The organism is Chitinophaga sp. (genome assembly GCF_039596155.1).
Classification (GTDB): Bacteria; Bacteroidota; Bacteroidia; order Chitinophagales; family Chitinophagaceae; genus Chitinophaga.
The window spans coordinates 115,343-173,013 of the sequence record NZ_JBCNKF010000002.1 but is presented as its reverse complement, the minus strand read 5'-3'; the positions used below and the strand labels follow the sequence as shown (position 1 = coordinate 173,013).

At 45.8% G+C, this 57,671-nt stretch carries 47 protein-coding genes (2 of these 47 running past the window's edge); 24 read left to right on the top strand and 23 right to left on the bottom strand.

Annotation, left to right across the window (positions count from 1 at the left end; genetic code table 11):
* From ABDW33_RS02560 to ABDW33_RS02540, 5 genes are all read left to right on the top strand, one after another.
* Positions 1-241, top strand: partial view of an alpha/beta hydrolase gene (locus ABDW33_RS02560; protein WP_343688499.1) — the end only. It extends 551 nt beyond the left edge of the window; the window shows 241 of its 792 coding nt (coding positions 552-792); its start codon lies off the left edge, out of view; the stop codon is at positions 239-241.
* Between the two features lie 2 nt (positions 242-243).
* The gene (locus tag ABDW33_RS02555) at positions 244-2,907 is read left to right on the top strand and encodes a PKD domain-containing protein (protein ID WP_343688498.1); all 2,664 of its coding nucleotides are present in this window, start codon (positions 244-246) and stop codon (positions 2,905-2,907) included.
* Between the two features lie 191 nt (positions 2,908-3,098).
* The gene (locus tag ABDW33_RS02550) at positions 3,099-5,027 is read left to right on the top strand and encodes a PKD domain-containing protein (protein ID WP_343688497.1); all 1,929 of its coding nucleotides are present in this window, start codon (positions 3,099-3,101) and stop codon (positions 5,025-5,027) included.
* Between the two features lie 15 nt (positions 5,028-5,042).
* A complete protein-coding gene (locus ABDW33_RS02545) occupies positions 5,043-5,798 on the top strand; it encodes an SDR family NAD(P)-dependent oxidoreductase (protein WP_343688496.1) in 756 nt (251 codons plus the stop codon).
* 216 nt (positions 5,799-6,014) lie between these two features.
* Positions 6,015-6,161, top strand: a complete 147-nt coding sequence (locus ABDW33_RS02540) for a hypothetical protein (RefSeq protein ID WP_343688495.1) — start codon at positions 6,015-6,017, stop codon at positions 6,159-6,161.
* Between the two features lie 112 nt (positions 6,162-6,273).
* Here the strand turns inward: ABDW33_RS02540 and ABDW33_RS02535 are convergent, their stop codons facing one another.
* From ABDW33_RS02535 to ruvA, 5 genes are all read right to left on the bottom strand, one after another.
* Positions 6,274-7,455 carry a sialidase family protein gene (locus ABDW33_RS02535; protein ID WP_343688494.1) on the bottom strand — a complete coding sequence of 394 codons (1,182 nt, stop codon included), beginning with the start codon at positions 7,453-7,455 and terminating at the stop codon, positions 6,274-6,276.
* Positions 7,455-9,716: a TonB-dependent receptor gene (locus ABDW33_RS02530; protein WP_343688493.1), complete on the bottom strand. Its 2,262-nt coding sequence runs from the start codon at positions 9,714-9,716 to the stop codon at positions 7,455-7,457. Before ABDW33_RS02530 ends, ABDW33_RS02535 begins: the two co-directional genes overlap by 1 nt.
* Before the next feature lie 125 nt (positions 9,717-9,841).
* Positions 9,842-10,204, bottom strand: a complete 363-nt coding sequence (locus ABDW33_RS02525; protein ID WP_343688492.1) for a hypothetical protein — start codon at positions 10,202-10,204, stop codon at positions 9,842-9,844.
* Between the two features lie 123 nt (positions 10,205-10,327).
* A complete protein-coding gene (gene sprA / locus ABDW33_RS02520; RefSeq protein WP_343688491.1) occupies positions 10,328-17,560 on the bottom strand; it encodes a cell surface protein SprA in 7,233 nt (2,410 codons plus the stop codon).
* A gap of 270 nt (positions 17,561-17,830) precedes the next feature.
* Complete coding sequence (gene ruvA / locus ABDW33_RS02515) at positions 17,831-18,418, bottom strand: Holliday junction branch migration protein RuvA (RefSeq protein ID WP_343688490.1); 588 nt, start codon at positions 18,416-18,418, stop codon at positions 17,831-17,833.
* 138 nt (positions 18,419-18,556) lie between these two features.
* On the opposite strand from ruvA, the gene ABDW33_RS02510 reads away from it, so the two are divergent.
* A complete protein-coding gene (locus ABDW33_RS02510) occupies positions 18,557-19,555 on the top strand; it encodes a beta-ketoacyl-ACP synthase III (RefSeq protein WP_343688489.1) in 999 nt (332 codons plus the stop codon).
* A gap of 46 nt (positions 19,556-19,601) precedes the next feature.
* On the opposite strand, the gene ABDW33_RS02505 is transcribed toward ABDW33_RS02510, so the two are convergent.
* The 5 genes from ABDW33_RS02505 to ABDW33_RS02485 all read right to left on the bottom strand — a co-directional run bounded on the left by ABDW33_RS02505 (position 19,602) and on the right by ABDW33_RS02485 (position 25,077).
* Positions 19,602-21,452 carry a hypothetical protein gene (locus tag ABDW33_RS02505; RefSeq protein WP_343688488.1) on the bottom strand — a complete coding sequence of 617 codons (1,851 nt, stop codon included), beginning with the start codon at positions 21,450-21,452 and terminating at the stop codon, positions 19,602-19,604.
* Positions 21,437-23,269: a tetratricopeptide repeat-containing sensor histidine kinase gene (locus tag ABDW33_RS02500; RefSeq protein ID WP_343688487.1), complete on the bottom strand. Its 1,833-nt coding sequence runs from the start codon at positions 23,267-23,269 to the stop codon at positions 21,437-21,439. Before ABDW33_RS02500 ends, ABDW33_RS02505 begins: the two co-directional genes overlap by 16 nt.
* Before the next feature lie 120 nt (positions 23,270-23,389).
* Positions 23,390-23,599 (bottom strand): hypothetical protein, encoded by a 210-nt coding sequence (locus tag ABDW33_RS02495; RefSeq protein ID WP_343688486.1) that lies wholly within the window; start codon positions 23,597-23,599, stop codon positions 23,390-23,392.
* An 11-nt stretch (positions 23,600-23,610) separates the two neighbouring features.
* Positions 23,611-24,306, bottom strand: a complete 696-nt coding sequence (locus tag ABDW33_RS02490) for an NUDIX domain-containing protein (protein WP_343688485.1) — start codon at positions 24,304-24,306, stop codon at positions 23,611-23,613.
* Positions 24,307-24,588: 282 nt separating this feature from the next.
* Positions 24,589-25,077, bottom strand: coding sequence for a DinB family protein (locus ABDW33_RS02485; RefSeq protein WP_343688484.1), 489 nt, complete (start codon positions 25,075-25,077; stop codon positions 24,589-24,591).
* 64 nt (positions 25,078-25,141) lie between these two features.
* Here ABDW33_RS02485 and ABDW33_RS02480 point away from each other — a divergent pair, with 64 nt between their 5' ends.
* Together ABDW33_RS02480 and ABDW33_RS02475 are read left to right on the top strand one after the other, a co-directional pair.
* Complete coding sequence (locus ABDW33_RS02480; RefSeq protein ID WP_343688483.1) at positions 25,142-25,594, top strand: GNAT family N-acetyltransferase; 453 nt, start codon at positions 25,142-25,144, stop codon at positions 25,592-25,594.
* 12 nt (positions 25,595-25,606) lie between these two features.
* Positions 25,607-26,452 (top strand): GNAT family N-acetyltransferase, encoded by an 846-nt coding sequence (locus ABDW33_RS02475; RefSeq protein WP_343688482.1) that lies wholly within the window; start codon positions 25,607-25,609, stop codon positions 26,450-26,452.
* 64 nt (positions 26,453-26,516) lie between these two features.
* Here the strand turns inward: ABDW33_RS02475 and fabD are convergent, their stop codons facing one another.
* The 3 genes from fabD to ABDW33_RS02460 form a co-directional block, all read right to left on the bottom strand.
* Positions 26,517-27,410 carry an ACP S-malonyltransferase gene (fabD, locus tag ABDW33_RS02470; protein ID WP_343688481.1) on the bottom strand — a complete coding sequence of 298 codons (894 nt, stop codon included), beginning with the start codon at positions 27,408-27,410 and terminating at the stop codon, positions 26,517-26,519.
* 226 nt (positions 27,411-27,636) lie between these two features.
* Positions 27,637-28,230 (bottom strand): GTP cyclohydrolase I FolE, encoded by a 594-nt coding sequence (gene folE / locus ABDW33_RS02465; RefSeq protein ID WP_343688480.1) that lies wholly within the window; start codon positions 28,228-28,230, stop codon positions 27,637-27,639.
* A gap of 31 nt (positions 28,231-28,261) precedes the next feature.
* A complete protein-coding gene (locus tag ABDW33_RS02460) occupies positions 28,262-28,675 on the bottom strand; it encodes a 6-carboxytetrahydropterin synthase (protein ID WP_343688479.1) in 414 nt (137 codons plus the stop codon).
* 35 nt (positions 28,676-28,710) lie between these two features.
* On the opposite strand from ABDW33_RS02460, the gene mqnB reads away from it, so the two are divergent.
* Both mqnB and ABDW33_RS02450 read left to right on the top strand, forming a co-directional pair.
* Positions 28,711-29,442 carry a futalosine hydrolase gene (gene mqnB / locus ABDW33_RS02455; RefSeq protein WP_343688478.1) on the top strand — a complete coding sequence of 244 codons (732 nt, stop codon included), beginning with the start codon at positions 28,711-28,713 and terminating at the stop codon, positions 29,440-29,442.
* A 36-nt stretch (positions 29,443-29,478) separates the two neighbouring features.
* Positions 29,479-30,264, top strand: coding sequence for a 1,4-dihydroxy-6-naphthoate synthase (locus ABDW33_RS02450; protein WP_343688477.1), 786 nt, complete (start codon positions 29,479-29,481; stop codon positions 30,262-30,264).
* A 19-nt stretch (positions 30,265-30,283) separates the two neighbouring features.
* Here the strand turns inward: ABDW33_RS02450 and ABDW33_RS02445 are convergent, their stop codons facing one another.
* The 10 genes from ABDW33_RS02445 to bamD all read right to left on the bottom strand — a co-directional run bounded on the left by ABDW33_RS02445 (position 30,284) and on the right by bamD (position 40,152).
* Positions 30,284-31,591: a deoxyribodipyrimidine photo-lyase gene (locus tag ABDW33_RS02445; protein WP_343688476.1), complete on the bottom strand. Its 1,308-nt coding sequence runs from the start codon at positions 31,589-31,591 to the stop codon at positions 30,284-30,286.
* Positions 31,592-31,732: 141 nt separating this feature from the next.
* A complete protein-coding gene (locus ABDW33_RS02440) occupies positions 31,733-32,536 on the bottom strand; it encodes an aminotransferase class IV (protein WP_343688475.1) in 804 nt (267 codons plus the stop codon).
* Between the two features lie 237 nt (positions 32,537-32,773).
* Complete coding sequence (locus tag ABDW33_RS02435) at positions 32,774-34,159, bottom strand: DUF5723 family protein (RefSeq protein ID WP_343688474.1); 1,386 nt, start codon at positions 34,157-34,159, stop codon at positions 32,774-32,776.
* Between the two features lie 411 nt (positions 34,160-34,570).
* A complete protein-coding gene (locus ABDW33_RS02430; protein ID WP_343688473.1) occupies positions 34,571-35,227 on the bottom strand; it encodes a 3-oxoacid CoA-transferase subunit B in 657 nt (218 codons plus the stop codon).
* 10 nt (positions 35,228-35,237) lie between these two features.
* On the bottom strand, positions 35,238-35,930 hold the full coding sequence (locus ABDW33_RS02425; RefSeq protein WP_343688472.1) for a CoA transferase subunit A: 693 nt from the start codon (positions 35,928-35,930) through the stop codon (positions 35,238-35,240).
* 38 nt (positions 35,931-35,968) lie between these two features.
* A complete protein-coding gene (locus tag ABDW33_RS02420) occupies positions 35,969-36,628 on the bottom strand; it encodes a DUF4296 domain-containing protein (RefSeq protein WP_343688471.1) in 660 nt (219 codons plus the stop codon).
* 27 nt (positions 36,629-36,655) lie between these two features.
* Positions 36,656-37,585 (bottom strand): DUF4835 family protein, encoded by a 930-nt coding sequence (locus tag ABDW33_RS02415; RefSeq protein WP_343688470.1) that lies wholly within the window; start codon positions 37,583-37,585, stop codon positions 36,656-36,658.
* A gap of 24 nt (positions 37,586-37,609) precedes the next feature.
* Complete coding sequence (coaBC, locus tag ABDW33_RS02410; protein ID WP_343688469.1) at positions 37,610-38,812, bottom strand: bifunctional phosphopantothenoylcysteine decarboxylase/phosphopantothenate--cysteine ligase CoaBC; 1,203 nt, start codon at positions 38,810-38,812, stop codon at positions 37,610-37,612.
* Positions 38,813-38,892: 80 nt separating this feature from the next.
* On the bottom strand, positions 38,893-39,234 hold the full coding sequence (locus ABDW33_RS02405) for a DNA-directed RNA polymerase subunit omega (protein ID WP_072359134.1): 342 nt from the start codon (positions 39,232-39,234) through the stop codon (positions 38,893-38,895).
* A 15-nt stretch (positions 39,235-39,249) separates the two neighbouring features.
* The gene (bamD, locus tag ABDW33_RS02400; RefSeq protein ID WP_343688468.1) at positions 39,250-40,152 is read right to left on the bottom strand and encodes an outer membrane protein assembly factor BamD; all 903 of its coding nucleotides are present in this window, start codon (positions 40,150-40,152) and stop codon (positions 39,250-39,252) included.
* Between the two features lie 504 nt (positions 40,153-40,656).
* Between bamD and mraZ the strand changes: the two genes are divergently transcribed.
* The 14 genes from mraZ to ABDW33_RS02330 all read left to right on the top strand — a co-directional run.
* Positions 40,657-41,124, top strand: coding sequence for a division/cell wall cluster transcriptional repressor MraZ (gene mraZ / locus ABDW33_RS02395; RefSeq protein WP_146965411.1), 468 nt, complete (start codon positions 40,657-40,659; stop codon positions 41,122-41,124).
* A gap of 7 nt (positions 41,125-41,131) precedes the next feature.
* Positions 41,132-42,040 (top strand): 16S rRNA (cytosine(1402)-N(4))-methyltransferase RsmH, encoded by a 909-nt coding sequence (gene rsmH / locus ABDW33_RS02390; protein WP_343688467.1) that lies wholly within the window; start codon positions 41,132-41,134, stop codon positions 42,038-42,040.
* A gap of 128 nt (positions 42,041-42,168) precedes the next feature.
* On the top strand, positions 42,169-42,519 hold the full coding sequence (locus ABDW33_RS02385) for an FtsL-like putative cell division protein (protein WP_072359141.1): 351 nt from the start codon (positions 42,169-42,171) through the stop codon (positions 42,517-42,519).
* Positions 42,520-42,535: 16 nt separating this feature from the next.
* Positions 42,536-44,641, top strand: a complete 2,106-nt coding sequence (locus ABDW33_RS02380; protein WP_343688466.1) for a penicillin-binding protein — start codon at positions 42,536-42,538, stop codon at positions 44,639-44,641.
* Complete coding sequence (locus tag ABDW33_RS02375) at positions 44,641-46,107, top strand: UDP-N-acetylmuramoyl-L-alanyl-D-glutamate--2,6-diaminopimelate ligase (protein ID WP_343688465.1); 1,467 nt, start codon at positions 44,641-44,643, stop codon at positions 46,105-46,107. The genes ABDW33_RS02380 and ABDW33_RS02375 overlap by 1 nt, the downstream gene beginning before the upstream one ends.
* 111 nt (positions 46,108-46,218) lie before the next feature.
* Positions 46,219-47,412, top strand: coding sequence for a phospho-N-acetylmuramoyl-pentapeptide-transferase (gene mraY / locus ABDW33_RS02370; protein WP_343688464.1), 1,194 nt, complete (start codon positions 46,219-46,221; stop codon positions 47,410-47,412).
* Between the two features lie 5 nt (positions 47,413-47,417).
* Entirely contained in the window at positions 47,418-48,758 is a 1,341-nt protein-coding gene (gene murD, locus ABDW33_RS02365) for a UDP-N-acetylmuramoyl-L-alanine--D-glutamate ligase (protein ID WP_343688463.1), read from the top strand.
* Positions 48,759-48,793: 35 nt separating this feature from the next.
* The gene (locus ABDW33_RS02360) at positions 48,794-49,996 is read left to right on the top strand and encodes an FtsW/RodA/SpoVE family cell cycle protein (protein ID WP_343688462.1); all 1,203 of its coding nucleotides are present in this window, start codon (positions 48,794-48,796) and stop codon (positions 49,994-49,996) included.
* Positions 49,997-50,008: 12 nt separating this feature from the next.
* Positions 50,009-51,103, top strand: a complete 1,095-nt coding sequence (murG, locus tag ABDW33_RS02355; protein ID WP_343688461.1) for an undecaprenyldiphospho-muramoylpentapeptide beta-N-acetylglucosaminyltransferase — start codon at positions 50,009-50,011, stop codon at positions 51,101-51,103.
* Positions 51,104-51,117: 14 nt separating this feature from the next.
* Positions 51,118-52,485 carry a UDP-N-acetylmuramate--L-alanine ligase gene (gene murC, locus ABDW33_RS02350; protein WP_343688460.1) on the top strand — a complete coding sequence of 456 codons (1,368 nt, stop codon included), beginning with the start codon at positions 51,118-51,120 and terminating at the stop codon, positions 52,483-52,485.
* 20 nt (positions 52,486-52,505) lie between these two features.
* Positions 52,506-53,528, top strand: coding sequence for a hypothetical protein (locus ABDW33_RS02345; protein ID WP_343688459.1), 1,023 nt, complete (start codon positions 52,506-52,508; stop codon positions 53,526-53,528).
* Between the two features lie 28 nt (positions 53,529-53,556).
* Positions 53,557-54,960: a cell division protein FtsA gene (ftsA, locus tag ABDW33_RS02340; protein WP_343688458.1), complete on the top strand. Its 1,404-nt coding sequence runs from the start codon at positions 53,557-53,559 to the stop codon at positions 54,958-54,960.
* A gap of 172 nt (positions 54,961-55,132) precedes the next feature.
* Positions 55,133-56,827 carry a cell division protein FtsZ gene (gene ftsZ, locus ABDW33_RS02335; RefSeq protein ID WP_343688457.1) on the top strand — a complete coding sequence of 565 codons (1,695 nt, stop codon included), beginning with the start codon at positions 55,133-55,135 and terminating at the stop codon, positions 56,825-56,827.
* Between the two features lie 174 nt (positions 56,828-57,001).
* Positions 57,002-57,671, top strand: the 5' portion of a protein-coding gene (locus tag ABDW33_RS02330) for a type I restriction endonuclease (RefSeq protein WP_343688456.1). The gene runs 416 nt beyond the window's last position; only the first 670 of its 1,086 coding nucleotides appear in the window; its start codon is at positions 57,002-57,004; the stop codon falls past the right edge of the window.

The following is a 57,671-nucleotide window of genomic DNA, read 5'->3' as shown; positions in this document are numbered from 1 at the left end:
AGCAATGATCATCAGGCCCGATCGCACTGCCGTATTATCAGCTATCCAGGTCCCTGTGCTGTTCGTAATCGGGAAAGAGGATACGGCCATTCCACTTCAAAGTATACTGCCACAGGTATCCCTTCCACGCACCAGTAGCATTTACATTTTTGAAGAAACAGGGCACATGGGCATGTGGGAAGTTCCTGCAGCCAGCAATGAGCTCTTACAACAGTTTACTCTTTTTTGCCAAGATCAATAATTGTGAGAAGACGAATCTTTCTATTGCTGTTCATACTCTCCTGCGGATTCATATCCAGGGCTTCCCATATCATTGGGGGAGAGATGTCGTATAAATACCTGTCAATGACCACAGATCAGGTCAAGTACCTGGTCACATTGAAACTGTACCGCGTGTGCGATGAGGGTCCTACCCTGGCAGAGTTACCCAATAATTTATATTATTCCGTGTTTGATAAATCCAACAACAGCCCAATCACGGGATCTCCTTTTCTCGTCCCTCAAATCAGCAAGGAAACTAAATCATCTGCACAGGCAGATCCCTGTATTGTCAACCCACCTAAGATCTGTTTCCAGGTAGGTACTTACGAGACTATTATTACTGTACCTATCAATGCTGCCGGGTATACTGTATCATTCCAATCCTGTTGTCGTGATTACTCCATGACGAACATCATTGATACGCACCGGGCCAACGACGAAGCAAACTATCCAGGTAACGGCGCTACCTACTTTACTGAACTGCCCGGCTCCAGTGGTATTCTCACGAACTCCAGCCCTACTTTCAGTAAAGACGAAGCCATCCTGGTCTGTGCCAATAAAAAATTCAGTTATGACTTCACGGCGACTGATCCCGATGGTGATAGCATTGTATATGTTTTCTGTGCTGCATATGGCGGTGGTAAGCCGACTAACACAGGAGATAAATACGCGCCTCCTCCTGCTGCCGTGGCACCTCCCTACGCTACCGTCCCTTACAAGAGCCCATTTACAGGCGGTGCACCACTGGGTGCCGATGCTTACATTGTATCCAATTCCGGCATCATCACCGGTATTGCTCCTGATCCGGGAAAATACGTAGTGACAGTATGTGCATATGAATATCGGAACGGTGTCCTGCTCGGCATTCACCGAAAGGATTTTCATATGATCGTAACCACCTGCGTACGTGTCGTTGAAGCAGCGATGCCTGATAAATACGATGATTGTACCGGCTTTACCATCACCTTCCTGAACAATAGTACCGAAGGGAAAACTTATGACTGGGATTTTGGAGATGGAACCACCTACACTACCAAAAGTACCGATGCATTCCAGCATACCTATGCTGCAGAAGGTGTATACAACGTTACTATGTGGGTGGATAAAACCAGTAATTGCGGGGCCATGGCAACAGCTGTCGTACATGTATATCCAAAGCTCACGCCGGATATGCGCATTACAGGATTCTGCAGTAATACCATCACCAACTTTACGAATACCTCTACTACCACCAGTGCTACCGATGCCATTTCTACCTATCGCTGGGATTTTGGTGATACCGGTACATCAGCAGATACTTCATGGTCTTCCAATCCCAGTTATAAATATCCAGGGCCTGGCAACTACACTGTCATTCTCAACATCACTACAAAAAATGGCTGCGTAAGATCAGATACCAGCACGATCACCATCTACGATAAGCCGCCCGTTACCACTACACCTGATACCCTGTTGTGTATCCGCAACTCACTCCAGCTCTCTGCAACCAGTGAATCAGGAGGCAACACAATTAATGGGGTATACACCTGGACGCCTGACTATAATATCACGAATGCTAATACAGCTACCCCGACAGTGTATCCCAAAGTAGATACTGCTTATACCGTTACGTTTTCTGACGGAACGGGATGCCAGAATTCCGCTACTGTGAAAATTGATGTACGTGATTCACTATATGTAAGAACGATTGCGGACAGTACGGTTTGTACAGGCGACACGTTACATATCAGGGCATTCCCGGACGGGAACTATCCGCTTGCCTGGTACGCTTTACCTGCTGGAAACCTTGTAGGAGACGGCGCCATCCTCAACATCGTACCACCTGCGCCTGCTGCTACATATACCGTTGTTGCAGCATTAGGTGATTGCAGTGGGTATGATACCATGAACTTAAAAATCGTAGATCCTCCTATCGCAAATGCCGGGCTGGACACCACCATCTGTTATGGTGATCAGGTCACCCTGCAGGCTTCCGGCGGCTCCTTCTATCAATGGACACCGACCTTTACATTAGCAACGCCAACGAAGGCTACGACTATTGCCAAACCAACGGATACTACCCAATATATTGTAACCGTTACGGACAACAAAGGTTGTCCTAAACCAGTAAAGGATACAGTTCAGATCAATGTGGTACCGCAGGTACATGCCTTTGCCGGTAATGATACGATTGCGATCCTGAATCAGCCTTTCACCTTACATGCGGCAGGTGGTGTGCGGTATGTGTGGACACCCGCAGAAGGATTGGACAATCCTACGATTGACAGTCCCACAACGACTATCAATCATGACTTTACATATACCCTTACTGCCTATACGACTGAAGGCTGTTCAGGCACCGATGATATTAAGATCCGTTTCATTGCCGGTCCTGATATTTATGTTCCCACTGGCTTCTCACCTAACGGTGATGGACAAAATGATATCTTCCGCCCCTTGCCCGTGGGCATCACCCAGCTGGAATTCTTCAGGGTCTTTGATCGCTGGGGAAAGATGATGTATAGTACCACCGAATACCTGCAGGGATGGGATGGTAATTTTGATGGTCAACCTGCTGCTATCGGCACGTACGTGTGGGTCGTGCAGGGCAGGAATGTGAATAACGAAACAGTGATTCGCAAAGGTACTGTTACATTGATCAGATAATTGTGCCTATTCAGCACGCACGCATTGTCTATTCTTTTTACTTCAAATGATATTTTGGAATCCGCAAAATGCGGATTCCGATTGTATTTCAAACCCCTTCATATGGCGATTTAATTCATTCGCCCATCTGCTTTTTTTTATTTAAATTCCTATAGTTAAGTCTTCGTAGAGCCCATGCACAACCCCTGCTAATGCATAGATCTATTATTCTGGCTATTTGCTGTAGTTTAATCCACGTGGCTGCAGCCGGCTACCATATCATTGGTGGCGAGATCTATTATACCTTTCTTGCCGTGAACCCCGATGGTAACTATAGGTATGAGATCACACTGAAGCTGTACAGAAATGCTGATTTCACCTGTGGTGAAATTCAGGGTTGCCTGGATCATTTTGAAGATCCGGTGCCCGTAAATATTTTTACCGCAGGCGGATCACGTGTTGCTGATGCGCGCCTGCTGTTCATCAAAGAACGACATCCCCTGCGCGATACCCTTCGCAATCCATGCCTGGCACCCCGTTCACAAAACCTGGAGGTGGCTTTTTACAGAGATACCATTTCACTCAGACCCATTTACGGTGGTTACTATGTAGCCTACCAGCGATGCTGCCGGGGCGAAAAGCTGGCCAACATCAACGACTCAGAACATGAAGGCTCTACTTTCTACTGCACAATTCCTGGCACCGAAAGCCGCCCCACAAACAAGAGCGCCTATTTTGCAAAGGACGTAGCAATTGTGATCTGCGCCAACCTGCCGCTCCATTATGATTACTCCGCCACCGATCCTGATGGTGATAGTCTCGTTTACTCATTGTGCAGTGCGCTCACGGGAGGCACTAACCGAAATGAAGCTGCCAGTGCCAATCCTCCTCCTTATGACAATACGGTGAGCTATAGGGCGCCTTATTCCGGCACAAATCCTATGGGAGGCTCACCGCAGGTATCCATCGACAACAAGGGATTTTTAACAGGTGTTCCCCCAAGAGAAGGGCAATATGTAGTATCAGTATGTGTAACTGAATTCGATCGTCGTACCGGGCAGCTGATAGGCACACATCACAAAGACATTCTCCTCACCGTTTTTAACTGTAATACCAAAATCACCGCCGGCTTCCCGCCCACACTTCAGAACTGTGTACCCGACCCTGACCTCAGTGTGCTCATCCCCAACACCAGCAATGCAGGGTACACCTCTACCTATTACTGGGACTTTGGAGATGGTTCTGACACCACGGTGACTGACAAAACCGTGTTCAGGCACCTATACCCTGATACCGGCCGGTACGTCGTGAAATTAGTGGTAAACAGGGGCCTTACCTGCTCCGATAGCACAACCGGCATAGTCAGTAATTATCCGGGATTAAAAGGCGATTTTGACGTAAACGGATTCTGTAAAGGAGATCGCATTCAGTTCGACGACAAGTCTGTCTACACCTACGGCCATATTACTGACCGGCGGTGGGAGCTGGGAGAACAAAATGATAGTGTGATCAACAGGGCTTACGGGGAACATGTGAATCACACCTACCAGCAGGGCGGTGTATACACCGTTTCGCTGATCCTGTATACAGATCATTCCTGTGTGACCACTGTTACAAAAGACATCACGGTGTATGAAGTCTTCCCTTTTGCCGGCAATGATACCATCCTGGCCAAAGGACAACCACTCACGCTACATGCTTCCGGCGGAGAGTTCTACACCTGGTCACCACCTGATGGATTGAGTAATGCGCATATTGCTGAACCTGAACTGAAATGGAATGACGACATCACATATGTGCTACGCGTGTCCAATACACAGGGATGTGTGGGATATGATACAATCAACATCAAATACTACACAGGCCCTGAGATCTATGTACCAAACGCTTTCACACCAAATGGAGATGGCCGGAACGACCTGTTCCGTTTTATTCCCGTAGGTATGACCGAATATAAATACTTCCGCATCTTTAACCGCTGGGGACAGGAAGTCTACTCCTCTACTGACTTCCGGCAGGGCTGGGATGGCACCTACAAGGGACAGCCTGCGCCGTTAGACACCTATATCTGGATACTGGAAGGAAAAGATTTTACCGGAAAAACAATTTTAAAGAAAGGCACTGTAACTTTGGTGAAGTAAATAATCATTTTTGACATGGGGATTGTACTTATTACTGGTGCCACTGCCGGATTTGGAGAAGCTTGTGCGAGAAAATTTGCCGCTAACGGTTATGACCTTATTATTACCGGAAGAAGACAGGAAAGACTGGCTGCTTTACAACAGGACCTGGAAAAAACAAATGGCATCCAGGTACTGCCATTGACTTTTGATGTGCAGGATGAGAAAGCCGTGAGCAGCGCGCTGGAGCAGATCCCTGATTCGTGGAAAGCAGTGGATATCCTCATCAACAATGCTGGTTTAGCATTAGGTCTGTCCACCATTGATGAAGGAAGTTTATCTGATTGGGATACCATGATCGACACCAATGTGAAGGGCCTCCTGTATGTATCCAGGGTAGTGATTCCATGGTTGAAAGCCCGGAAAAAAGGTCATATCATCAACCTGGGATCAACAGCCGCCAAAACCGTCTATGCAAAGGGTAATGTGTATTGCGCAACCAAAGCAGCAGTAGACGCTATTTCACAGGGCATGCGGATCGATCTCCTGCCGTATTTTATTAAAGTAACGGCTATACATCCGGGTGCTGCAGAGACGGAGTTTTCAGTCGTTCGTTTCAAAGGAGATGAAAGTAAAGCAGATGAGGTATACAAAGGATTTACGCCGCTGCGTGCGGAAGATATAGCGGATACTATTTACTATTGTGCCACATTACCAGCGCATGTGTGTATCAATGATTTAGTGATCACCTGTACACAGCAGGCAAATGCGATTTACACTTATAAAGAGTAAAAAGTTATAATATAACACATAGATGTTATTTCATTAGCAGAATTTTCAATATATATTTGAAGCAGCTTACTTTTTGTGTATAAGAAGAAGCCAAAGTGCTGAAGATGGGGTTATGAAAAAACCATCCAACGGGAAATGTGATGCCTAACTAACTATGAGCTTTTAGAGTTTACTGACTAACAATGCTAACTATCTATCCTAAAAAACCATATCCCTATGCTTACATTTGCAACACTGTATTTGTTGCGTCTCTACTATCCGAGATGGAAAGCAGAATGGCGCTTCTACTCCGACAGATCTAAAAGAAACAACTACGGTCGCTGGGCTACTCGCCAGGACTGGGCAGGAGCTTTCAGCATCTGAGAATAAGAAATCAAAAGGTGTACCAGAAACGGTGCACCTTTTTCGGTTATAGCAGCAGTTGTCTCACAGGTAAATTGAACACATCAACAATCGTTAGACTTTACCTGCTTCTTTATATACGCAGCCACCTATAACAAATACTTCCCTTCTTTGTATACGCCACCAACACCGTCTCTTTATCCACCGCTTTCACTACCGGAAACGTCACATACAGCCTATCCCCTGTCAGTATCCCTGATCTATCCACACGACCATCTCCTTTCCGCACCTGGTACCCTACCCTGCTGTTAAATTCCTTTCCTGCCTTCACTGGTTCATCCCATACTATCACGATCTTATCATCCCCTACTGCCGCTATCTGCGGATGCTTTGCCATCGGCGTTGTGCTCACTGTATCTCTTTGTGAATACGTCATGCCTTCATCTGTCGAATGACAATAATACACCCCTTGTCCGCCACCCATGGTAAACCATACACAATGCAATCCAAAACTATTCGCGGTCATTGCAGGACCTGTGTGCGGGCATCCGCGTACCACCCAGTTATCGGCACTGATCCTTACCGGCCGGGAAAAAGTAGCTCCTTTATCCACAGATAACAAGTGTACCATATCACGAATTGAATCGTTGATGATATCCCTGAATGCTACATGTAAGTGCCCTTTCGGATCTGTATACAGGTCTGTACGACAACACTGACACGCCGTTTCTGCAATCGCATGCTCTCCTTTGAAACCATTATGTCCACTGGTTTTTGCAAAGTATAAAGTAGACCCTTCTGCATCGATATCTTTCCTGTTATCTAACCAGATCGCCCCGGCTTCTCCATCGGGTAGCAAGGCCATATCAAAATAACGCTGATCATAACTGCTCGTATCTGTCACCAGTTGCTGTGGTGCAGACCAGGTCTTCCCGGTGTCGAGTGAATGTGTGTAGAATACCCGGCCTGCCCATTGATTACGCGGATCATGTTGCTCTACACCATACATCGCAATGATCTCACCATCTGGTTTGAACAGCAGCTTGGGCATATTTTCCGCATGCGGCAATACATTATTGGCTACAGGTATTATATGCTGTGTAGAAAAAGTATCTCCCTGCTGCACAGCATAATACATGGTACCTGTATCAGCACCCGGTTGCGCCGCTATCCAACTGATGACTTTTTTACCATCTGGTGTTTCTGATATAAACGCACACGATACATCTCCCTGTGCAAGTACGTATTCTTTATCTTTATTCGGATGGCAGGCCGAAAGAAGGCCTGCCAACACGATCCACAATTTATTTTTCATTATTTAAATGTATAAGCTATCCCAAAATCAAATGTTCTCTTCTGTCCAGGATAATAGCTGGTGCTATACGCCGTCTTCTCTGCTGTTGTAGCATAAATCACATCTGCTGCATTACGGCAATTGATCCAGCACTCAAAACTTCTCCATGCATAACCTGTCCGGATATTCAACAAATCATAGCCATTGTATATTTTAGTATTCTTCGGATCCATATAATACTTGCTGATATGCTGCCACTCTGCGCCTATCCTGAACCCCTTTATGAATGCAGGTTTGAACGTCGCTTCACAATTGGTGATCACATGTGGTGCTCCGTTCATCTGGTTGCCGCTGTAAGACACTCCTTTGTCTGAATAATCATTGAAGAAATGATCTGCATACTGCCCACTTACACGTAATTGAAGCGATGTAACCGGCGCATAACGGACATTCCATTCTATACCCCTGTGCGTTGTCTGACCTGCATTCTGATTTAAATACGTACCGTCTGACTGACGAACACTCACGATCTCATTCTTTCCTTTCATTTCATACACACTCATATCCACATACCCCTTGTCATTTGCAAAACCAAACCAGCCGCCTACTTCATAATTATTATAATTAGCAGGTTTTAGTACCGGCACTTTCACCCCTGTGAATAATTCTGTGATGTTCGGTGGCGCAAAACCTACACTGTAGTTTACATACAGTCCACGGCTATGTCCAAAATCATATGTCAATCCTACCTTAGGTGTCAATGCATTGAAGTTATTTTTCTGACTGGCAGCCCCTGTATAAGCAGCCGCAGAAAGATGGTTTTCAAAGTTATAGTCCATGCGGTCGTAACGCAACGCAGCAACCAGTTTCAGTCCCTGTGCAAGTGTCATATTGCCTTGCACATAGGCAGCAGTATTTAACAACTTTACATCATAATTCGTGAGCACGGAATCAGTAGGTGTATAATGTATATAATAGCCTGCCGCATTCTTATCTACGTCAATGTAATTGGCAATATAACCAGCCGGACTATAATCCATACTTACACCCGCGATGATCGCTGCATCCTGCCATGCAAATTCCTTTTTGTGCTGCAGGATCAGGCCATAACTTTTAAAGCTGTCATCATTGATCTGTCCTGCTGCTTTTAATGGATTAGTTTTGGAATCTGTGATGTAATAAAATGGATTCTGCTTGATACCACTGTTTCTGAAAAAAGCTGTAAAGGTTGTATGGTTCAGGTCATTCCAGTCATGTTCCACTGTACTTCTGTAGCGCAATGCATTCACCTTTCTATAAGAGAAAGTCTGGAAGTTGGTATAGTTCTTTCCAAAGAAATGTGCACTATCCAGGCCTCCTATCTGGTCTGTATAATAATCCACTAATGTGGCGGAATTGATCCATTTGGTATGTTCACTGATCTGGTAATCTCCTCTTAACGTGAAAGCGAATTTATGATAATCACTATGGTCCATGTAGCCATGGCTTTGGTTAGCATAGTATCCACCCATTGTAAGACCTACTTTATTAAACGTGTTCGATACATTGAAATCTGCACGTTTATACCCACGATCTGTCACCTCCGCCTGCACACGTCCTGTAGGATTTAATGAGGGGGCTGCTGTAATAAAATTCACGGCACCACCTACTGCCTCACTACCATATAAGGAGGATGCGGGGCCACGTACCACTTCTATGGTGCGCAATGCAGCCATGTTAATTTCAATGAGCGCATTATGATTAAAGTCGCCCGTGGTGCGGATAGGAATACCATCTTCCAGGTAGAGGAACAAACTCTTGTAACCGATGGGCTGACGGATAGCCATGGTATGTTGCTCATTTTGTAAAGGAACCATGTATACACCACTTACTTTGTTCAGCAACTGGTCCAGTGTTGTTGCTTTTGTATCACGCATTTCCTGTGTGGATATCCGGCTGATGGCAATCGGTGCATCTGTACGCAACTGCTTGTCTCTGCTGCTGGTCACAACAAATTCGTTGAGACTGGCTGAAGCAGGATATAATGAAATGACGCCCGCGGGCAATGTCATTTTCTTTGACTGATAACCTACATAAGATACCTGTATAGAATCTCCGTTGTTGCCTGTAATAGTATATTTCCCCTGTGCATCTGTGATGCAACCTTTGCTGTTATGTAATAACCGGATATTTACGCCAGACAATACTTCGCCTGTCTGTGCATCGATCACGCTTCCCTGTACCTGTGCGTGCGAATGTAAGGACAATAGTACTCCTGCTATTATCACTAATAGATATTTCATGTGGACGATAAGTCAATAGTTTATTAATTGAGCTGTGTTGCTCATCAATTTAAATAGTGCATTGCCTCAACCCGGCCTGTTAAATGCAGGCTGTATTGAGTGAATACCGAAAACAAAAGAGAGGATCAGGCTTGTGGGGGGCGGAAGGTATCAGATAAAGGAGTATATGGTACAGAGCTCTGATAATATGCGATAAGTGGTGTAACCGGGGCGTAAGCGTTGAAGTCGTATAAATAGAGGTCGTCTATATACGACACTTCATACTTCTCTTTTCCGGCAGTGCCATTGCGTTGTTGCTGCTGGTCACGCTCCAGTTGTTTTTTCAGGTAACATTTACCGTTACAGTGCATGTCAGGTTTGTCCCTGTTCACGCACAGCACGCTGGCAATATATCGCTGGTTGAGGGTATATTCAAGCGAAATCAGGTACTGGCTACAGTTTTGTAGCAATAGTCCTGTTAAGAGCGCTATGAATAAAAAGTATCTCACGGGGCAAATGTAGACAAAAAATTAACTTCCTCTTATGATTGAGCGCATAAAAAAAGCTTATGCCTGTAAGACATAAGCTTTTTTATGAACTGGCCGGGTGGCCGGCTGAATGAAATGAATGATTTATTGCGCTAACATAAACCGCAATGTCAGACCGCCGCGCGTACTCGTGATCGGATACGCGGTAGAGATCACTGGTATCGTCTGCCTCCGGTCATAGAAGAACCGCAGGTTCAACCTGTTATTTACCACGTAATCTATCGATGGCGCTATGCCTATCACCTTCTGTCCGCTCGTTGGTATTACAAGGTCCGCATCCAGTTTATTATTCACTGTCTTATCATCACGCAAACTCAAATCCAATCTGAAGTTCATATCATTGGATACCTTCCTGCCCGTCTGCTCGCCCAGGAACTTGAACTTCACATTCCTGATACGATAACTACCACCCAGTGTTACCTCTGTAGAGCGAAGTTCGGTCAACTGGTAGTCGATCAGACTCAGGCTCAGTGAACGGCTCTTCTTGAATTCCACACGCATATTCAAACTACTGGTAAACGTCATATCCAATCCGATCAGTGGCGCGAATTGTTCTGTCATCGTCAGGTTAGGCACCAGGAAGTAAGGAATATAGTTGCCGGAAACAGTATCAATAAAGCCCGGATATCCTGCCAGTCTTGGATCCTCATATAACAATGCAGAGTTGTATGAACTCATGCTCAATGAACCAACATATGCATGCGTAATAGAGAAGTTCGTAAAGTAGTTTTTGAACGGCTCCAGTTTCGCCAGCCCGTTATAGGTGATACGCCAGTTTGGACGGGGAATATAATTACTGAATGGGTTGCTACGCACATTTGACGGACCTCCATTCTTAAGCAGGCCGATCTTGCTTGGATCCTTGCCCGTATAAGCTGCCAGGAATGCAGGGATCAATACATCCTGTGCATAACGGCTATATCCATAACGATATTCCGGATCTTTTGTATTAGCAGTTGGTGTACCAGGTATGCTATTGTATGGGTTGGCCGCTGCCAGACGATTGGAGATCGTCTTACGATAGCGTTCAAAATCCTGGAAGGTGGTCGTCGTTCCCGTTTCTGAATCTATCTTACCAAACATGGTCTTCACGGCTACATAAGAGATCTCAAAACCACCCGCATCATAAGGCGTGAGGTGTTGGAACCCGGCAGAATCCATGTTCTTAAACAGTTCTGTATGCGTTTTTGTGAATGACTTGGTCAGGCTCAGATCTATCCGCCAGTCATTGTATGGTTCCATTTGTGCCTGTACCTGCAATCTTTGCGTGAATTGCTGCTGGAACTGCACGTTGAACGTTGTATCTGGTGTGATCAATCCTTTCTTCGCAAAGTCATCCAGCCATGCTTTCGTTGGCTGCTGCCCCGTTACGAATCCTATACCCGGTGTAAAGTGTGCCCAGTTCATACCCAGTGCTTTCGTACTATCTATGTAACCTGGCAGTTTCGTACCACTATTCTCAGAGTAATCCACGTTGATGCGCTTCAGCATCAGGAGTGGTTTCATCACCGCTTTCAGTATCGGCGAGATCTCCTCGTCCGAAGTAGTGTTCTGTCCAGGCTGATTCTTACCCGGTGGTTGCTTACTATTATTGTTCTGTTGCGGTCGTTTATTGGCTGTTGTACTAAACTGCCTGAGGAACTTGGATCGGTTATACAGATCAGAGAATTTAAACTCTGCCATTACTGTTTTATTCTGTGTATTCTCGATCGCATTACCCAGGTATTTAGCGAGTAAGGAAGCACCTGTCCAGCGATAATCAAAACTATACCCCAATGCTACGTTTGTCCAGCTGGTCAAAGGCAGCTTGTTAGTCGGCAATGTGTATGTAATGTTCGCTGAATGATAGTAGTTCGTCGTTCTTCCCAGTTTAAAGAAGTTACGCCACATGGTATCTTTCTTCGCTGCTGAATTCAATCTGCCCATCGGCTCATCAATGCGTGCATTGTTCACTGCATTGAAGTCAAGACTGATGCTCTTGGTCAGATCCCATTTCACGCCGTAATATCTGTCGAAAGTAAAGTACTTATTGAATGTTTCCGGCAACTTATACGTACCATCGCCTCCTACATTCCGGATACGGGTAGCACCGAACTGTCGCGTGATGTCTGCTCTGAAACTCAGCAGGGAAGGTACATAGTTGAAGTTGAAATCTCTCACCAGGTCCAGCCACTTTGTTTTCGTTTTGAAGAGTTTCTTAAACGGTGTTACATATTTCGGCTGACCGGTAAAGGTATATCCCAAACCACCTCTGTGCTTGGTGAGCACATCGTTTTCAATGATCGGTGAGTGTGCCAGTGTCTGGGAGAAGGAATAGCTGATGTCGAAGTTTTCCAGGTCCCACAGGTGATACTTCTTCCTGTTTGGATTCACTCTCCTGATATTCGTAAAGTTCAGGCTCTTGATGGATGTGAAGGTTTCTGCGGCGCGGCGGATAGAATCACGCTGCCAGTCAGACTTTGCCATTCTCAATTTATCCTTCAGCTTGATGTCCAGGTCGTAAGGATCATATTCAGGACGGCTGACTGCTCTGGAGTAACCGGCATATACCGGTATCACCATCCCCACTTTCTTTGGTAACAGTTTCCCCAGGTCCAGGTTCGCAGCTGCATCGTATTGTGTATAGTTATCTCTGAACCGCTCGTTCACACGTTGATCCAGGTTACCGAATCCGGCAGTATGCATATTGCCGGAGATGGTCACAGTACCCAGATCTGCCAGTTGCAGATCCAGCCTACCCATACCTGCATAACCACCTTTTTCATCCAGACCTGTTAAACGTAATTCATTGAACCAGACTTCACCAGACTTCTTCAATCCATTATCTTTTGGATTTGTTACCCCCAGCAGAACCGTACGCACATCTCCTAAATTCGGGTTACCAACCACGCTCATATAATTTGCACCATCCTGTTCGGTATACACTCTCAATGCAGAACAGGTATCACAGTTGTTACGGCGCAGTTTCATAGCTGTCAGTTTGCTCAGCACGATGTCCATATCATTGGCTGCCGGCCAGATATTATTCGGGTTGTTAGGCTGAGACCAATCTGACGGCGTCAGTGGAACAGAGTATTCGTAATAGTTCTCCACGAAGTCACTACCCAATCTTATGATCGCTCTCAGGTCGCCTTGTTTGAGTGAGTTCTGATCTTCTATTGCTTCAGCATGCAGATACATTTGTAAGTGCTTGTACTGGCGCAGGTCCATTCCAAGGTTCTTGGTTACACCACGGGTATCTCCATCTTCAAGCCCCACAATCTGTAATGACATAGATTGCTCGTTCAGCTGCAAAGTGGTATTGTTGGTACTTACTGTGTTCTGACGGGTGACTCCCGGAGGCAGTACATAGTTGAATGGTTTACGGGAAGAGTTTTCCTCGATATTGACAGCCGTTAAGTTGAAAGATGTACTCCCATCATTCGGAACAGGATCACCCGGCTGCAGCTTATAATTATATTGACGCCACTGGTTACGGATCAGCTGCAGTTTACCAAAACGTACTACCACAGAATCATTGAAGTTCGTCAGGAACATACGCATAAAGCGGATGGACTTGAAGTCAGGAATCGAACCTACTTTCTTATCATACTTTTCGATCGGCACTTTGAACTGGTACCAGGTCTCTGTTCTCTTGGTGTTGTTAGCCAGTGTCACTTCTACCTGTCTCTTATCCACAATGTTGTTGGTACCTATTTCCATGTTTGGACGCAGGTTCACCCTATACTGGAAATATTCCTCCGTTTCATTCAGCGTATTATCCCTGTTCAGATCTTCTGTTTCAGGAATGTTGGTAGCTGCTCTTGAGTAAGTAGAATTGGTAGATACCGGAGAGTTCCCTTCAGGGTTATTAAATCGCTTGTAGCGAACCAGGATGTTACCACTATCCAGGTCACGGTAGTGCACGTAGTCATCGTTCGCAGCATCCTTCAGTGCCTGTCGGTATATCACGGAACCAGTTCCGAAGTTAGCCGCCAGTCTGGCCAGGTAGTCTTTGTAATAGCTCTGCTCATACCCGCTCTGCAACCCATCATATCCTACGTCCTGGTACTGACGGATAGCCGGGTCATTGTCAAATGCCTGTGTGATCTGCTGCTGGAACTTAGGTTGACGTCCCCATTCGGTAGAGTCTACTTTATCTAATCCCGTTGTCGGATCCGGCATACCGTTCTCGAAGAATTTATGAGAGTCTTTCAGTATGTCTTCGGAGACATTACCCAGGTTGAAATACAGCTGACCACCGGTACTATTGGGGTTGTAGATGAATGGGTCCTGTATCCAGAACTCAATGAACTCTACGTTGCTGGTTTCAAAGTCACTGTTATCCAGCGCACGCATGATACCGCCCCATTTCTTTGCCGGGTTTCTCAGTTTACCGCTGGCATCAATACTATCAGCGCCGGCGGTAAAGTTATATGGACCTCGTTCAGTAGGATAGTATGCTAAGTCAAGTGTACTTAATTGTGCCTGGCCAAAGTCGGTAGATTTATTGGGGAATATTTCCTGCTGATATACAAGGCGGGTGCGGGAATCAGATTGTACTTCGCCGGTGATGCCCGTAGGCAGACCGGAAGAATTCGGAATCTGCAGGGTAGGCTCGATGATATACCACGCCAGTTTTGCCCTGTTAGCACCATAGCCCCACTGGTTATTCAGTGCAGCTTCGGGGAACAACGTCACACCTGCACTATCTGTTGCCTGTGAAGGCGTAGATGCCAGTGCCCAGCTGGTAGCGGGGTACTTCAGGTCGTATCCACTCTGTGATCCTTCGAAGTCATCGATAAATACCTGTCCCTGGCTACTTCCCGCTGCATTCACTAGCTTGCTGTGACCTGGGAATAACTTGGCCACCTCACCGGTGAACATGATGTTCGAAGGGGTGGTGCTATTAAAGTTGGGCAGTTTATTCAGGAGTCGTGTCAGTGCTTTTGAAGGAGAATTATAGTTCACATCGAAGCCAACCACTGTATTCTTGATAGGATCTTCCCCGTAGTTCACTTTCTGGTAGTAGGGTCGCTCACTCATACGGGCGATGGTAGAACCCAGACTCAGTTTTTCATTGACTACATAGTCGAAACGGGTACCAAAATAGTTACGTACCTGTGTTCCAAATGACGCATTGTTTTCGAACTGCACATTGATGGCCTGCCCGGAAGCCAACACCCCGGAGTTCACGATCTTGATACGCCCCAGGTTATAGTCGATGATGTAGTCTACGTTTTCACGGAGCAACTGACCACCTGCGGTAACGGTAACAGAACCCTGTGGTATATTGTAACCACCTAACTGTATTTCAGAAGAGTTGCTGGATTTATAGGTTCCTTTCAGTACGTATCGGTTCAGTTGCGGAAATTGTTGGGCGACCACTTTAATGGAGTCATACAGCACTTTGAACATGTATTGTTTTTCAAGTGCGGCATTTCCACCGAAGGCTTTCTGGATACCCTGTGCAAAAGGTTCCAGTTGCGGGAACATCACACGGCCGGTATTGGAGTTGATGGTATAACCTTCTACATAGTCAAACACCCCATCTGGTTGCGGGTCATTCTGGTTATTCAACCGATCCAGGTTTAATACGGAGATCAGCGGTGCACCTGCCCACACACCGGTTGCATCTGGTAAATATCTTTTATCACTGGGGGTACGGGTTTCACTCCCCGGGTCTTTATAATAGATGTCCAGACTAAAATCGGCCCGGTTGATCTGGTAGGCACCTGTAGAATAGATGTTCTTCATCATCAGGTCCCAGATAGGGAGATTAGGTCTGGCAGAGGTAGCTTTCAGGAGTTTGAGGAAGAGGATCTTCTGGTTCGCACTGTTATTCTGGTCGGGGGGTACATCCTGTGAGAATTCACCCACCTGGTATACACGGCCATTGTAAGTATATTGGTAAGCAACAGCCAGTACTTCATCGGCCTGTAACTGTTGGTTGAGGGAGATGAAACCCAGTTGCCGGTTCAGCGTAAACTCCGAGGAATCCAGTTTTCGGGCAAAGGTCTTTTCATATTCCTGTACACCCTGTAACCCCATTGCCTGTAACCTGCTGACCACCGTACCTGTATACCGGCTGGCGGCATCTGCAATCACATTGGAGTACAGGTTGTTGGTACCGTTCGCTGGCAGGTGTGCCCCGGGAGTGACTGTAACCGTCTGGTTATAAGGTGCATATTCCGCAAGGTCCATCAGGCCCACGATGTCGCGGGTATTGGTGGTAGCCCCTGTTTTATTGGTGACCCATACCTCGATACGATTAATGTATGACAGGGATTTGATCACCGGCAGGTTGCTCATGCTATAGTTAAAAGTATCGCGGAAAAACTGGCTGAGCAGGAAGTGCCGGTTATCTTCATATTCGTCTGCCCGGATGGAGAAATCCTGTACCTGGGTACCACCTTTGATGAGGAGGTTTTGCTTCTGCGACTTCTGGTTGGAGAGCACAGAAGTAACGGTGAGGCGCCCGAACTGCATCTGGGTTTTGACCCCAAACAGTGATTGCACCCCTGAAATGAGGGTGCTACGGAGTGGAAAGCTCACATTACCGGCTTCAATCTTCTTAATGATCTCGTCGTCATAGCCGGTGTATTCCAGTTTGATCTGGTTTTCGAAGTCAAACGTGGATTGTGTATTATAATTGGTAGTGATTTTCAGTTTGTCGCCGATCTTACCTGTCAGGTTCATATTGATGTTCATATCAAAATCGAACCCGCCGGTTTTGCGGGCTTGTTCGGTCAGGACAGGGTTTTTAATATTCTGTCCCTGGTATCCGAAGGTGAGTTCAAGGCTTCCCTGCGGGCGGATATCCACTTTATTACCCCCAAAGATCCTGTCGAACAGCTTTGAGCCCTTGTACAGATCGGGTCCTGCATTCTTCTGGTTTAGCGATCCGAGGGTGCTGGCTCTTTTTTGCCAGTAGTCCTGCTCACTTTTCTGCGCCTGTAGTCTGTTAAATTCTTCGAAGCTGAGGAGAGTGGGGTTGCGGTAATAGTGATCACCTATTTTTTCCGATACAGTATATTGTTTGGTAACAGGATCATACTCAACTGACTGGGTGATATTCTTTGGATCTTTTAAATCGATTTCATTACGTACAGGATCAGTAATACGGGTGCCAAACCTATCTTTGATGGGGAACTTGAGGGTATCCCGCTTGACAGTATCTTTCACCGTGGTATCCTTACCAACAGAAACTTTTGGTTGCCAGTGTTGTTTTGATATATCGCTGCTATAACCTGAACGATTCCTTGCTGCAGTTTCAACAATAAAAAAGGAAGCGACTCCTATTACTGCTATAGCACCATAATTTGTCTTCCTTGACAAGAGAAATAGGTTTTAATAGAGGTCAGGGTAAAAGTATACAGACCTGTAACTCCCCTTAGTAACCCATTTCATTGAAACTGAAGGGCTACTATGGTCATTTCAGATCTGACATAGTGGTTTTGTTCCAGTACTGTTACAGTTTTTTTCCTTCCGGACATTTGCAATAGTGGTGCTGTTCAGTACTGTTTTACAGCGTAGACAGGCCATTTTCCATGGCCGGTGGCGGCTATAACTAAAAAATAAAAATCCAGCTTTAGTTAGGTGCTACGCTTACAGACTTTTTAACGACTTTTTGATCAGTCCTTCTAAATCCTGCAATTGTGGTTCTACTTTCAGTACCTTGTTGATAGCCTGCTCTGCTACATTACGGGCTATTCCCAACGTGACTAATGCATTTAACGCATCTTCCTGCATTGTATTGTTTACAACTACAGATATTTGATGGCCAACATCTTTTTGCTTTTTGATCTTATCTTTTAACTCCAGGATGACCCTTTGAGCCGTTTTAGCGCCGATTCCTTTTATGCTCTCCAACATTTTTGCGTTCTCCATAGCAATAGCCCGTTGAATATCTTCCGGTTGTAAGGAAGATAACATCATTCTGGCGGTATTCGCACCGATACCGGACACGCCTATCAGCAACAGGAACATTTGACGTTCTGCATCATCGGAAAAGCCATATAAAGTGTGGGCATCTTCTTTTATATGAAGATATGTCAGCAATTTACAGCTGTCCATACCCTGTATGCGGGAGTACGTATTCAAACTGATCTGCACTTCGTATCCCACCCCTTGAACATCCAAATGGACCATGGCAGGGGATTTATAGGACAGTTTTCCATTTAGGTAAGCAATCATACAGGATTATTCAGGATTCTAATTTGTGGCAAACCTAAGGATTTTTAGGAAGATGGGAGATGGGTATTTTGGCTTATAAGTTACATTTCCAAATTCTTATGTATTTTTACGGCCTGTTAAAACATCTATTTTATTAATATGAACAAAATAACGGCCGCTATTACTGCGGTAGGTGGGTATGTACCGGATTATGTTCTCTCTAACAAAGAGCTGGAGAAACTGGTTGATACTACTGATGAATGGATCATCACCCGTACAGGAATTACAGAAAGAAGGATTTTGAAAGGGGAGGGGAAAGGAACTTCTGAGTTATGCGTGCCTGTAGCGCTGGAAATATGCCGTAAAAGAGGGATCACACCTGCTGATCTGGACCTCATTATCGTTGCTACTGTCACTCCTGACATGGTATTCCCTGCTACCGCCAACATAGTAGCCGACAAGATCGGTGCTAAAAATGCCTTCGGATTCGACATCGCAGCTGCCTGCTCCGGTTTCCTCTATGCACTGGATACCGGCGCCCGTTTTATAGAAAGTGGACGTTATAAGAAAGTAATGGTGATCGGTGCTGACAAAATGAGCTCCATCATTGACTATACCGACCGTACTACCTGCATCATCTTTGGTGATGGCGGTGCCGGCGTACTGCTGGAACCTAACGAAGAAGGTTATGGCCTGATAGACAGCGTGTTGAAAAGCGATGGCCATGGCCGTGAATACCTGCACATGAAGGCAGGTGGTTCTGCTAAGCCTGCTTCTATCGAAACCGTTACCAACCGCGAACACTATGTGTACCAGGAAGGTAAAATGGTATTCAAATATGCAGTAGCCAACATGGCAGACGCTGCTGCTGAAATCATGGAACGCAACAAACTGACCTCCGACGATATCGCATGGCTGGTACCTCACCAGGCCAACAAGCGTATCATCGACGCAACCGCCCACCGTATGGGCCTGCCGGAAGAAAAAGTGATGATGAACATCCAGCGCTATGGTAATACCACCGCTGGTACATTGCCACTGTGTCTCTGGGACTATGAGAAACAACTGAAGAAAGGTGATAATCTTGTATTAGCAGCTTTTGGTGGTGGTTTCACATGGGGTGCTACCTACCTGAAATGGGCTTACGATACTAAATAAGGATATTAAAAAAGGTTGTATCAGCTATAGATACAACCTTTTTTCTTTAACTGAATGAGGGCAGTGCATACACCAATTGCAGTTGCTCCCCGGTTACATTTGCCCAAATCTGCCCCCCCATCTTATCCATAAAATCTTTGCAGATGATAAACCGCATCGCCAGCTCCTCTCCCTCCCGCTGTACACTGTGTACTGCATCTTCATAAACGAACAGGTTAGACGCCTGCTGTGCCGTCAATACCGTTGGAGAACTGATCACCATCACCTTTACCCTGTCTGCCTCCTGCTCCGCTATTACCCTTATCTCCCTGCCGAAAACAGCCGCTCCCTGCAATAAACTTCTATGCACAAACAACAACATTTCCTGGTCACCGGCTACCTGCAATCCTTCCGGAATGTCCGCCGCCACACCATTGAACATTTCCCGCAGGTGACAGGGCGCCGGGGCATATACAAATCCGGATAACTGCGATTTGATCCAACACAGGATGTTGTCAAAGATCTCCAGCGTTTTCCGGCTGCCGTTTTTCGTATCCCTGATCAGCTGCTGGCGTAATACCGGGTCTGCATCTCCATTCCTGAACAGGGCAGATACCCGGATAATATTTTGTAATGGCTCCCTGAAATCATGCGCTACCACAGAGATGAGTTTGTTCTTAAAATCATCCTGCACCTGTAACTGCTTATTCTTGTCAGAAATTTTCGCATTCATGATCGCCAGCAGTTCCTCCTGCTGTTTTAAATACCTGTAACTACGGTATCTGGTAAATGTAAAACCACCCAGGATCATTAATAACCCCGCCAGGAAGGCGATCAGCTTACGTCGCGCTAGTCTTTGGTTATTGGCTTTCGCCAGTTTTTCCGTTTGTAATTGATTACTCAGCTGCCATTCATTCAGTTCCTGTTCCTTCAGAAAATAATCGAGATAGTTCACATGCCGGCTATCTTTCGTCAACTCCTGCCGGTCAGTAAGCAACCAGAGTTCATGCCCGTATTCCTTCATTTTCGCCGTGTTATGTGCCCTGGCATAATAACGGTAAATAGTAATCACCTCTGGTAACATCAGGTCTGTATAACCCGCAATTTTACCCAGAGAATAAATCTGCTCCTTATAAGGAATGATATTTATTTTATACCCCTGGTCATAATATTCTTCCAATTGCTGCAACATGGTAATGGCTACATAGATCAACCCATCTCGCTGCGACTTTATTGCCAGCGAATGAATCCATGCTACTGCCCGCTCCTGTTGTCCACGTTTAAAGAGATCATCCGCCTCAAACGACTGGATATAATACAGGTCTCTCACACTACCCGGATAACGTAGGGCAATCTTTTTAGCCTGGCGAAGCGCCCACTGTACTGAATCCTGGCGCGTAGTATCATCCCTGAACCGCGTCGCATAATTGATCAGTACCAGGCTATAAATAGAATCATACACCAGCTTCCTGCCAATGTCCATCGCCTGGTACAGGTATTGTTCCCCGGCTTTGTGCATTCCGGCGATCGAATGAAATGCACTCATATACAACAACACCTGGCAAATGCTGCCATTATCCTCCAATTGCCGGTAGTTCAGCAGTGCCTTACTCTCATATTCAATAGCCTGCTTTATGTTCGCCTTGAGCGAATACGCAATACCAAGGTTACTAAGTGCATCTGCAATACCTTTCCCGTAGTGCAACCTGCCCGCCAGTTCCCGCGCCTGCACCGCATACAGGAAACAACTATCAGCATTGGTCAGGTGCCATTTCATACTCAGCTCATTCAATATATCCGTATATACAATACTGTCCCGCTCCTTCACCAACCGCTGGCGCAATTGCTGTAAAGCACGCTGTTGGGCACATACCACCTGGCTGATCAGCAGTAATATGAATGTTATTTTTTTACCCACGGTAATGTATATGAAAATTTACACCCTTTGTCAGAGCGGTTCACAGCTGTGATGGTGCCACTCATTTTATCCATGAAATCCTTGCAGATAATCAACGCAACACCCGCTCCCCCCTTTGATTGTTTTGTTCCTTTTTTATCGGTCTTAAATTCAAATAAGCGATCTAACATTACCGGAGTAATGCCCGTTCCTTCATCGGCTACACTCACCGTCACCACGTCATTATCTACCTGTGCGGTTACAGTGATAGTACTTTGTGGCGGGCTAAATTTCACCGCGTTGTGCAGCAGGTTACGATGTACGAACTGCAGCATCTCCCTGTCTGCCCACACCTGCAGATCCCGGGGCACAGTTATTAATGCCTGTACCTGCTTCCCGAGTATCTCATCCTGCAGGGTACTCAAAGCTTCCTGTATCAGATCGGCAGGACTGCAGGGCAATGGCTGGTATACAAAACCACTCAGCTGTGTCCTGATCCAGCGAAGAATGTTCTCAAAGATCTGTAAGGTATTCTCCGCGTTACCTTCCAGTCGCCGGAATAGTATAGCTGCTTCCGCCATTGTAAAAGCACCTTGCTGCAGGTAGTCTGTGATCTGAATGATTTGGGCCAGTGGAGAACGGAAATCGTGTGCAATGAGTGAGATCAGTTTATTCTTGAAATCATCATGTGTGCATAATAAGGTATTTTGCTCAGTGATATGTTTATTCAACTCCCGCAGGCGCCTGGCATTCCTGCACGAACTACGATGAGAGCGGTTGATATCCGCCAGTAATAAAATCAGCAATATCAGCAGCAGTACAAGGCATACAATCACCATATACCGGCTCCGCGCTTCCAGCGATTTCCGGTCGAGCTGCTGTTGCTGAAAATCATGTTGTAACTGGAGTTGCCGTAACGTGGCTTCCTGCAGGTAGTAATCCATGTAATCCTGTTCTCCCTGTGAGCGGCTTTGTTCGTATTGCTCCGTAATATCTGCCATCAGGTCGGCATAATAATCTGCTTCCCTGCTTTGATGCCGTAGTTCATAATAGCGGTAAAACCTCGCCACCTCTGGCAGTACGATCTCCCTGTAACCGCCTTGCAGGCCCAATCTGATCACCTCTTTCTGATAGATCACAGAGTCTGCACGCCGCCGCTGTATAGCATAATCCGCCAGTTGTGCATAACCGTACAATGCATGGTAAAGAAACCCTTTCTTCAATGCGATCCGCACCAGTTCATTTACTTTGGCAACAGCACGCGCAGTGTCGCCCTTATCGTACATCTCATCCGCTTTTAGTAACCCTGTATAAATGATCATACGGGTATGCCCTCCTTTTATGGCCAGCTGGTAGCCGTTCTCCAGGTATTGACTGGCCAGTGCCTGGTGTGCGGTATCTTTCCGGTAAATGAAAAAGTAATTGGCCATGACGGCAGACATCACGCTATCATTGCGCATCCGCATCGCCATCGCCAGTGCCTGTTTTATATATTGGGCGGCTTCGGCTTGTTGTCCCTGGTAATGCTGGTATACGCCCAGTTTAATATTTACGAGGATGATGCCTGTACTGTCGTTCAACTCACGGTACAGCTTCAGGGCATCGAGGTAAAAACGAAAAGAGAGATAGCTATTGTCCCGATAGGCATAGTAACCACCCAGTCCCCTGTATACCTCTGCCTCTCCCCACTTGAAGCCGATGCGCTTGGTAATGCCCCTGGCCGTGGTCAGGTATTGAAAGCAGGTATCCAGTTGTCTGTTCTGGTATTTCTGTGCAAGGGCGATCAGTATGCGGGAGTAGACCACGCTGTCTTGTGTAACAGCCAGTGCATGCTTCATTTTCTGAATCTGGCCAAAAGAGCACTCACAGCGGACAAAGAGTCCGACAGCTGCCATTACACTGTACAATAGCCTTTTGTTATAATTGCGAAAAATCAAATGCCTGCAGCTAACTAGCTATCACGATTTTATCAGGGACAGGTCGACCCCCATTTTTGTCAACGCCTGTACGCCTGCCGGGGTAATGTAAAAATGTTTATTGTCAGTTCCGTCTTTTGCTATCCATCCTTTCTCTATAAAAGCGGCCGCCAGCAGCTCTCCCAGTTTCCCCCCAATGTGCCCGTAACAAAACTTTGCCGGCTTTGGCACATCGTTCGTTTCCTTTTTCATATATGCCTGGTTTAGATTTCGAATACCAGTCCTCTCGTCTTTAGCTCTTCATATTTCTGTTTATCAAACCGGTATAGGTGTGCACCTTTCTTGGAGGTGGTTTTATCCTTTTCTTCCAGTTTTTCCAATATATTCATAGAGAGGATCTTCTTCCTGAAGTTGCGCTTGTCCAGCTCATGCTGAAAGATCTCTTCGTACAGACTGCGTAACTGTGACAATGTAAATTTCTCCGGCAACAGTTCAAACCCGATCGGATGAAAATGCGCATTGTCACGCAGTTTCTTCAGGGCGTCTGCTATCATCTGCCTGTGATCAAAGATCAGGTTGGGAATCTGATGCAGTTCCAGCCAGTGTGCACTGTATGCCTGTGAAGGAACATGCTCCTGTTCTGTAATGCGGATCAGCGCATAGTAAGCCATGGAGATCACCCTTGCACCCGTATCACGCCCCACATCCCCATAACAGCTGAGTTGATCCATGTATATGTTTTCCAGTCCCGTGGTTTGTTTCAATACGCGGGCAGCAGCTTCGTCTACACTTTCATCTTTTTGTAGAAAGCCTCCCATCAACGACCATTCTCCCTGCATGGGATCAACTTTTCGCTGCATGATCAGTAATTTCAGCCTTCCATTTTCAAACCCAAAGATGATACAATCTACTGCTACCAGGTGCTGAGGTACATTTGCATAAAATGATTGTGCACTCATTGAAAATTAATTGTCTGCGTGGTTGACGGCCGGCTAATTAATTGCAGCTGGCAAGGCCGTGAAACCATTTGTTTTTCATCTATTGCTGCAAAGATGCTACATTTTCGGGCTACTTATGGCCCCGGCAATAACTTTTACCGAAAAAACAGCCACGTGGAGGGGCTGCCATTCCTGGCTGGTATAGTTATTTCTAAGGTAGTGACTCATCCTGCATTTATTCCCCTCAAAGCCGCGGTAAGCGAATGACCTGTGACTGGCTTAAATGTCCGGAATGAATCATGACTACTTCTTAACGTATTTATTATAATCAGTACCCGGGATCTTTGATACACCGACCTGTCTTAAAAGTGTGACCAACTGGCCCCGATGATAAGTAGCATGATTAAAAACGTGCATCAGTATTTCTATAACGGTTAATTTACCATATTGTTTCCGGCCGTTGTAATAAGCAACGGTGTGGGATAGCTTTACAGGATTGATCTGCTGTACCATCTCCAGCAATTGCCGGGATACAAGCATCCACTCGTCACAGGCCGACCCGAACGTGCCCTGGAACTGCGGTGCCGGCTTCTGTGTCTTCTCCACCAGGTCGATGCGCTGTTTCCACACACTTTCCGCATCCCACATGTGATACACCGTTTGACGTATGCTGGGAAAACTACTCACCACTTCCTGATCCAACTGTTCATCTGCCAGTTTTTTCAGTACCGCTGCCAGGCGCTGGTTAGCCCAGTAGTTATAACCAGCCATATTGAGTACGACTTCCTTCAATATTATTGAGTTTTTATTACCTTTCAACAAAATACCGAAATTTTATACAACAGGAAAAATATATATGACACCAATTACCATCAGGAACGTACGAAGAGAGGATTGCCCACGCTTATTGGAACTGATCAGGGAGCTGGCGGTATACGAAAAAGCACCGGATGAAGTGACCGTCACACTAGAACAGTTTACCGACGCCGGATTTGGTGAAAGTCCTGTCTGGAAGGCTTTTGCCGCAGTTGACGGGGACCAGATCATCGGGTTTGCGCTTTACTATATTCGCTACTCTACCTGGAAAGGCTGCCGCATGTACCTGGAAGACCTGCTGGTGACCGAAAGCTACAGGGGGCGGGGAATTGGTAAATTGCTGTTTGACAAACTGCTGGAAGAAGCCCGGGAAAAGCGTTACAATGGCATGGTATGGCAGGTATTGGAGTGGAATGAACCAGCTATTAACTTTTATAAAAAATATGGTGCCAGCTTCGACCCGGAGTGGTGGAATGCCAGCATCAGCTTCTGATAATTTGTAACTATGCTTTATAGATTCCACCACCTCAGGGAGGTTGCTCCCAACCAGCTTTGTCAGGTATTTAATGAAGCCTTCAGCGATTATGTCATTCCCATGCAAATGACAGTTACGTTGTTGCAACAGAAGATGACAGGGGAAAGTATACAGCTGGATTACTCAGCAGGCGCCTTCCAGGGGGATTCATTGTGTGGATTTATCCTGCATGGCAGAGATGAGAGTAACCCGGATGTATTGTACAATGGAGGGACTGGCGTAGTCCCTACTGCCCGGGGACGGCATCTGATACAGGAATTATACGAGCATTTTATACCTGCCTACCAGAAAAACGGGGTAAAGGAGATCCTGCTGGAGGTGATCGCTACGAATCAAAAGGCCATCAAAGCATATGAGAACGCAGGTTTTCAGCGGCAGCGAAATTTTCTGTGTTTTAAAGGGGAAATACCATTAAAGAAAAGCACAGCCAATCGGGTGCTGGTACAGAAAAGTAACCTGCCGGAAGCAGCTGTCATATCATCGTTTTCAGACCAGGTGCCCAGCTGGTCGAATAGTGTGGCCAGTGTGAAGCGGGAGAAACAGTTGACTACCACCTGGGTGGCACTACATGAAAATGAAATAGCCGGGTATATAAGTGTATTCCTTGCCAGCAGGCGCATACGGCAGATTGGCGTGAGGAAGGATCTGCGAAGAAAAGGGATCGGAACTGCCCTGATGCAACAGGCAGCAGAAGTGTTGGGAAATCCTTTTACACTGATCAATGTAGATGCGCAGAACAAGGGGTTGATTGCCTTCCTGGAAAAACTGGGAATGACGGAAATTCTCACGCAATACGAAATGAAATTATCCTTATAAATGAAAGGCTGGTCTTTACACAAAAAAAGCAGCTCCCATCAAAAGACGGGAGCTGCTTTTTTTATTAGTTGATGCCGTTCACCACAGCCTCTTTATGAATCTTCTGAATTAATCCCTGCAGCACTTTACCCGGACCCGCCTCTGTAAAATTAGTCGCGCCATCCGCAACCATCGCCTGTACGGACTGTGTCCATTTTACTGCACCCGTCAGCTGATCAATCAGGTTCTGCTTGATCTCAGCAGGATTGCTCACCGCCTTTGCCACCACATTCTGGTACACAGGACAGGTAGGAGTACTGAAAGTGGTTTTCTCAATAGCAGCTGCCAGCTCTTCTCTGGCCGGTGCCATCAGCGGACTGTGAAAAGCACCACCTACAGGCAATACCAAGGCACGTTTAGCACCCGCCGCCTTCATTCTTTCACAAGCTACTTCAATCCCCTTCAGAGAACCGGAAATTACCAGCTGACCAGGACAGTTATAGTTAGCCGCTACTACTACCTCACCGGTTTCTTCGCTCACCGCTTTGCAGATCTCTTCAACCTTCGCATCTTCCAGGCCCAGCACTGCCGCCATTGTAGAAGGTTGCTGTTCACATGCCTTCTGCATAGCAGTCGCCCTGATATAAACCAGTTTCAGCGCATCTTCAAACGTCAGTGTACCATTCGCTACCAGCGAAGAAAATTCACCCAGGGAATGACCAGCTACCATGTCAGGCTTCGCACCTTCTGCACCGCAGAGGAATGCGATCACACTGTGCAGGAATACAGCCGGCTGTGTAACACGGGTTTGCTTCAGGTCTTCGTCAGTACCTGAAAACATTACATCAGATATACGAAAGCCAAGGATCTCATTGGCCTTCTCAAATAAGTCTTTTGCCGTTGGATTGGTGTCATACAGGTTTTTACCCATACCCGGGAACTGAGCGCCCTGACCGGGAAATACGTAAGCGTGTTTCATGTACATTGATTTACGGTTGCCAATCAGACATATGTATTAACATTCAATACATATCTCAGTGATTAGGATTGCAAATATTCATAGTCTTTGTGATATATCAAAATTTGCACCTAATAAAAAAGAGCCTGTATCTGCTGATGCAGGCTCCTTTTATGCTTATACCTGATGGAAACAGGTGGCGTTTTATGAAATTGATGGAATGTAGGCACATTCCGCTGTGATACTGTTAAATGCTTTGTCCCAGCAATCGCATGAACTCGCTGCGGGTTCTGCCATCTTCGAACTGCCCGGAAAAAGCTGACGTGGTGGTCACAGAATTCTGCTTCTGCACGCCTCTCATCATCATACACAGGTGCTGGGCTTCTATTACCACTGCCACACCCAGGGGTTGCAGCGTATCCTGAATAGCATCCAGTATCTGGTGCGTCATGCGCTCCTGTACCTGTAATCTTCTTGCGTATACATCCACTACCCTTGCCAGTTTGCTGAGACCAGTAATGTATCCGTTAGGGATATAGGCAATGTGCGCCTTGCCAAAGAAAGGCAGCATATGATGCTCACACAGGGAGTACAACTCAATATCCTTTACAATGACCATCTCACTATAAGACTCTGTGAATTTGGCGCTGTTCAGTATCTCTCTGGCATCCAGCTGATAACCTGTAGTCAGGTACTGCATTGCCTTTGCTACCCTCTCCGGCGTCTTCTGCAAACCTTCTCTTTCCACATCTTCCCCCAACAGGGTAATACTATTCCTGTAATGCTCGATAAGACCGGAAGTTACGTTCTCATCGTAAGATTCTACCTTCTTGTAAGCCATTGCTTATTTTAATCTTAAGTCAACTAATTAATTACTGCTCACCGTAATATTCCACATAGATACGGGGCGTTTCGTACAACTTGATGCAGTGAAGCTGTACCTCTTGTGGCAAATGACGGGCCAGCTGCTCCCAGATGCCAATGGCCAGGTTCTCCGCAGAGGTGAACTTACCGGCCATAAATGGTACATCAATATTGAGATTGCGGTGGTCTACTATTTCCACCACATGTTCTTCGATTAAGTCACCCAATGTTTTGGCGTTAAAAACAAACCCGGTCTCCGGATCAGGATTGCCTTTTACAGTAACGTGCAATTCATAATTATGACCATGCCAGTTCTCATTAGCACACTTTCCAAACACTTCTTTATTTTTTTCCTTACTCCAGGCGGGATTGGATAATTTATGCGCCGCATTGAAGTTTTCCACACGCGTTAAATAGATCATGTGATTAGCTGCGATTTTCGGCAAAAGTACAACAATTGAAGGACAAGCCAATCAGCGGGCAGATAAGGCCGGTAGGTGGCTATCCTTTTTATTCCGATATTTGCACCATGAAAATTTTGGTCACTGCAGCCACACCTTTCGAGATAAAGCCTTTCTCAGACTACCTGTCAGGTCATCACCATCCTGACATCCAAATCACTACCCTCGTACATGGTATCGGTATGATGCACACCGCCTACCATTTGGGCCGTCACCTGGCGGGTACCCGCCCCGATCTCGTGATTCAGGCAGGTATTGCCGGCTGTTTCGACCATTCATGGGAAATGGGCAAAACTGTGATCATAGAAAGAGAACAATTCGGCGATCTCGGTGTAGAAGACGACCTGGCCTTCAAAGACCTGTTCGAAACAAACCTCTGGCAACCTGATCAACCACCCTTCACTAACAAACAACTGGTTAATCTGTTCGATGGAGTACCAGATTTACCCGCACTTGAACAGGTAAGTGGTGTTACCATCAATACGGTAAGCGGTAGCGAACGCACCAGGCAAAAACTCGTGGATAAATACAACCCCGCCGTGGAAAGCATGGAAGGTGCCGCGTTTCATTATGCCTGCCTGCTGGAAAAGATCCCTTTCTTCCAGCTCCGCAGTATTTCCAATTACGTAGAAGTAAGAGATAAGTCCAGGTGGAAAATTCCATTGGCCATTCAACAACTCAACGAAACATTGATCACATATATTGAACATCTGAGACAGATACACTAGACTAACAGCGCTTTCTGCCTCCTAAAGCAAAGCATTATGGAATTAACACTCGGATTTTCCCCATGTCCCAACGATACTTTCATCTTTGATGCCATGGTGAACAACAAGATCGACACAAAAGGATTACAATTCGACACCCGGCTGGAAGACGTGGAAACACTGAACAAATGGGCACTGGAAGGAAAACTGGATATCACCAAATTAAGCTATGGTGTGCTTCCTAAAGTATTACATCAATACGAACTGCTCAACAGTGGCTCTGCACTGGGCAGAGGCTGCGGCCCCCTCCTGATCGCCAAAAAACCGATCGATAAAGAAAATATCAAAGATTGTAAAATCGCTATTCCAGGTATTAACACGACCGCGAACCTGCTTTTTTCTACCGCGTTTCCTGAAGCAAAAAACAAAGAGATCCTTGTCTTCTCCGACATCGAAAACGCCGTGTTGGATGGTCGCGTAGACGCAGGTGTGATCATTCACGAAAACAGGTTCACTTATCAGCAAAGAGGATTAGTAAAGATCATAGATCTCGGTGAATATTGGGAAAGCACAACCGGCAGCCCGATTCCATTAGGTGGCATCGTCATCCGCAAATCACTGCCCGCTGAACTGAAACAACAGGTAGATAAACTGATTCACGACAGCCTGCAGGAATCATACAAGCACTATCCTGCGCTTTCTTCGTTCGTGACATCTCACGCACAGGAAATGGAAGAAAGTGTGATGCGTCAACACATAGAATTGTACGTAAACGACTTCTCCCTGGATCTGGGAGAAGCCGGCAGAGCTGCTATCGACAGATTGATGGCAGCTGCTAAATAAAATAACAAAAGCAGTCGCGTTAACTTTTCGCGACTGCTCTTTTATAAACTTCCAACGCTCTTTTTCTTGCCTCTTCATGGATCACCATCGGCCGGGGATAGGTTAACTCATCCAGCTCAGGCACCCACCGCCGCACATACTTCAGATCAGGATCAAATCGCTCTGTTTGCAACGAAGGATTGAACACCCTGAAATAAGGTGCTGCATCACATCCACATCCCGCTGCCCATTGCCAGTTGCCATTGTTTGCAGCCAGATCATAATCCAGCAATTTCTCAGCAAAGTACGCTTCTCCCCATCTCCAGTCTATCAACAGGTGCTTCGTTAAAAAACTCGCCGTTATCATACGCACCCGGTTGTGCATAAACCCCGTCGCATTCAGTTCGCGCATACCTGCATCTACAATCGGATAACCGGTTTCACCCTCACACCATCGCTTGAACTCCGCTTCGTTATTTCTCCAGTTGATCTTATCGTATTCTTTCCTGAACGACTGCTCTACCACCTGCGGATAATGCCAGAGGATCATATGGAAAAAATCTCTCCAGATCAACTCACCTAAGAATGTCTGGTTTAATTCATTTGCACGTTCTGCCAGTTCCCGCACACTGATAGTGCCGAAACGCAGGTGCATACCTAAATGAGTCGTACCATGAATACCCGGCAGATCCCTTGTTTTATCGTAGTTTTCAATGAGACTGTCCTTTACCTTTACAGTAGGAAAATCTCTTTCGCCAGCCAGGAACCCCATGGCGCGCAACGAAGGAATCGGCTTACTTTTCTGCTTGTAAAAATTGCGGAAGTACTTTTCGACAGGATAGGGTTTCAGATAAAAATCATTCAGCTTTGCTCTCCATTTCTTACTGTAAGGCGTGTAGACCGTATACGGTTCCCCGTTGTCTTTCAACACTTCATTTGTGTCAAAGATCACCTGGTCTTTGAACACTTTGAAATCAATTCCTTTATCTTTCAAAAACTTGCCGACAGACGCATCACGCTCACGTGCATAAGGCTCATAATCGATATTGGCATACACAGTATGCACATTGTAATGCGTAGTGTAATGCTCAAATGCTGCTGAAGGTGTACCATAAAATACATCCAGGCTACCACCCAGTTTGGCTAACTGTTCCTGCATTGCTTCCAGCGTATCGCGGATAAAAGTCACCCTGCGATCCCGCTTATCCTGCAGATCATTCAGGATAACAGTATCGAAAACAAATACAGGTACTACAGGATGTTCAGATTTTAAAGCGTGGTATAACGCTGCATGATCCAGCAATCGCAGGTCACGGCGCAACCAGCATAAATTAACAGTGGCGGGCATAATAGAGGTTAGTTTTTGCTATTCTCAATGAAACATTCCGAAGACAATATTAAGCTGTAATACTCAAAGAAAGTACTACAAAAAATACGCCACTGCTGCGCATCTTCAGCGAATTACCTTATTACATATTGGGGTATTTTCCTACAAAACTCCTTCATGCAGCAATTCATGCAGGATCACTGCGGCTGCATTTCCATAATTATTCTCGCGGAACTGCCCCACCCATCTTACACCTGTAATTGCGTTAGTGAGCAGGATCTCATCGGCATTCTCCAGGTCTGAGATGGTCAGGGGTCTTTCTATTACTTTAAAAGGAAGGTCCATATCTATGATATGCTTACGCATTACACCACATACACACCCTTCGCTCAATGGAGGGGTGATCAGTTGCTTGTCATCCACGATGAACAGGTTGGCAATCGTCGTATCTGCCACCCTGTCTCTTGCATTCAACAGGATCGTTTCATTGAGGTGGTGTTGTTTACCATACATAGCTGCCATAATGTAAGGCAGGCAATTATTGGACTTAATAGTAGCAAATTTATCGCAACTCTTGCGCGCCTCCGGGAATACATCTATGACCAGTCCTCTTTCATTCAGTTCCAGCACCCGTCTGTCCAGGTCCCAGGTCTGAATAATAAAATTAGGATGGTTATTAGCCGGCTCATACAAACCACCATCCGACCGGAAGATAGTCAGCCTTACCCTGGCCAGGCGGTTGTGATTATTCCTGCTGCAAAGCTCAGCGATAAGGCGGGTGAAATAGTGCCGGGTAAAATTGTGGGGCGCATCAAAATGTAGCAGATGCAGACTGGCCATTAACCGCTCAAAATGTAGCTCGGATAGCTGCACTTCTCCCCTTACTGCACGCATGGTTTCAAAACAACCATCGCCATACCGGAAAGACCGGTTATCTGCGGTAAAAATCGGCTCAGTAGCCGCCATAAATTTCCCATTATAACATATATACACCTGTTGCACTGCGAACGCTTTTTGAATGTTAAAAAAGGACTGGAAAGGTACGAAATATTCGTGGCATGCAGGTACCAGCAGCCAGGACAATAGCCCTTCGCCGCCACCCCTTAAAACGGGTAGCGGTCACCCCAGCTCTTGCCAGAATAACCGCTTTTATACATAGGACAGGGTGCGCTTCCCGGATTTCATTCAGGGATGAACACCAGTCTATTTAGATCTCTTACATAATTGCCCAAAACGGAACCCGATAAATACATCTGCCTGCTTGGAATTTCCAAACAAAGCTGTCAGTACACTACCGGAACCCACATATAATGGTCCCGCCCGGAAGCTTGTGCCTGCGTTGAACTTTGTTAACCCATTATAGCTAAGAGGAAGATAAAAGCCGAATTTCCTTCCTTCATAACGTGGCGTCAGTGTAAAGCCGCTGTAGTATTGTCCATTATATGGCCTGGTAGTACCCTTTGCCATCGCCAGCTGTACATTCGCATTCAGATAAAACTTGTTCTGCAAATGGTAATCTACATTAATCTGCATCGTTGTAGGCAGGCTTACTGTATAACTCGTTTCACTGTTCGAACCATCTGGTACAAAATACTGTGGATATTTATCTAACGTGGTTTTATAATCATCCAGGGACACTCCGTTCAACTGGCTCAGGTAAAACCTTTGGTTTGCTGCTATACTCAGGTTATAACCTGCACTCTTCGACATGTCTTTCGTGTATTTTACGCGACCAATGTCGAGTACAGATACGCCAACTTTAAATAAATAGTCTTTACTTTCTGCCGGTCTGTATTCATATACTACTCCCAGGTCCAGACCTACACCATGGCCTGAGGTTTTGGTCAGCTGGCTTGCATCAAAGTCAGCAACATTTACACCTGATGAAGCCAGGCCTACTTTGGCTGATGTGTTGGTGAGGTAACCGTCCTGTGCTACCAGGTCTTTGTCAATTGTCCCTTTGAAATTGCTCAGGTGCACATTCATATTACCAATGCCTGCGAGGTATTTAATCGTACCCCCTGCTTTGAAATAATGTGGCCCTTTTACATAGGCTTCACGTGCAAAAGACAATCCATATTCCGTCCAGCCACTTACATTCACACGCATGTTGCCATTGCTGCTGATAGTGTACGGCAAATTGGAAGTCTCATCCAGGTTACGGATCTGGTTCACCAGTTGTCCGTCCATATCAGTAACATTCCCCAATACCCTTGCTCTGCTGGTAAATGCAAAAGCCATTTTTGGTCCTACACTGATCATTACAGATGGCAGGTGAATAGCAACGTTCACCAGGCCATTCGTTTTACCTGCGTTTGCTCCGAACAATTGATCTGTTAGTTTGTCCCCATCGAAGGTTTTTCCGAGGTCCCCTAATTTGAATTGTGCCTGATTATTGCCAACGCTGGCATTCACTCCCAATAAATTTACGTCCCAGCGATAACGGCTATTTGCGATGTTAGCGGGGTTTGAAAATACACCATTCACACCGGTGTAGTTGCCTGTACGGTAGCCCGCAAGGTCTTGCTGTGCATAGGCACTCGTAAGCATGCCCATACACACTGCTAAAATTGACACAGTTTTAGTCATAGTACTATAGTTAGATAAACAGGTAGGTTCAAAGAACTTTTCAGGGCACAATATATTAAACTTATTTAATAAGTGTAATATAGTCCCAATCCTGTTTATCAGAATAGTTCGTCGTCGTTGGCACAATAAATATTAACGTGAAGTATTATTCACTGACAATCCGATGCACCTGGCATCTCCTATTTATAATTTTGGTTCTATCCGAAACTTTAATTCCGGTTACATGTTCCCGTCGAAATGCTCTTTATTGAATCTAAGTTCGCTGCTGATGATGGACTCTTTCCTCTATCAGAGTTGACAAGGCAAAGATGGTGTTTTTAATTTACTACACAATAGCAAGTTGTGGGTATTGCAAATTTGAAAGAGAATGATTATCTAAAAGCGAAGGGGCTTGTCTTACAAGCCCCTTTGTTATAATTTCATTTCCGGTATTTCGCCATTAACTATCAAACGCCCTGCTGTCTTAGCTTTGATCTCACCTACAGACACGCCCGGTGCTCGTTCCAGCAGCCTGAATCCTTCAGGTGTAACATCCAGCACAGCCAGTTCCGTCACAATTTTCTTTACACAGGATACACCTGTTAATGGTAATGAACATTGTGGTAATAACTTACTTTCTCCTTTCGGATTTGTATGCATCATGGCCACAATAATATTCCTTGCAGAAGCTACCAGATCCATCGCGCCCCCCATTCCTTTCACCATTTTACCAGGTATTTTCCAGTTGGCAATATCACCGGTATCAGATACTTCCATCGCACCTAATACTGTGAGATCTACCTTGCCAGCTCTGATCATACCAAAGCTTTCTGCACTATCGAAGAAACAGCCACCGGGCAATACTGTCACTGTTTCTTTTCCTGCATTGATCAGGTCCGCATCCATATCAGCTTCCTCAGGATAAGGCCCCATGCCCAGTAAACCATTTTCTGACTGCAGCATTATAGAAACACCATCAGGAATGAAATTAGCAACCAGTGTGGGAATGCCGATACCAAGATTGACATACATCCCATCGCGCAATTCCTGCGCTATTCTTTTAGCAATGCTATATTTATCTAAAGACATACATTACGATTTAAATCTTAACGGTTTTACGTTCGATACGTTTTTCGTAGCCGGTACCCTGGAAGATACGATGTACATAGATCCCCGGCACATGTATGTGATCAGGATCCAATTCTCCCGGTTGTACCAGGTGCTCTACTTCCGCTATTGTAATGTTGCCCGCTTTGGCCATAGAAGTGCTGAAATTTCGGGTGGTCTTCCTGAATACAAGATTGCCCATGGTATCTCCTTTCCAGGCTTTCACCATCGCAAAATCGGCATGCAGGGCCATCTCCATCAGGTATTGTTTCCCGTTGAATTCGCGTGACTCTTTGCCAATGGCTACTTCAGTACCGTAACCGGCAGGCGTAAAAAAAGCAGGAATACCCATTCCTGCCATCTGGATACGCGTAGCCAGCGTACCCTGTGGAATCAGCTCTACTTCCAGCTCTCCGGACAATAACTGCCTTTCAAACTCCGCATTCTCGCCTACATAAGAGGCCATCATCTTTTTGATCTGTCTTGTTTTGAGAAGCAGGCCCAGTCCGAAATCATCTACACCTGCGTTGTTGGAGATACAGGTGAGGTCTTTAATACCTTTGCTTACCAATGCTGCAATACAGTTTTCGGGAATGCCGCAAAGCCCGAAACCGCCCAGCATCAGCGTAGTTCCATCGTGGATGTCATGCAGTGCTTCATCAGCATTTGCTACAACTTTGTTCATGTTTTGGTGTTTTGAAAATTTTGGGGGCCGAACCAATCTTACTGCTGCTTCGGCTTGAAATCAGGTTTATGATGTCCTGGTAAACCATCTTTTGGTATTGTCTTCACCGCGCCCGGCATCGGTTTTCCCTGCATCATGCCTGAACCCATCGGCACCGGTCCGTTATTCGGCTTGGGCTGTACAGGTGCGGGTGTAGCAGGTGCCGGCGTAGGCGGATGCGGCGCAGGTAAATTCAGTTGTTTGATAAAAGGAGTCGGTAAACCGTCCTTTTTTGAAGTTAGCACATTTTTACCAAACGGCAGATCGGCAAACGGGTTCTCCAGGTATGCTTTCATACGCATCTCTTTGTCCAGGTCTTCCCTGTTGGCAGTAGCTGCCTCCATCATCATATCATACACTTCCTTCAACCTGTCAGGACGACTTTCGTACCAGTCATAACTTTTCTGGAACTGCTCCCGTGTCAAATGGTGCATATCCAGGATCTGCCTGTAATAGAGTTTCTGCCTGTACCTGTGTACGGAATCAGGCATCGGGATACGCGGGTCCTCATTATTGCTGCTGTATGCATCTGCCATGGTCATGTCCAGCAGTACATCCCGCATCTCTTCCTTTTGCAATACACCATCCGGTACTTTGCCAGCCTGTCCACACGCCATTAACCCCAAAAGAAAGAAAACAAATACGATTCTATATTGCATAAATACTATTCCGTTGTTAGCGCAAAGCTATTTCATCTGCTGATATTTCACAGCATTCGTTACGTCCATTTGGGACAATAACTGTACCGCACGTGATTTTTCCTGGGGCGGTGCCTTGGAAAAGATCTTTAGCAGCTCATCTGACTTAGACGTAAAGAATACAGCCATCAACATAGAGTTAGGTATATCCTGGTAAATGGCATACATCATATTCAAACAGTTCAGGATGGCTCCCCTGCCCTTGTTCATATCATCATACATCACATCCAGCCCTTGCCGATGATACTGGTACATCACGTCGTGAAAACGCGCAAACTTTACATTCAATAAGTTGTCCTGCAGCCAGTAACGATTGCGGTTACCCTCGAACGGTTTCCAGCCTGATACATCCTTGCCATCCGGTGCATTGTTCACAATATTCAGGGCCTTCTTGAAAAAGTCATCTCCACCACGGGGGGAAAATGAATCAGCATCCAGTCCCAGAATGATATAACTATAATAAGCCAGTATAGCCGTGAGATTGGAAGCAATTGGATCATTACCGGTCACCCTGTTGTCACTGAACTCCAATGGCTGAAATTCTACATAGCGAAACACCACGTTGTTGTCCTGCATGTTCAGCAAACTGCTCACATATCCTGCGTTGTACACAGGGCGGGTAGCCTGCACAGTCAGGGTAGCTTTGTAAGAATTACTTCCCAGGTCACCGGTTACATTCAGCAGGAAATTACATTCAATACGTTCTGCCGGAGTATAGACATCATCTCCCCAGCGACGACCGTTCAGGAATTCCATGATACTTTTCTGCAGGGTGGTAAACACTTTCTTGTCAGTACCAGTGATCTGGTTGGCGTTAACGGTGACATTCACCCTCAGTTCCTGGGCCAGGAGGCCGGAACGGAAGAGCAGAAAGAACACAAAGCAGGTGAGGACTTTCAACTGTGGAGTATATTGCATGTTATCATACGATTATAGAGACTATCATGGCTGTCCGATCAGGGTAGTAATGGCTTTCACAATATCTTCCGCTACTTCCTGTTTGGACTTGAGCGGTAATTCTGTTGCGGTACCCTGCCTGTCAAACAGCGTTACTTTATTGGTATCATGATTGAAACCGGCACCTGCATCATTGAGGGAATTCATCACGACCAGGTCCAGGTTTTTCTCACGCAGTTTTTTTAGTGCATACTCCTGCTCATTGTTGGTTTCCAGCGAGAAGCCAACGAGTACCTGTCCGGCAGGTCGCTGGGCGCCTAAAGTACGCAGGATGTCAGTGGTCTTTTCCAGTTCCAGAGTCAGTTCGTCGCCAGCCCCTTTCTTGATCTTGATGTCTGCTACCTGTTTAGGACGGTAGTCTGCTACAGCGGCAGCCATTACAACAATGTTACTATCAGCGAAATGGGCTGCACTGCGATCATACATATCTGCGGCTGTGACTACCCTGAGTGTATGCACCCCTGGGTGTTTTGCTGACAGATGGGTAGGTCCCAGCACCAGGGTGACTTCAGCACCGGCAGCCGCCAGCGCATCGGCAATGGCAATACCCATTTTACCACTGGAATGATTACTGATATAACGAACAGGATCCAATGGTTCTTGTGTAGGGCCGGCAGTTACCAGCGCTTTTTTTCCTTTCAGAGGCTGGTACGCATTAAAATACTGTTGCAGGAAGGCGACAATATGCTCCGGTTCAGCCATTCTGCCTTCACCAAAAAGCCCGCTGGCCAGCTCTCCCTTTTCCACCGGCAGTTGCTGATGACCATATGAGAGCAGCTTTTGCACATTGGCACGGGTAGCAGGATGATGCCACATATCTTCGTCCATGGCTGGCGCAAAAAGTACAGGACAGGTAGCCGAGAGGTAGGTGGCCATCAGGAGGTTGTCACAGGTCCCCATCGCCATTTTGGCCAGGGTATTTGCCGAAGCAGGCGCTATGAGCATCACATCGGCCCAGCGCCCCAACATAACGTGATTGTTCCAGCTGGAGTTATCACTGATGGTCACAGGCACCTCATTTTTCGACAAGGTAGCCAGCGTAAGTGGTGTGATAAAATCACAGGCAGATGGTGTCATGACCACCTTTACCTCAACTCCTTCCTTTACGAGCAACCGGACAATGGTAGCAGCTTTATAAGCAGCTATGCTTCCGGACACGCCCAGCAGTATTTTCTTTCCTTGCAACATGTAGCGTATACCAATTATAAAAAAGGCGACAGAAATAGATTTCTGCCGCCATGAAGGTAGATATTTTTCAGTACACCAGATTAGCTGTACAGGTCATCGTCGTTTCTTCTGAAATAGATCTTATCTTCCAGGAATTCCATAGTAGCCTGAATAGCAGGGTTTGCCATTCTCTCATAGAAACGGGAGATTTCGATCTGTTCTTTATTCTCGTGCACTTCCTCCAGGTTGTCTGTATGGCTGGCAAATTCTTCCAGCTTAGAGTGCAGTTCTTCCTTCACAGATATGTTGATCTGGTTGGCGCGTTTTGCAATTACTGCAATGGATTCATACAGGTTGCCAGTTTTGCCTTTAATCTCGGTAGTATTTTTGGTTTCTACCATTGGATTAAGACTGCTGGTAAGACCTCTTTTTATTTTGCTCATTCTCCAGAGAATTAATTATTGATTACTAATATTGTTAAGGGTATTGTTTGTTGTCTTAGCGTTTTTGGTGGCTTTCGCTTTCTTCCTTTCCTGTTTCTTACTGATCGGTACGTTCAGATTATCTATGTCCTTGATGTTACTCTTCGCTAAGGTATAATATTTTTCGGCATCCGGCTTCAGTTTACTGGAAGAATAATGGTCCGCGAAGTCCATGTACTCAGCCACCACATCTTCGTAGCGCTCTTTCTGTTTATCCCAGATGCTGTGTTCGGCGTATTTGTAATAAGCTTTGATAGCCATGTACTTATATCCGTCGCTCTTGTCGGAGTCAGGATAGTTGCGCATCAGGCTTTTAAAGCTGATAGCGGCAGCTTTGTAATAACCCAGGTTGTAATACAGTTCTGCGTTATTATATTCTTTCTTTTCAAGTTTCTGGCGGCAGAGTTCGATCACCAGGTTACCTTCAGCCACTTTGTCAGAGGTAGGGTAGTTGTTGATGAAAGTCTGCATAGCGGAAATAGCCTTAATGGTATTTGCCTGGTCCAGCGGGATTTTTGGAGACTGCTTGTAATAGCAATACGCCTGCATATAGTCCATTTCTACCGCTCTTGGGCTGTTAGGGAAGTTGTCAAGATAGTTTTTGAAGTAAAACCCTGCCTGAACGTAATCCTTTAGTTTATAAGAGCAATAGCAATAGTTATAGTAAATCGGCTCATACTTCTCCGTTCCTTTGTATACCTGGAACAAGGATTCGTACAGGGATTGTGCGGTCATGTACTTCTTTTTCTCGTACATCTTATTTGCATAAGCCAGTTTGGCTTCATAATCCTTGCTTTTTTCGATCCTACGCAGTTCCGTATTACAGGACGTCGCGATAACAATTACTAAAAGACTAATAAAAAAAGAAACTAGCTTCATTTTCCGCATAAAGAGGGCAAAGTTAAGAATTAAATGTAAATGTAAGATAGGGTAGCAAATAGAGCTGTTAAAATTTTGCAAAAAGGGGAAATTCAGCGACAAACACTTTTTCCCACAAAAGAGGGATGTGGGTATAAGGTTTCTTTACCCGTTGTTCGACTGTTGTTCGACTGTTCTTCGACTGTTGTTCGACCGTTGTTCGACGCTTCTTCGACGCTTCTTCGACGCTTGTTCGACTAAAGAAGAAAATGTCAACAAAACTAATAAACATTAAAAACCATACAATTAACACATTTATCAACACCTATCCACACACTTCTCACATATTATCAACATACATTCCCACAGAATAAACACAAGCTCATCAATAAACCATTCAAAACCCCATTATTATAGGCAAAATAATACTGTGGAAAAAATTTATAATTCATTTTTTCGTTAGAGAGTGGGAAAAAGTGTTATTTTGTGTTAGAAAATGGAATTCAAGGACTTTCGCCCCCAAGTATGACAGGTTTTCTGGGAGAATATGAGGCAACGCTTGACGCAAAAGGACGCTTTCTACTCCCCGCTGGCTTTAAAAAGCAGCTGGCAGAAGGCGCCGGAGAGCAGTTTGTCATCAACCGGGGATTTGAAAAATGTCTGTCCTTGTATCCCATGAACGAATGGCAGCCCATTTTCGAAAAGATCAGTAAGCTGAACGACTTCGATCCGAAAGTAAGGGAATTCCGCCGCTACTTTCTCAACGGCGCCACCATTTGTGAACTGGACAGTGCAGGCAGATTATTGGTGCCAAAAAACCTGATGGCTTACGCATCACTCGATAAAGAGATCGTGCTCTCAGCGGCCACCAACAAGATTGAAATCTGGGATAAAGCAAAATACCAGGAGTTCTTTGAAAATTTCTCACCAGGAGCCTTCAGTGACCTTGCAATGCAGGTCATGGGAGGTGGAGATAACAATATTTCGATTTAAAGCTATTATGGGAGAAGCGTCACAATATCACCTGCCCGTTCTGCTGCAGGAAGTAATTACACATCTGCAAATCAATCCCGAAGGGACTTATGTAGATGCGACTTTCGGTGGCGGTGGTCATTCCAGAGCGATTCTGGAACAACTGAACGAGAACGGACGGCTCATCGTATTTGATCAGGACGAAGATGCCTATAATAACCGGATAGATGACCCCAGGGTCACTTTCGTACAGCAAAACTTCAGACACCTGCAAAGGTTCCTCAAACTGTACAAAGTTCCACCGGTTGACGGCCTCCTCGCTGATCTGGGCGTTTCTTCATGGCAGTTTGATACAGCAGAAAGAGGATTTAGTATCCGGTTCGATGGAGATCTGGATATGCGCATGGACAAAAGAACAACCCTCACAGCAGCAGCGTTGCTGCAATCCTACTCAGAACAGGAATTACACCTCCTGTTCCAGAACTACGGAGAAGTCACCAACGCACGCACCCTGGCTAAAGTCATAGTCACAGAGCGAAAAGCCCGCCCAATGAGGACCATCAATGAGTTCAAATCCGTTATCCAGCCAATCGTAAAAGGCAATCCGCAAAAATACCTCGCACAGGTATTTCAGGCACTCAGGATCGCCGTCAACGACGAACTGGGCGCTCTTAAAGATTTGCTTACACAAGCAACGGAAGTATTAAAACCAGGCGGTAAACTGGCAATCATAACTTTCCATTCACTGGAAGACAGACTGGTGAAGAACTTTATGAAAACAGGACAATTTGAGGTGCAGGACGATCCATTTTCTTTCACCACGCCCCCTAAATTGTTCCGGCTAGATACAAAAAAACCAGTCACCGCTGGCCCCGAAGAACTTAAACGTAATGGCCGGTCCCGTAGCGCAAAACTTAGGGTAGCCGAAAAATTATAACAGATCCGGACTGACGAAGCATTTAAAAGGGTACAACTAAAAAAAGCGTCAATCCCCCAATCACGTTTGATCATGTGCGAAGGATGTTATACCATATCATTCACGTTGACTTAATAAAACCGAGCTGCTTGGAACAGGAAGAACATATACCAGTCGCAGAATTACCGGATGAACCGGAACAGAAAAGAGAATGGCGCCTGCGCATTAACTACAGGGCCATCACGCAAAATATGCCCTTTATACTGTTCCTCTCCGCTCTTGCACTGATCTATATTGCCAACAGTCACCTGGCTGAAAAAAAAATCCGCCAGATCAACAAACTGGGACGTGAAATCAAAGAGTTGAAATGGGAATATCTCAATGTGAAAAGTGAATTGATGTTCCGTAGCAAAATGAGTGAAGTCAGCAAATCAGTGGAACCTTGGGGCCTTAAGCCACTCAGTTCCCCACCCCAAAAAATCGTACTGAAGAAACAGTAATAATCATACTCAGACTGTGGAAGTAAAGAAAGACATATTGTGGAGAGTGTATCTGTGCTTTATAGGCATGGGTCTGTTTGGTGTGGCTATATTAATAAAGGTGTTCTTCCTCCAGAACGTTGAAGGTAATTACTGGCGAAGCATGGCCGACAGCCTGCATACCCGCTACGTAACCCTCGACGCAGACCGGGGTACCATCTACTCCGAAGAAGGTAGGATGTTATCCACATCGATCCCCTACTTCGACGTAAGAGTCGATTTCGCAGCAGATGGCCTCACCGATAAAAATGGAAAGATCTTCAAGGACAATGTTGACTCATTGTCCATTTGTCTTTCAAAGACTTTTCAGGATCACACTCCTAAGGAGTATAAAACACTCCTGCAGGAAGGCTATAAAAACAAAGACAGATACTTTCTCCTGAAAAGAGATATCTCGTTTACCCAATATCAGCAACTCCGCCAGTTCCCAATGTTCAGACTAGGGAAAAATAAAGGAGGCCTGATCGCGGAAACGAAAAATAAACGCATCAACCCCTTCAAACTGCTGGCCAACAGGACCATCGGTTTAAGCAGGCAAAATGCACAGAACGTAGGTCTCGAAAGGACCTACGATAGCTATTTAAGCGGCACCACCGGTAAAAGACTGATGCGCCGCATCGCCGGTGGCACTTTCGTTCCCGTCGAAGGATATGATATCGAACCCGAAAACGGACACGACATCATCACCACCATCGACGTAAACATGCAGGATATCGTTGAAACCGCCCTCATGAACATGATGGTCGCCAACGAAGCAGAAAACGGCACCTGCATACTCATGGAAGTGAAAACCGGTAAGATCAAAGCAATCGCCAATCTGGGCAGACAACCAGATGGCAGCTACTTCGAAGATATGAACTACGCCCTCAGAGCTACAGAGCCCGGCTCTACGTTCAAACTGGCTACCGTCATCTCCGTACTCGACGACAAATACGCTACCATGAACAACATGGTCAACCTGCAGGAAGGTAAGTGGCAGATAGGACGCAGGACCGTATTCGACTCAGAACCACACCCCGGCCAGACGAACGTTACCATCAAACACGCGTTCGAACTGAGCTCAAATGTGGGAATGGCAAAACTGGCCTATCAGTTCTATAATAAAAAACCAAACGACTTCGTCTGGCACCTGAGAAAACTCAGACTCGACAAGCCAACCGGTATAGATCTCGTAGGCGAAGACCAACCAGTCATCAAAACAACCGCCAGCAGAACATGGAGCGCTACCAGCCTGCCATGGATGGCTTTCGGTTACGAAGTCTTAATCAGCCCGTTGCAAACCTGCATGCTCTACAACGCGGTAGCAAACAACGGTAAAATGATGAAGCCATACCTGGTCAACTCCATTAATGAATATGGTAAACCAGTTAAAAGCTTCGAACCTGAAGTATTAATGGATAGCATCTGCTCCACTAATACCCTCACACAGGTAAAAGCAATGTTGGAAGGAGTCGTAATGAATGGAACAGCCAGATCATTGTGGTCTCCATATTACAGCTTTGCCGGTAAAACCGGTACCGCCCTGGTAGCGAATGCTAACCGGGGTTATGCCGATAAAATATACCAGTCCTCTTTCGCAGGATATTTTCCTGCCAAAGATCCGCAGTTCACCTGCGTCGTGGTGATCAAAAACAAACCACACGCGGCAAAGTTCTACGGCGCTTCTGTAGCAGGACCCGTTTTTCGCGAAGTAGCAGATAAATTATATGCTATCGCCGTTGAAAAACAACGACCCATGAGAGCGAACCTGATGCTGGATACATTGCTGGCATTCAAAAACAGCAAGGCCCGTGATTGGAAAGAAATCACCAGTACACTGGACCTGCCCGTTGAAGGTGAAGTCAATAACAACAATTGGGTAAGTGCCACCGTAACTGACAGGAAGGTCGCCTTCACTCCAGTTACCCAGGCAAAAGGTAGTGTGCCAAATGTAACAGGTATGGGATTGAAAGATGCTTTGTACCTGCTCGAAAATGCAGGATTGCGCGTGGTTGTAAGAGGTGCAGGGAAAGTCACCAACCAGTCCATTCCAGGAGGTACACAATTAGAAAAAAATCAAACGATCGTCATAGAACTGAGTTAATGAAAACACTGCGTGACATATTATATAATGTAAACATCGTGGCCGTAAAAGGGTCAACCGATACCGCCGTGAATGCACTGAACATCGACTCCAGGGCCATAAAACCCGGCGATGCCTTCATTGCAATCAGAGGCGTACATGCCGATGGTCACCTGTTCATTGACAAAGCTGTGCAACAGGGCGCCACTGCCATCATCTGCGAAGAACTGCCTGCACAAACTGCCGACAATGTTGTCTACGTACAGGTGAACAGTAGCGCCACCGCCGCCGGTGTAATAGCCGCTAACTTCTACGACAACCCCTCTCATAAGGTGCAACTCGTAGGCGTAACCGGTACCAATGGCAAAACAACCATCGCTACCCTCCTGTTCAAACTGTTCAGCGCACTGGGCTACCATTGCGGCCTGCTCTCTACCGTGCAGAACCAGATCGGCGACAGGATCGTACCATCTACCCATACCACGCCAGATACCATCCACCTGAATGCACTCCTGGCCGATATGGTGAACGATGGCTGTGACTATGTGTTCATGGAAGTAAGCTCCCACGCTATTCACCAGCAAAGAATAGCCGGGCTGAAATTTGCCGGAGGCATCTTCAGCAATATCACCCACGATCACCTGGACTATCACAAAACCTTCGACGAATACATCCGGGTGAAAAAGTCCTGGTTCGATGGCCTCCCCGCTACGGCTTTTGCCCTCACTAACCTCGACGATAAAAGAGGCAACGTGATGCTGCAAAACACCAAAGCAAAAAAACAAACCTATAGCCTGCGCACCGTTGCAGACTTTAAGGGAAAGATCCTTGAAAATAACCTCACTGGCCTGATCATGATGATCAATGAGACAGAAGTACACTTCCGCCTCATCGGTGAGTTTAACGCATACAACCTGCTGGCCGTATACGGAGCCGCTACCCTGCTTAACCAGGACAAAGCCCGCGTATTACAGGCCCTCAGTGACCTCTCCGGAGCTGAAGGACGTTTCGATTATATCGTCTCTCCCCATCAGCGCATCATCGGTATCGTGGATTATGCACATACCCCAGATGCCTTGCTCAATGTGCTGGCTACTATCAAAAACCTGCGCAAAGGCAACGAACAGGTCATTACCGTAGTCGGCTGCGGCGGCGATCGTGATACTGCTAAACGCCCTGTTATGGCCGAAGTAGCAGTTGAACGCAGTGACAGGGTGATCCTGACCTCAGATAATCCCCGTTCAGAAGATCCGAACGAGATTATTAAACAGATGGAAGCCGGTGTACCCGTACATCTTAAAAAGAAAGTACTGTCTATCACCGACCGTAAAGAAGCGATCAAAACAGCCATCAGCCTCGCCAATCCTGAAGACATCATTCTCATAGCAGGCAAAGGCCATGAGAAATACCAGGAAATACAAGGGGTGAAACATCCTTTCGATGACAAACAGGTGCTGGAAGAAATGATGAAGATGATGGAGAAATAATCATACAAACAACTAACGAACAACTAACAAACAACTAACTAACTACTAACTAACAGTATGCTCTATTACTTATTCAATTATTTGAAAACGTTAAATTTCAGCGGAAGCGGGATGTTTCAATTCATCACGTTCCGTGTGACTATGGCGTTACTGTTATCCCTGGTTATCTCTCTCTTGTTAGGTAAACGTATCGTCCGGTTTCTCCAGAAAAAACAGATCGGTGAAACTATCCGTGACCTCGGTCTGGCCGGTGAAAACAGCAAGAAAGGTACCCCTACCATGGGTGGCCTGATCATCCTGGCGGCTATCGTTATTCCTACCCTGCTGTTTGCTCAGGTTAAAACCGTTTACATCTGGCTCATGTTGCTCTGCACCGTTTGGCTAGGTTTGATCGGGTTCCTGGACGACTATATCAAAGTCTTCAAAAAGAACAAAGAAGGACTGGCCGGTAAGTTCAAGATCCTCGGACAGGTTGGCCTGGGTATCATCATCGGCAGCACCTTGTACTTCAACGAAAACGTAGTCATCTCCCGCGAGATACTGGGTGCAAAAAAAATCGCTCCCTACGAAAGAGTAGTAGCCAAATCGGAAAGAGTTACAAAAGATGGACATCGTTTTGCTGATGTAAAAACACCGATCACCTCTATTCCTTTTGTAAAGAACCATGAATTCAACTACGCCAAGCTGATCTCATGGATCCCCGGCGCAGAGAAATATACTTATATCCTCTACATCCTCATCGTGATCATCATCATTACAGCAGTGTCCAATGGTGCCAACCTCACAGATGGATTAGATGGACTGGCCACCGGTGTCTCGGCCGTCATAGGCGTTTGTCTTGGCATATTCGCTTACGTATCCGGTAATATCCAGTTCGCCGAATACCTGAATATCATGTACATCCCCAACCTGGGTGAACTGTCCATATTCATTGCCGCCTTTGTAGGTGCCTGCGTAGGTTTCCTCTGGTACAATGCTTATCCGGCTCAGGTGTTCATGGGAGATACAGGTAGCCTGGCTTTGGGTGGCATCATCGCCTCCCTGGCCATCATCGTAAGAAAAGAATTATTAATACCAATTTTCTGTGGTGTCTTCCTCGTAGAAAACCTGAGCGTTGTGTTACAGGTCTCTTACTTTAAGTACACCAAAAAGAAATACGGTGAAGGTAAACGCATCTTCCTGATGTCGCCCCTCCACCACCATTACCAGAAGCTGGGATACCACGAAAGTAAAATAGCAGTAAGGTTCTGGATCATTACAATTATGTGTGCAGTCGTTAGTATTGCAACTTTAAAAATCAGATAAGCAAAATGACAAAGAAACTCATCATACTCGGAGCCGGTGAAAGCGGAATTGGTGCAGCCCTGTTAGGCAAGCAACAGGGGTATGATGTATTCGTGTCAGATGGTGGAACTATCAAGGATATTTATAAACAGGAACTCGCTGTGAACAAAATTCCCTTCGAGGAAGGACAGCATTCCTGGGATGTGATTTTAGGTGCCGATGAAATTGTTAAAAGCCCTGGCATTCCTGAAAAAACGGAACTGATGAAAAAGATCCGTGAAAAAGGAGTACCAGTGATCTCTGAGATCGAACTGGCTTACAGGTTTAGCAAAGATGCCAAAGTAATCGCCATTACCGGTAGCAACGGAAAGAGTACAACCACTGCACTCACTTTCCACATATTTGAGACAGCTGGTCTCAAAGCCGCAATGGTAGGTAACATTGGTCTTAGTTATGCCCGTATAGTTGCAACCGCACCTGCTGATTATTATATCGTCGAAGTGAGTAGCTTTCAACTGGACGATATTGTGGAGTTCAAGCCCAACGTGGCCATCTTGTTGAATATCACACCAGATCATCTGGATAGATATGACTACAAAATGGAGAACTATGTGGCGTCAAAATTCCGCATAACGATGAATCAGGGGCCGGAAGATTTCTTTGTGTATTGCAAAGACGATCAGGAGATTGACAATTATTTAAAGAAGCAAACTATTTATTCAACATCAATACCCTTTACTATCATGGAACCGTTAAAGCAAGGAGGATTTATGGTAAACGATCAGGTAAACATTCAGGTTAATGATGAACCAGTAATCGTATCAATGTATGATCTCGCGCTTAAGGGCAAGCACAACTTGTACAATTCCATGGCAGCGGGTATTGCTGGAAGGACCATGGAGATAAGGAAAGAAAAAATTCGGGAGAGCCTGACCTCTTTTAAGAGTCTGGAGCACCGTATGGAGTACGTTGCCACTGTGCGTGGAGTGGATTTCATCAATGATAGTAAAGCGACCAATGTAAACTCCCTGTGGTTTGCACTGGAAAGCATGGAAACCCCGGTAGTGCTCATTATGGGAGGTGTTGACAAAGGAAATGATTATAGCGCTATCAGGGAACTGGTTAAAGAAAAAGTAAAAGCAATTATTTGCCTGGGTATAGACAATGCTCCCATTCAGGAAGCGTTATCAAAAGATACACCGGTAATGATTGATACGCGCAGTATGAAAGAAGCTGTAGATGCAGCCTTTCAACATGCAGAAAAAGGTGATGTAATACTACTCTCGCCTGCTTGTGCAAGCTTCGATCTGTTCAAGAACTACGAAGACAGAGGAAAGCAATTCAAAGAAGCAGTGAGGGAACTATAAACATCCGGGATATTCCGGAGAGCAAAAAAGTTTAAATGGACGGTTTACTTCATAGGACAAAGGGTGACAAAGTGATATGGACGATCGTGATCTTCCTGTCATTAGTGAGTCTGCTGGCGGTTTACAGCGCCACAGGGTCGCTTGCCTATCGCCTGCAGGGCGGTCATACGGAGTACTACCTCTTCAAACAACTGAGCGTACTGGTAATGGGTTTGCTGATCATCTACTTTGCACACCGGGTGAATTATACTATTTACTCACGTGTCGCACAGATAGGTTTCCTGATCTCTATCCCCTTACTGATCTATACACTGGCATTTGGCAGACATGTGAATGATGCAAGCCGCTGGATTAGACTCCCCGTTATTAATCTGACTTTCCAGACTTCTGACGTGGCTAAACTGGCCATATTCATGTATGTAAGCAGGCAACTTTCCAAAAGACAGGGTATCATCAGCGATTTTAAGAAAGGCTTCCTGCCAATCATTATTCCTGTTGGTGTGATCTGTATACTGATCATGCCTGCAAACATGTCGACTGCATTACTGCTGGGCGCCAGCTGCATGATCCTCTGCTTTATAGGCCGGGTACCCGTAAGGTACCTCCTCGCTATGGTAGGTGTAGGTCTCGTGGCTATTGTGCTGATGTTTGCCGTCGCAGCACTGACAGGCAAAAAGATGCGTACCGAAACATGGAAGAAAAGAATAGAACACTTTACTTCCGACGATGCCACAAATGCTGACCTGCCATATCAGGTGCAACAAGCTAATATCGCTATCGCAGGTGGTGGTGTATTGGGTAAAGGTCCGGGCAACAGCACGCAGCGGAACTTCCTGCCACATGCCTACAGCGATTACATATACGCAACAATTATTGAGGAGTATGGTATATTTGGCGCCTTTTTGATATTGATGGCCTATATGTTGCTATTACTTAGAAGTATCAGCTTGTTTAGAAAATGTCCCTATGCTTTCGGCGCTTTTCTGGCAGTTGGTCTCAGCATCACATTAGTCATACAGGCACTGACAAATATGGCAGTGAATGTAGGACTCTTCCCCGTAACAGGTGTAACATTACCGCTGGTGAGTATGGGTGGATCCTCGGTGATCTTTACCAGTCTTGCTATTGGTATCATACTAAGTGTATCAAGAAATGTGGAAGAACTGGAAGGAAAAAGAATAGAACAGGAAAGGATTGCGAAGGTAGTCGCCCAGCAAGCTGAAATAGAAGAATTTTAAACTGATAGAAATATGCAACGCAGAATTATCATAGCAGGTGGTGGTACCGGAGGACATATCTTCCCGGCAATCGCTATTGCCAATGCGTTGAAAAAGATAGAACCGGAAACAGAGATCCTCTTTGTAGGTGCCAAAGGAAAGATGGAAATGGAAAAAGTACCGCAGGCTGGCTACCGCATCGAAGGACTGGAAATAGCAGGATTTAATCGCAGCAATATGCTCAAGAACCTGTTGTTACCATTCAAGATCCTGAAAAGCCTTTCACAGGCCCGTAAGATCATTGACGCTTTCCAACCGGATGCTGTGGTAGGTGTAGGCGGTTATGCCAGCTTCCCTGTCATGCGCAAAGCACAGAAAAAAGGTATTCCAACCCTCATACAGGAGCAAAACTCCTTCGCAGGGAAAGCCAATATGGCCCTCGGAAAAAAAGCCGCTAAAATCTGTGTCGCTTACGAAAACATGGAGAAATTCTTTCCGGCTGATAAAATTGTAATGACCGGCAATCCTGTACGGGGAAACATTACACAATCTGCCGTATCAAAAGAAGATGCACTCGCGCACTTCGGTCTCCGCACCGGCAAACAAACTGTATTTGCCGTAGGTGGAAGCCTGGGAGCAAAAGCCATCAACGAGGCACTGGCACCCATCCTCGCCTCTTTTGTAGAGAAAAATATCCAGCTGATCTGGCAAACAGGTAAGCCTTACTTTGAAACAGCCAAAACAGCTGCCGAACCATACACCTCCCATGTAAAAGTGTATGAATTCATCAACGTAATGGACTTCGCCTACAAAGCTTCAGATGTAGTGGTATCACGTGCAGGCGCACTGGCCATCGCTGAACTCTGTGTAGTGAAAAAACCTGTCATCTTCGTGCCCTACCCGTTTGCGGCAGAAGACCACCAGACGTTCAATGCAAAAAGCCTGGTAGATAAAAAAGCAGCCCTCATCATTAAAAATGATGATGCCACTGCCCAACTGGGAAATACACTTTTTAGCCTGTTACAAAACAATGCGTTATTGCAACAGCTGGAAGAAAATATAGGTAAACTGGGAAATTCAAATGCTGATATGGTCATTGCTAAACAAGTGTTAGCGCTGATCAAATAAAAGGAGAAAGAAAAATGGATCTGAAAAACATACAACGCGTTTACTTCATTGGAATCGGAGGCATCGGTATGAGCGCCATCGCCCGCTTTTTTAATGAGAAAGGCGTGCATGTAAGTGGCTATGACCGTACCGAAACACCACTGACCCGTCAGCTGGCTGAAGAAGGTATGCAGATCCATTACTCGGATGATACCAACCTGCTGGACAAAAATGCACAACTGGTTGTATATACACCCGCTATCCCAGGTACCCATGCTGAACTGATCTGGTATAAGAAAAACGAATACGAAGTAGTAAAACGAAGCGATGTATTGCAGGAGATCACCAAAGAGTTGTTCGCCATCACCGTAGGTGGTACACATGGCAAAACAACCATCTCTACCCTTACCGCTCACATACTGCGTCATAGCGGTTATGGTTGCAACGCCTTCCTCGGAGGTATCAGTGCCAACTACGACCGTAACTTCTGGAGCAGCGACAAACAGGTGGCTGTGATCGAAGCGGATGAGTATGATCGTTCATTCCTGAAACTTCACCCGGATATCGCTGTACTGACTGCCATGGATGCAGATCACCTGGATATCTACGGCACAGAAGCTGACATGCAGGATGCTTTTATACAGTATACGGCAAACATAAAACCCAATGGTACGCTGATCGCAAAACTGGGATTAGCCCGTGCAGCAGAATTGAAAGGTGATAATAAACGTTGGTATCACCTGCAGGATAGTCAGGCAAATGTTTATGCGACCAACATCAGAACAGTTGACGGTGGTTATCTGTTTGATGTAGTAGAACAGGATTGGCACATTCATGATGTACAACTGCCTATAGGAGGTACACATAATATCGAGAATACAGTGGCAGCCATCACCGTGGCACACCTGTTAGGCATTGACGCCGCAAAGATCAAAGCAGCAATCGCTGATTTCAAAGGCATCAAACGTCGCTTTGAATATCTGGTGAAGAACGATTATCAGGTATACATTGATGACTATGCACATCATCCGGAAGAACTACGCGCCCTCATCAGCAGCGCCCGTAGCCTTTTCCCAGACAAGCGTTGTGTAGTATTCTTCCAGCCACATTTGTACAGCCGTACACGTGATCTGGTAGAAGGATTTGCAGAAAGCCTGTCACTCGCAGATGAAGTGCTGCTGTTACCCATCTATCCGGCCAGGGAATTACCGATCGAAGGCGTGCATAGCGAAATGCTGGCGGAAAAGATAACAGTACCGGTAAAGGTCATACAGAAAGAAGATGTATTGGCCTGGGTAAAAGCGAATAGTGCACCATTGCTCATCACGGCTGGTGCCGGGGACATTGACCAATTCAGAGATCCAATCAAAGAAATATTGAATGGAGAAAAAGTGAAAGAGTAGACAACAAAACTAAAACCCAAATGCAAACCAAGACCCGCCGGGCATTAAAACGAATAGGTAGTGTACTGCTATGGACGGCGGTATTGACCGGCTTCGTTATCCTGCTTGTTGCGGCAGTGCAGGAAAAAGAAGAGGGTAAATGCAAAGGGATCGTTGTAAAACTGGTGGGAGACGAAAACAACTTTTTTATAGAAGAGAAAGATATAAAAGCGTTGGTGGCTGGCGACAAGAACTTAAATCCTGTAGGCAAGCCCATAAAAGAGATTAACATCGCAGCATTGGAGAAGATCGTAGCGCGTGATCCCTGGGTAAAAACTGCAGATATCTTTGTGGACAACCAGCGAAGACTCAACATCAAAGTCGCTCAGCGAGAGCCCGTAGCAAGGATCTTTACCTTAACAGGCAATACTTACTACCTGGACAAAGATGGAGAAAGAATACCGGTATCAGCCCGATATACAGCAAGAGTACCGGTGTTCACAGATTATCCGTCAGACGCTGCTAAAGTGCAAAAGGCAGACAGCGCACTGACTGCTGGTATCATGGAAATAGGCAGCTTTGTACAAAGCGACCCTTTCTGGACGGCTCAGGTAGAACAGGTAGTGATCACTCCCCAGCGTGAGTTTGAAATCATACCAACACTGGGAGATCACGTGATACTGTTTGGCGATGGTACCGATGTACCAAAAAAATTCAACAAACTGCTGGCGTTTTATAAAGAAGGACTAAGCAAAGTGGGTTGGAACAATTACGCAAAAATCAACGTTGCATTCGAAAACGAAGTAGTATGTACACGGAGAAGCGGGGAAGAATTATCGAAAAAGCTGGCCGCTGAAGACAGCGCTAAATTAGCCAGCACCGGCGATACACTGGCGAGGATCATGGTGCACGGAAATGACTCAGTGCAACCAGAAGCAGCAAAGCTGGAAGCCTCCGTCAGAGTGGTACCTGCCAGACCTACGCCTTCGAAACAGAGAAATCAAAAGGACAAGTCGTCTGGAAAAAAGGAACCAAAGGCAGTGTATAGGCCAGGTAGAAATTAGTAACACAACAAAAAACTATAGAAACGCCATGAATCAGGAAGCTCCTATCATTGTAGGCCTTGATATTGGAACTACAAAGATTGCTGCCATCGCAGGTCGAAAGAACGAATTCGGGAAACTGGAAATCCTGGGTTTCGGTAAAGCTCCGTCCTTCGGTGTTCAACACGGAATGGTGTTGAATATCGATCAGACAATCAAGGCAATACGTCAGGCCCTGGAGAACTGCTATGCTTCTAATCCAAACCTGGAGATCAATGAAGTGTATGTTGGCATTGCAGGTCATCACATCAAAAGCCTGCAGACCCGTGGCGATATCGTGCGTAACGATACCGAAGCGGAAATCTCCCAGAAAGATATTGATCAGCTGATAAATGACCAGTATAAAACGGTGATCCCCGCCAGTGACCAGATCATTGACGTGATCCCGCAACAATATATCGTTGATAGCCTCCAGAACATCACCTACCCGATCGGGATGAGCGGTGTGAAAGTAGGTGCGAACTTTCATATCATCACCGGTGATAAGAATGCAATTCGCAACATCAACCGTAGCGTTGAGAAATCCGGACTGAAGATCCACGACCTGGTACTTCAACCCCTGGCTTCTGCCGCTGCCGTAATGTGTGACATGGACTTCGAAGCAGGCGTAGCCATCGTAGATATCGGCGGCGGTACTACCGACCTGGCTGTGTTCTACGAAGGTATCCTGAAACACACAGCCGTAATACCTTACGGTGGTGAGAATATCACCAACGATATCAAAAACGGTCTCGGTGTACTGAAAACACAGGCAGAACAAATGAAAGTGCAATTCGGATACGCACTGGCAGATGAAGCAAAAAGCAATGCTTACATCACCATCCCCGGACTGCGCGGACAAAGCCCTAAAGAGATTTCTGTGAAGAACCTGGCACATATCATACAGGCACGTATGAGTGAAATCATGGACTTCGTCATTTATCATCTCAAGCAAATTGGAATGGACAACAAGATGCTCAATGGTGGTATCATCCTCACAGGTGGTGGCTCCCAACTGAAACATCTGATCCAGCTCACAGAATATACAACCGGTGTAAGCGCACGAATTGGCTATCCAAACGAGCACCTGGCCTCCGGTCATATCGACGAGCTGACCAAACCAATGTATTCTACCTGTATCGGTCTTATCCTCAAAGGTTATAACGACTATGAGAACGACCGCAGGGCAATGGAAGAAAATTACGTTAAGATCAATACCAGCTACATCGCCAAGGAGCAGGCCTCAAAAGCCGCTACAGAAAAGGAAGACAGCTGGGAAGACGATACCCCGTCAGTTGAAGAAATCCAGGCAAGAAAAGCGAGAGAAAGAAACGCCTCTCTGAAAACTTTCCTGGACAGAATGAAAACAAAGATCATCGACATGTTCACCGAAGAAGAGGATGCGAAACTTTAACAGGGTATTTTCCGAGAATGGCGTAATTGTTGCAGCCATAAACGATTTCAAATCAGATAATTAATATTCGGATAATGGTAGTGGGTTCTACCACTACCAAATAATTACTAACTATAGAAGAATTTGTGGGCATTATTAATTATACTAACTAACCCATAAAAGAGATAGAGTCATGATACATTTTGATCTTCCCAAAGAAAAGTCTTCCATCATCAAAGTGATAGGCATTGGTGGTGGCGGAAGCAACGCGGTGAACCACATGTTCAACCAGCGTATTGAGGGCGTGAATTTTATCATCTGTAATACAGATGCACAGGCTATCTCCAATAGTCCTGTACCAAATAAAATTCAGCTAGGTCCTCACCTGACTCAGGGTCTGGGTGCCGGTGCCAACCCCCGCATTGGTGAACAGGCCACCGAAGAATCTTTTGAAGAAATCAAAAAGATCTTAGAGGTGAATACCAAGATGGCATTCATCACTGCGGGTATGGGTGGTGGTACCGGAACAGGTGGCGCACCTATCATCGCTAAGATCTGTAAAGAACTGGGTATTCTTACTGTCGGCATCGTTACTACTCCCTTCTCCTACGAAGGAAAAAAGAGAATGCAACAGGCTGATGATGGCGTGAACCGTCTGAAAGAATATGTAGATACACTGCTGATAATTTCTAACGATAAACTGCGCCAGAAATTCGGCGACCTGAAGTTCAAAGCTGCTTTCGAAAAAGCAGATAACGTACTGGCTACCGCTGCCAAATGTATCACAGATGTGATCAACAGCACCGGCCAGATCAACGTTGACTTTGCGGACGTTTGTACAGTAATGCGCAACGGTGGTGTGGCTATACTCGGTGCAGCTACTGCAGAAGGTGAAAACCGCGCACAGAAAGCAATCGAAGAAGCACTGACTTCACCGCTGCTGAACGATAACGACATCCGTGGTGCAAAATGGATCCTGCTGAACATCTCTTCCGCAGAAGGCGAATTTGAGCACACTCTCGATGAAATGGATACCATCCAGGCCTACGTACAAAGCCAGGCAGGTGAAGATTGCGACGTAATCCTCGGTGTCGGCTACGACCAGGACCTGGATCGCAAATTAGGCGTAACCGTTATCGCTACCGGTTTCGAACAAAAACCGATTCAGCAGGTAAAACAGGCCCCACAGGATCCATCTCATAATCAGCCTAGAATCGTAATGGAACTGGGTCGTGAAGGTGATGAAAAAAAGATGAACACCCCTGTTAGCTCCAGCAATAACGCTATGTTCATCGAACCAACCGACCATATGGCACCACGGTTGGTAGAGCCTGTGGTGACACAGCCCGCCACTACCTTTGTTACACCAGAACCTCCTGCCGAAAACGGAAGGTCCAGCTTTGCACTCAACATTGAGCCTGTAGGATCAACAGCGCCTACCAGCTATAACAATGTGAACGTTATACAGCCCAATAATCAGGCAGCTGGCGGATATCCTGCCAGACACATTTTTATTGAGCCTACTACGACCCCACCTCCTGCCGAAACACCAGAGATGAAGATCGTATTCCGTGAGGAAGAACCAAGTGCAGAAATGTCAAATGATATGCAACAACTGCATGCATTTGAAGAACAATTAGAAGAACAGAAACGTAAACAGGCAGAGCGCGTAGCCAAACTGCGTAGCCTCAGCTTCAACGTGAAAGGCATCGATAATAATTCAGAAATTGAAAACGTTCCTGCGTACATTCGTCGAAATATTAATCTCGATAACGGCGCTGGTTCTGCCGAGAATTTCTACTCTAACTATACTATTTCAGATAGTCAGAATAACCAGGCAGAAATCAATACGATCAATACTTTTTTAGATGGGAAAAAACCCGATTGATTTAATTCGAACGTTTGATTGTTTTTTTAGTTGTGTTAAAGAAAGTCCTCTGGTTCTCCGGAGGACTTTTTTATTTGTGTTAACCAGTCATTAACAGTTCTGGGAAAAGGAATTCGGATATTGCAATATGTCCCTGATATAACCTCGATATTCCTAACTATAAAATACCCCACCATGGACTTTAAAGACCAGATCAAGCAACTAGGCGACCGGGTTGCCAAACTCAAAGACCAGATTCAAACAGAAGAAGCTACCAAAAATGCATTTATTATGCCCTTCATCCAATGCCTGGGCTATGATGTATTCAACCCCTTTGAAGTAACCCCCGAATTCATCGCAGACATCGGTATTAAAAAAGGAGAAAAAGTAGATTACGCTATTATGCAGGAAGGAAAACCGACCATGCTGATCGAATGTAAACATTGGTCCGCCGATCTGAATCCACATAATAGCCAGCTATTCCGGTACTTTCACTGCACAAGCGCCCGATTCGGTATCCTTACAAATGGCATTCATTTTAAGTTTTATACAGACCTCGTAGAGACGAATAAAATGGATGAAAAACCATTCTTTGAATTCCTGATAGATGACCTGAAAGACAATCAAACCGAAAAACTCAAGGAATTCCATAAGAACTACTTCGATCTGGATAAAATCATCAATACCGCCAGTGAATTAAAATATACAAATGAGATAAAACATATCATCGCAAGAGAACTGAATGATCCCTCTGATGATTTTACCCGCTTCTTTGCAAAGTCTGTATACCCCTCTATGGTCACCGCCAAAGTACTGGAGCAGTTCAAAGGTTTTGTAAAACGTTCCTATAACCAGTTTATTAATG

What these genes read in the sequence shown, in the direction of transcription:
- ABDW33_RS02550 (WP_343688497.1), top strand. Translation starts at nt 3,099, where the DNA reads ATGCATAGATCTATTATTCTGGCTATTTGCTGTAGTTTAATCCACGTG.
- ABDW33_RS02545 (WP_343688496.1), top strand. Translation starts at nt 5,043, where the DNA reads ATGGGGATTGTACTTATTACTGGTGCCACTGCCGGATTTGGAGAAGCT.
- ABDW33_RS02540 (WP_343688495.1), top strand. Translation starts at nt 6,015, where the DNA reads ATGCTTACATTTGCAACACTGTATTTGTTGCGTCTCTACTATCCGAGA.
- ABDW33_RS02535 (WP_343688494.1), bottom strand. Translation starts at nt 7,455, where the DNA reads ATGAAAAATAAATTGTGGATCGTGTTGGCAGGCCTTCTTTCGGCCTGC.
- ABDW33_RS02530 (WP_343688493.1), bottom strand. Translation starts at nt 9,716, where the DNA reads ATGAAATATCTATTAGTGATAATAGCAGGAGTACTATTGTCCTTACAT.
- ruvA (WP_343688490.1), bottom strand. Translation starts at nt 18,418, where the DNA reads ATGATTGCTTACCTAAATGGAAAACTGTCCTATAAATCCCCTGCCATG.
- ABDW33_RS02510 (WP_343688489.1), top strand. Translation starts at nt 18,557, where the DNA reads ATGAACAAAATAACGGCCGCTATTACTGCGGTAGGTGGGTATGTACCG.
- ABDW33_RS02500 (WP_343688487.1), bottom strand. Translation starts at nt 23,269, where the DNA reads ATGAAGCATGCACTGGCTGTTACACAAGACAGCGTGGTCTACTCCCGC.
- ABDW33_RS02495 (WP_343688486.1), bottom strand. Translation starts at nt 23,599, where the DNA reads ATGAAAAAGGAAACGAACGATGTGCCAAAGCCGGCAAAGTTTTGTTAC.
- ABDW33_RS02490 (WP_343688485.1), bottom strand. Translation starts at nt 24,306, where the DNA reads ATGAGTGCACAATCATTTTATGCAAATGTACCTCAGCACCTGGTAGCA.
- ABDW33_RS02480 (WP_343688483.1), top strand. Translation starts at nt 25,142, where the DNA reads ATGACACCAATTACCATCAGGAACGTACGAAGAGAGGATTGCCCACGC.
- ABDW33_RS02475 (WP_343688482.1), top strand. Translation starts at nt 25,607, where the DNA reads ATGCTTTATAGATTCCACCACCTCAGGGAGGTTGCTCCCAACCAGCTT.
- fabD (WP_343688481.1), bottom strand. Translation starts at nt 27,410, where the DNA reads ATGAAACACGCTTACGTATTTCCCGGTCAGGGCGCTCAGTTCCCGGGT.
- folE (WP_343688480.1), bottom strand. Translation starts at nt 28,230, where the DNA reads ATGGCTTACAAGAAGGTAGAATCTTACGATGAGAACGTAACTTCCGGT.
- ABDW33_RS02460 (WP_343688479.1), bottom strand. Translation starts at nt 28,675, where the DNA reads ATGATCTATTTAACGCGTGTGGAAAACTTCAATGCGGCGCATAAATTA.
- ABDW33_RS02450 (WP_343688477.1), top strand. Translation starts at nt 29,479, where the DNA reads ATGGAATTAACACTCGGATTTTCCCCATGTCCCAACGATACTTTCATC.
- ABDW33_RS02445 (WP_343688476.1), bottom strand. Translation starts at nt 31,591, where the DNA reads ATGCCCGCCACTGTTAATTTATGCTGGTTGCGCCGTGACCTGCGATTG.
- ABDW33_RS02440 (WP_343688475.1), bottom strand. Translation starts at nt 32,536, where the DNA reads ATGGCGGCTACTGAGCCGATTTTTACCGCAGATAACCGGTCTTTCCGG.
- ABDW33_RS02435 (WP_343688474.1), bottom strand. Translation starts at nt 34,159, where the DNA reads ATGACTAAAACTGTGTCAATTTTAGCAGTGTGTATGGGCATGCTTACG.
- ABDW33_RS02430 (WP_343688473.1), bottom strand. Translation starts at nt 35,227, where the DNA reads ATGTCTTTAGATAAATATAGCATTGCTAAAAGAATAGCGCAGGAATTG.
- ABDW33_RS02425 (WP_343688472.1), bottom strand. Translation starts at nt 35,930, where the DNA reads ATGAACAAAGTTGTAGCAAATGCTGATGAAGCACTGCATGACATCCAC.
- ABDW33_RS02420 (WP_343688471.1), bottom strand. Translation starts at nt 36,628, where the DNA reads ATGCAATATAGAATCGTATTTGTTTTCTTTCTTTTGGGGTTAATGGCG.
- ABDW33_RS02415 (WP_343688470.1), bottom strand. Translation starts at nt 37,585, where the DNA reads ATGCAATATACTCCACAGTTGAAAGTCCTCACCTGCTTTGTGTTCTTT.
- coaBC (WP_343688469.1), bottom strand. Translation starts at nt 38,812, where the DNA reads ATGTTGCAAGGAAAGAAAATACTGCTGGGCGTGTCCGGAAGCATAGCT.
- ABDW33_RS02405 (WP_072359134.1), bottom strand. Translation starts at nt 39,234, where the DNA reads ATGAGCAAAATAAAAAGAGGTCTTACCAGCAGTCTTAATCCAATGGTA.
- bamD (WP_343688468.1), bottom strand. Translation starts at nt 40,152, where the DNA reads ATGAAGCTAGTTTCTTTTTTTATTAGTCTTTTAGTAATTGTTATCGCG.
- mraZ (WP_146965411.1), top strand. Translation starts at nt 40,657, where the DNA reads ATGACAGGTTTTCTGGGAGAATATGAGGCAACGCTTGACGCAAAAGGA.
- rsmH (WP_343688467.1), top strand. Translation starts at nt 41,132, where the DNA reads ATGGGAGAAGCGTCACAATATCACCTGCCCGTTCTGCTGCAGGAAGTA.
- ABDW33_RS02375 (WP_343688465.1), top strand. Translation starts at nt 44,641, where the DNA reads ATGAAAACACTGCGTGACATATTATATAATGTAAACATCGTGGCCGTA.
- mraY (WP_343688464.1), top strand. Translation starts at nt 46,219, where the DNA reads ATGTTTCAATTCATCACGTTCCGTGTGACTATGGCGTTACTGTTATCC.
- murD (WP_343688463.1), top strand. Translation starts at nt 47,418, where the DNA reads ATGACAAAGAAACTCATCATACTCGGAGCCGGTGAAAGCGGAATTGGT.
- ABDW33_RS02360 (WP_343688462.1), top strand. Translation starts at nt 48,794, where the DNA reads ATGGACGGTTTACTTCATAGGACAAAGGGTGACAAAGTGATATGGACG.
- murG (WP_343688461.1), top strand. Translation starts at nt 50,009, where the DNA reads ATGCAACGCAGAATTATCATAGCAGGTGGTGGTACCGGAGGACATATC.
- murC (WP_343688460.1), top strand. Translation starts at nt 51,118, where the DNA reads ATGGATCTGAAAAACATACAACGCGTTTACTTCATTGGAATCGGAGGC.
- ABDW33_RS02345 (WP_343688459.1), top strand. Translation starts at nt 52,506, where the DNA reads ATGCAAACCAAGACCCGCCGGGCATTAAAACGAATAGGTAGTGTACTG.
- ftsA (WP_343688458.1), top strand. Translation starts at nt 53,557, where the DNA reads ATGAATCAGGAAGCTCCTATCATTGTAGGCCTTGATATTGGAACTACA.
- ftsZ (WP_343688457.1), top strand. Translation starts at nt 55,133, where the DNA reads ATGATACATTTTGATCTTCCCAAAGAAAAGTCTTCCATCATCAAAGTG.